Consider the following 56,316-nt stretch of genomic DNA (forward strand, 5'->3'; position numbering starts at 1 on the left):
GACAACATCTGCTGGGAGGCCGATTACCCGCACAGCGACTCGATGTGGCCCGGGGCTCCCGAGCAGCTCGACGAGGTCCTCACCGCCAACAATGTGCCCGACGACGAGATCAACAAGATGACCTTCGAAAACGCGATGCGCTGGTATCACTGGGATCCGTTCACCCACATGACGCGCGAACAGGCCACCGTGGGCGCCCTGCGCAAGGCCGCCGAAGGCCACGACGTCTCCATCCAAGCCCTGTCGAAGAAAGAGAAAACCGGCGCGTCGTTCGCGGACTTCGCGGCCAGCGCCAAGCAGGTGTCCGGCAACACGGACTGAGAGGTCTGCAAGTATCGGGAGGTCCGGCCACGGGTCGGAAGCAGCGTCTTCGAGTGCGCCGGTGCGGAAGCTGCGTTCACGCGCCGGCGCACTGTTCTGCGGAACGATGACAAGAGGAGAACCACCGTGCCTGGCGGGATGAGTTTCGAGCTGACCGAGGACCAGGAGCTGATCCGCAAGTCCGTTCGTGAGTTGGCGAGCAAGTTCGACGACCACTACTGGATGGAAAAGGATCTCGCACACGAGTTCCCGCGGGAGTTCTACGACGCGATCGCCAAGGGCGGCTGGCTGGGCATGACCATCCCCGAGGAGTACGGCGGGCACGGCCTGGGCATCACCGAGGCCACGCTGTTGCTCGAAGAGGTGTCGCGCTCCGGGGCCGCGATGAACGGTGCCAGTGCCATTCACCTGTCGATCTTCGGGATGCAACCCGTCGTCAAGCACGGCTCCGACGAGCTCAAGGCCGAGACGCTACCGCGCATCGTCAACGGTGATCTGCACGTTTGCTTCGGTGTCACCGAACCCGGTGCGGGCCTGGACACCTCGCGCATCACCACCTTCGCCAAGCGCGAAGGCGACAAGTACCGGATCAACGGCCGCAAGGTCTGGATCTCCAAAGCGCTGGAGTCCGAGAAGATCCTGCTGCTGACCAGGACTGTGCCTTTTGACGAGGTCACCAAGAAGACCGACGGGATGACGCTGTTCCTGACCGACCTCGATCCCGACCACGTCGACATCCGGCCCATCAAGAAGATGGGACGCAACGCGGTCAGCTCCAACGAGGTGTTCATCGACGACCTGATGGTGCCCGTCGAGCACCGCGTCGGCGAAGAAGGCAAGGGCTTCAAGTACATCCTGGACGGCCTCAACCCCGAGCGGATGCTGATCGCGGCCGAGGCGCTGGGCATCGGCCGGGTGGCGTTGGAGAAGGCCGTGAAGTACGGCAACGAGCGGCATGTGTTCAACCGGCCGATCGGCATGAACCAGGGCCTGCAGTTCCCGCTGGCCGACTCGCTGGCCCGGCTCGACGCGGCCGAGTTGGTGCTACGCAAGGCCACCTGGCTGTACGACAACGGCAAACCGTGTGGGCGCGAAGCCAATACGGCCAAATACCTGTGCGCCGATGCCGGCTTCGGCGCCGCCGACCGGGCCCTGCAATTGCACGGAGGCATGGGCTATTCCGAGGAGTATCACGTCTCCCGCTACTTCCGCGAGTCGCGGCTGATGAAGATCGCGCCCGTGAGCCAGGAGATGATCCTCAACTTCCTCGGCGAGCATGTCCTCGGACTGCCGCGCAGCTACTGACGGAGGAGCACGACTACCGATGGTGAACTATTTCGACCTGTCCGGCCGTTCTGCGCTGGTGACCGGCGCCGCGGGCGGCATCGGCTCGGCCGTCGCACAGGCGCTCGCCGACGCGGGCGCCGCGGTCCTCGTCACCGACCTGGACAAGGACGCCGCAGCCGCTGTCGCCGAACGGATTTCAGCCGGCGGCGGCCGTGCGGAGTCCGCCGCGCTGGACGTCTCCGACCGGGACTCCGCCGACGCGGCGACCGCGCAGGCGGCGGCGCTGACCGACGGCGCCCTGCACATCCTGATCAACAACGCGGGCGTCACCAAGCCCGCGATGTTCGAGAAGACGACGCAGGAGTCGTTCCGGCTGTTGTTCGACATCCACGTGATGGGCGCGTTCAACGTCACCCAGGCCGCGCTGCCGCACATCCCGACCGACGGCACCGGCCGTATCGTCAACGTCACCTCGGCGGCCGGGCTGACCGGCACGCTGGGCCAGGTCAACTACTCGGCGGCCAAGGCCGGCATCATCGGGTTCACCAAATCCCTTGCGCGCGAACTGGCGACGAAGAAGATCATGGTCAACGCGTTGGCGCCGCTGGCCGCGACGCCGATGACGGAGACGATCCGCACCAATGAGAAGTTCTCGGCGAACATGATGAACCGGATCCCGATGAAGCGGTGGGCGGACCCTCAGGAGGTCGCGGGCGCGTTCGTGTTCATGGCGTCCGATGCCGCGTCCTACATCACCGGACAGGTGTTGCCGGTCGACGGCGGAATGGTCATGTGAGCGCCCCAGCGCCACTGAGCGGCGTCACGGTCGTCGCGATGGAACAGGCCGTGGCCGCCCCGATGTGCACCCGGGTGCTCGCCGACTTCGGTGCCCGCGTGATCAAGGTGGAGAACCCCAACGGCGGCGATTTCGCCCGCGACTACGACGACGTGGTGAACGGGCCCGGCGGTTTGGCCGCGCATTTCGTCTGGGCCAACCGCGGCAAGGAGTCGGTGACGCTGAACACCAAAGCACCCGAGGGTATCGACCTTCTGCACCGCCTGTTGGACCGGGCGGATGCGTTCGTGTCGAACCTCGCGCCGGGTGCCACCGCGCGGATGGGCTTGGCCCCCGCCGACCTCGCGACGCGTCATCCCAACGTGATTCCGGTCGAGATCGACGGTTACGGCCCCGGCGGTCCGATCTCCCACAAGCGTGCCTACGACCTTCTCGTACAGGCGGAGTCGGGATCGTGCGCGGTCACGGGCTACCCGGGGATGCCGGCCAAACCGGGACCCGCGATGGCCGATTTCTCGACGGGCCTGTACGCGGCGATCTCCATCCTGGCGCTCCTGGTCGGACGAGGCAGGGGCAATGCCGGGGCCGCGAGCCAGTCGGTTGCGCTGAGCCTGTTCGACGTGATGACCGACGTGATGGGTTATCAGTTGACATACACCCAGCATTCGGGCATCGACCAGGAACCGCTCGGCGTCGGCTCACCCGCCGTCGCGCCGTACGGAGCGTTTCCGACGCGCGACGGTCAGACGGTGGTGCTCGGCACGACCAACGACCGGGAGTGGCAGCGGGTGGCTCGCGAGATCATCGACCGCCCCGACCTCGCCGACGATCCCCGCTTCGCCACCAACCCCGACCGCTGCGCCCACCGCGAGATCCTGGAGGAAGCCATCGGATCGTGGTGTGCCCAGCGTGATCTCGCCGAGATCCAGAAGATTGCCGACGACGCCGGGATCGGCAACTCGCGGTACAACCTGCCCAGCGAGGTCGTCGCACACCCCCACCTCACCGCTCGGGACCGGTGGCGCACTGTCGCCACCCCCAAGGGCGACATCCGCGCGCTGCGCCCCCCGCCGGTGATCACCGGCTTCGAGCAACCGATGGGAGCGGTACCCGGTTTGGGCCAGCACACCGATGCCGTACTGGGTGAATTGGGGCTGACGGCAGAGGATCTCGCGAAACTACGTGCCGACGGAGTGATCGGGCCCGCGTACCAGTGAGCGATGACGTGCTGCTGAGTTCCGACAGCGACGGGGTGCGGACCCTGACGCTGAACCGGCCGGACCGCAAGAACGCGATCAACGCGCAGTTGTGGGGGGACCTCGCCGATGCCCTGCGGGCGGCCGCCCGCGACACCGAACTTCGCGCATTGGTGATCACCGGCGCGGGTGGGGCCTTCTGCTCGGGCGCCGACATCGGCACACCCGAGGACATCCACCCGCGACACAAGTTACGGCGGCTCACCGATGTCGCGCTCGCACTGCACGAACTGTCCGTACCCACCATCGCCAAGGTGACCGGGGTTGCGGTCGGGGCCGGCTGGAACCTGGCGCTCGGTTGTGACTTCGTGGTGGCGACGCCGGATGCCCGGTTCTGCCAAATCTTTTCGAAGCGCGGCCTGTCGGTCGACCTCGGCGGTTCGTGGCTGCTGCCCAAACTGGTGGGTCTGCAACAGGCCAAGCGGCTGGTGTTGCTGGCCGACATGATCGACGCCGCGGAGGCCCACTCGCTGGGCCTGGTCACCTGGGTGAGGCCCGCCGACGAGATCGACGGCTTCGTCGCCGATCTGGCGGCCCGGCTCGCAGCGGGCCCACCGGTCGCCTTGGCGCAGAGCAAGGCGCTGCTCAACGACGGGGCCAACGCGACGCTGCGTGAGGCGCTGGCCAATGAGGCCCGCGCACAGCCGGGCAACTTCGCCACCGCGGATTCGGCGGAGGCCTATGCCGCGTTCGCCGCCAAACGCGAGGCCGTATTTACTGGTCGATGGGCGATCGGGCCCGGATCGGAGAAGAACAATGCGTGAAACCGTGATCGTGGAGGCGGTGCGCACGCCGGTCGGCAAGCGCAACGGCGGGCTGTCGGAGATGCATGCCGCCGACCTGTCGGCGATCGTGCTCACCGCACTCGTCGAGCGTGCGGGTATCGATCCCGAGATCGTCGACGACGTGGTGTGGGGTTGTGTGTCTCAGGTCGGCGACCAGTCGAGCAACATCGGCCGCTACGCGGCTCTTGCCGCGGGCTGGCCGGAGACGATCCCCGGCACCACGGTCAACCGCGCCTGCGGGTCGAGCCAGCAGGCGCTGGATTTCGCGGTCCACGCGGTGATGTCGGGTCAGCAGGACGTCGTCGTCGCCGGCGGGGTCGAGGTGATGAGCCGGGTGCCGCTCGGTTCGGCGCGGGCCACCGGAATGCCCTACGGGCCCAAGGTCCTCGAACGCTACGGCGATTTCTCGTTCAACCAGGGCATCTCGGCGGAGTTGATCGCCCAGAAGTGGGGCTTCTCCCGAACCCGGCTCGACGAGTACTCGGTGCGCTCACACGAGCTGGCCGCTGCCGCGCAGGACAACGGCGCGTTCGAATCGCAGATCATGCCGGTCTTCACCGACGGTGAACCAGTCGTGGCTGACGAAGGGGTGCGACGGGGGAGCACGGTGGAGAAGCTCGCGGGGCTCAAGCCGGCCTTCAAGGACGACGGCGTCATCCATGCGGGGAATTCGTCACAGATCTCCGATGGTGCCGCGGCGCTGCTGGTGATGGCGGCCGACAACGCTGTGGCGCTGGGACTGAGCCCAATTGCCCGCTACCGTGCGGGCGCGGTCACCGGTGCCGACCCGGTTCTGATGCTGACCGGTCCGATCCCGGCGACCGAGAAGGTCCTGCACAAGGCCGGAGTGACCCTCGACGAGGTCGGTGTGTTCGAGGTGAACGAGGCGTTCGCGCCGGTGCCGCTGGCATGGCTGGCCGAGACCGGCGCCGACGACGCCAAGCTCAACCCGCTCGGCGGGGCGATCGCCCTGGGGCATCCACTCGGGGCGTCGGGTGCGGTGCTCATGACGCGCATGCTCAACCACATGCGCGACAACGGGATTCGGTTCGGTTTGCAGACCATGTGTGAGGGCGGCGGAACCGCCAACGCGACTCTGGTAGAACTCATCGCCTAGCGATGGCGGCAGAACTCATCGCCTAGCGCTGCTGACGCAGTAAGCACTGATTCCACGGGAGGACCCGCGTGCAGAGAACCCTGTTCACCGAAGACCATGAGGCGTTCCGCGAACTCGCCCGTGACTTCGTCGAAAAGGAAGTGGTCCCGCACTATCCCGAGTGGGAGAAGGGCGGCCGCATGCCTCGCGAGGTGTTCAAGCAGATGGGGTCGCTGGGCATGCTCGGGATGGCCATTCCCGAGGAGTACGGCGGAGGTGGGACCCCCGACTACCGCTACAACGTCGTGCTGCAGGAGGAGGCGGCACGCGCACTGGTCACGCTGTCGACCGTGCGCACCCAGCTCGAGGTGATCCTCCCGTACTTCCTGCACTACGCGAACGAAGAGCAACGCAAGCGGTGGTTTCCCGGGCTTGCCGCCGGGGAGCTGCTGACCGCCGTCGCGATGACCGAACCGGGCACCGGATCCGACCTCGCCGGTGTGCGCACCACCGCTGTGCGCAATGTTGATTCGGAAGGCCCCCACTGGATCCTCAACGGCGCCAAGACGTTCATCACCGGCGGTATGCAGGCCGACCTCGTAATCGTCGTCGCGCGGACCTCGACCGACCCGGACAACCGGCGCAAGGGGCTCACGCTGTTCGTCGTCGAGGACGGAATGCCCGGGTTCACCCGGGGCCGTGAGTTGGAGAAGATGGGCTGCAAGGTGCAGGACACCGCCGAACTCTCATTCGTCGACGTCCGCGTACCCGCGACCAACATGCTGGGCGAAGAAGGCGAGGCGTTCAGCTACCTGGGCCACAATCTGCCTCAGGAGCGGCTCACCGTCGCCGTCGGATCGGTCGCGCAGGCACGCTCGGCGATCGCCGCCGCCATCGATTACACCAAGAGCCGCAAGGCGTTCGGCACACCGGTGGCGTCGTTCCAGAACACGAAGTTCGAGTTGGCGGCCTGCTCGGCGGAGGTGGAGGCCGCACAGGCGATGCTGGATCGCGCTGTGGCCCTGCATGTCGACGGCGAGTTGTCCGGCGCGGATGCGGCCCGCGTGAAACTGTTCTGCACCGAGATGCAGCAGCGGGTGGTGGACCGCTGCCTGCAGTTGTTCGGCGGCTACGGCTACATGATGGAGTATCCGATCGCTCGGCTGTACACCGACGCCCGGGTGGCCCGCATCTACGCGGGCACCAGCGAGGTGATGAAGGTGATCATCGCCAAGTCGCTGGGCCTGTAAACCACTAGGGCAGCTGCGGTTTGATCTCCTCGATCACCCATTGCGCGTAGTCGAGATACTCGTCGACCCCTGACACCGGCGGCAGGGGCACAGCGCTCACGGTGACGCCCTGCTGCGCGAGCCAACCGAGCCGGTCGACGATCTCGGCCGCACTCATGCCCGGTCGGCCCTCGGGGTCGTCTTGCACGGTATGGCCCTCGCCGACCCGATTCGTGCCCAGCCCGTGCACCACGTCGAATGGCCGACCGTCGTAGCCAGGTTGGGACTTGATGAAGTCGAGGCGCTCGGCGATCTTGTCGGGCGGCGTGAGGAATGACCACCATCCCGAGGCGTACTTCGCCGCCCGGCGCAGTGCCGCGTCCGCATCACCGCCGATCCAGATCGGCAGATGCGGCTCCTGGATCGGCTTGGGCTCGAAGGCGATGTCATCGAAGGACACATACTTGCCGTCGAAGCTCGGCGATTCACTGGTCCACAGTTCGACAATCGCAGCCAGATACTCGTCGGCGATGCGGCCACGTTCATGGAAGGGCACACCCAGGAGTCCGAATTCGCGTTCCAGCCAGCCCACGCCGAACGTCACCATCATGCGGCCGCTGCTCATCCAGTCGGCGGTGGCCAGCGACTTCGCCAACACGATCGGATGTTGCAGCGGCAGTACCGTGATGCACGAATTGAGCATGATCCGCTGTGTTGCCCCGGCGAGATACGCCTGAGCCACGGTGGACTGCAGATAATGCGGTCCGGACAGTTCGACGTGATCGTTGGGAATCGCGAAATGCTCGGGCACGGCGATCATGTCGTAACCCCACTCGTCGGCGCACTTGGCCATCCGCGTCTGGTCGGCACCGGTCACCGATGCTTCCCACGGCTGCATCATGGCCTTGAGCCGCAGCATGTGCGGAAGGTTGAAGACGAGTTTCACTCAGGACTCCACTCACGTGAATTGGGTGTGATCGATTGCACTACACGCTAGCGACTCCACCCGAATTGCCCGGCTACTTCAGCATGCTGCCCGCGTCGATCGTGACCGGAAGACCTGTGATGTAGCGGGATTCGTCCGAGGCGAGGAACAGCACGGCGTTACTGACATCCTCGGGCTCGACCCAGCCGACGGGGAGCACATGCATGAACTGTGCAGCGACGGCGAGATCGTCGGGTCCGGGATTCTCGAGGTCGGGCCGGAACAGCTTCATGGTTCCCTCGTTCATGAACAGCGGTGTGTTCACATTCGTGGGGCAGACGGCGTTGACCCGGATCGAGTGCTGACCGAGTTCGACGGCGAATGTGCGCATCAGGCCGATCACGCCGTGCTTGGCGGCTATGTAATGGCCGGTATGGGGGTAGGGCTTGAGGCCACCGACCGAGCTGGTGAGAATGATCGAACCGCCGTGCCCTGCGGAGAGCAGATGGGGGACAGCGGCTTTGACGGTCTTCCACACACCAGAGAGATTGACGTCGATCATGTCGCGCCAATCGTCTTCGCTGGTCTTGTCCAGCGTTGCCCCGCCGTTGCCGATGCCGGCATTGGCGACCACGATGTCCAGCCGGCCCAACTGTTCGACGCCCCCGTCGACGACCGCCTTGAGGGCGTCGTAGTCACGCACGTCGACCTCGGCGGTGACGATGCGGCGGTTCAGGTTCTTGACGAGGTCGGCCGTTTCGGCGAGGTCGTCCGGTGTGGCCCATGGGATGTCGTCGTTGCTGGAGATCTGCTTGCAGACGTCCACGGCGATGATGTCGGCACCCTCCGCGGCGAGGCGCACCGCGTGGCTGCGGCCCTGGCCCCGCGCCGCGCCGGTTACGAACGCGACTTTGCCCTCGACTCGTCCACCCATGTGTCCACCTTCTGGCTGCTCGAATAGTTTGGTCGATCGATCAGGATCGTGGCACCGATCGGCCCACGTGTCAACAGTCGGGCCCGCGAGGCGGAGGGATCGCGGTGTCGCGGCACCGCCGATCGATGTGCGAGCTCAGCCGGGGGGAGGTAGCTACCCGCCCGCGGTCAAGGACTCCTTCAGCGATTGCATCCAGCGCTGCATGAAGTCGCGCATCTCGTCGTGTCCGAGCGTGAGGCCGACCGCGTCCTCGTTGCACAGGCTGCGCGCGATCTGCACGATCAACATCGAAACGGCGACCGGCGGGTAGTCGTCGAGATCGACACCGTTGGCCCGCAGGGCCACGGTGACCGCGGCGGTCTCGATGTCGCGCACGCGCTCCGCGTAGGCCTTCAGCTCCGTACGAATCACCTTGCGGTGGTTCGCCAGTGCCATGAACTCGGTGTTCAGTTTCGTCCTTCGCAAATCGCTGTTGATCAGCCACAGCGTGTGCAACGGGTCGTCATCGGTGAGCGCGGCGCGCATGTTCTCCAGGGACGCCTCGGCACCGGCCCGCAACACCTCGACGAACAGGTCATCCATCGTGGGGAAGTAGTAGTAGACCAGCGCTTGTTTGACCCCGGCCTCGGCCGCCACGCGTCGTGACGTCGCGGCGGCATAGCCCTCGTCGCGCATGATCTTCGCGGTGGCCTCGATGAGTCGCTGGCGCGCCCCGACCTCGGCTCGCTTGGCGTTCCCGGCGCGCCCCTCCGTCCGAATGCTTGACCCTCTGTCACGACCCGTGATAGGCATGGCGCATCCTAACAGTTTGATCGATCGATCAGACTGGCTACGGGCGCCAGGACCGAAAGGACGGCCGTCGATGACCGATCTCGCCTCGGTGGACTACTTCTCCGACCACGCGATCAGTCAGGATCCCTATGACTACTGGGACCACCTTCGCGAGCAGGGCCCGGTGTTTCGGGAACCGAACTACGGCGTCGTCGCCGTCACCGGTTACGCCGAAGTGGTGGCGGCTTTCAAGGATCACGATTCCTTCTCGGCGGTGAACGCGATCGGCGGGCCGTTCCCGCCGCTGCCGTTCGTCCCCGAAGGTGACGACATCACCGAGCAGATCGAGGCGCACCGCCACCTGTTTCCCATCTACGAGCACATGGTCGTGATGGACCCGCCGGCCCACGAACGGGCCCGGTCGCTGTTGACCAAGCTCCTGACGCCGCGCCGGCTCAAGGAGAACGAGGACTACATGTGGCAGCTGGTCGACAGCCAGATCGACCAGATCATGGGCCCGGAATCCTCTGAGGGGCGGTGCGAGTTCCTCTCGGAGTACGCCAAACCCTTCGCCACGTCGGCGATCATCGACCTGCTCGGCGTGCCCGACGAGGACCGGCCCGAGTTCCTGGCCGCGCTCGGGGTCGAGGAGCGCTACGGCACCCGCGTCGGCGCGCTCGACGGAGCCCCGGTGGGGCGGGACCCGCTGCAGTATCTCGACGACAAGTTCGCCGGCTATCTCGCCGAGCGCCGCCGCCAACCGCGCGGCGACGTGCTGTCGGGGATGGCGACCGCGGTGTACCCCGACGGTTCGACACCGGAGCTGATCGAGGTCGTCAAGCCGGCCACGTTCCTGTTCGCCGCGGGGCAGGAGACCGTCACAAAGCTGCTCAGCGCGGCGGTGCAGACCCTCGGAGACCGGCCGGACTTCCAGCAGATGCTGCGCGAACACCCCGAGCGGATTCCGGCGTTCATCGAAGAGGCGCTGCGCATGCACTCGCCGACCAAGGTCGACTTCCGGCTCGTCCGCAAGAGCACGACGCTGGGCGGGGTGCCGCTCAAGGCGGGCACGATCGTGATGTTGTGCCTCGGCGCGGCCAATCGGGATCCGCGCAAATTCGACGATCCCCACGAGTTCCGCCCCGACCGCAAGAACGTGCGCGAGCACATCACGTTCGGTCGTGGAATCCACTCCTGCGCGGGTGCGCCCCTGGCCCGGGTGGAGGGCCGCATCACCGTGCAGAGGTTGCTCGAGCGCATGCGCGACATCCGGATCAGCGAGGTGGCCCACGGTCCATCCGGTGAGCGCCGCTACTCCTACGAGCCGACGTTTTTGCTGCGTGGGCTGACCGAGCTGCACATCGAGTTCACGCGACGATAGGAAACCCGGCGCGGCACCGACGATCGCGCCCGAAACAGCGCGCTGACCTGGTTATGTGACGGCGGTCTAAACCCAATTTGGCTGAGACGCTTGTCACAGCGCCCAAACCTACCTACTGTGTGTTCACTAGGTTGGTTGAACGAAGGAGTTCGGTGTCCGCCACGGAGCCCGCGCGGCCGTATGCCACGCTCCTCGCCAAGGGCGAGGATCGTCGTCAGCGCATCCTGGCGGTGGCCGAACGCCTGCTCGCGCGCAACGGGTGGCGCAACACCTCGCTGGCCCAGATCGCCAAGGAAGCCGGGGTCACGCCCGCCGGTCTGCTGCACCACTTTGAGTCCAAAGAGCAGCTGCTCAACGCGGTGCTCGACGCCCGTGACGCCGACGACGCGATCCACGCCGACTACCGCTCGGGTGATCTGGTCACCGAGCTCGGCCGGGTCCCCGAACGCTTCGACCGCGCGCCCGAGCTCGTCGGAACCTTCACCGTGCTGCTGGTGGAGAACATCGCGCCCGACGCGCCTCTGCACGACCGCCTGGTCAAGCGTTACCGCGACGCGGTCGACATCGTCACCGCGATCATCGAGCGCGGTCAGCGGAGCGGAAAGTATCGCCAAGACCTCGACGCGGCCACCAAGGCCGTGGAAATCCTCGCGTTCACCTATGGAATGGAGACCCTATGGTTACTCGACCCATCGATTCAATTGGCCGAGGTGTTCAAGGGGTACGCCGAGTCGCTGGGGCGCGAGTTGGCGCCGCGGAGCTCGAGATGAGGTACCGGCTCGACATCGTGGCCCCGACGGTGTCGGACGCGGTGAAGTCTGCCGGCGGCTGGATCTACGACCGGGTGATGGCGGGGTGGGACGTCACCGTGCTCGTCGGTGGCGGCGAAGACGTTCGCCCGCTGACGATTCTCGGAGCCGAGACCCTCGACCTGGAAACGGTCCTCGCGGCCTGGGAGGAACGGCCGCACCCGCAGACCGTCGCCGTCGCGGCGAACATGATCGACCGCGACGCGCGTGTCCTCCAGCACGTGCGCAACGCGCTCGATCAGGGCGCGACCGAGGTGACGCTGTGGGGCGAGCGGGTGCCCGCAGAACTCGACAGCAGCGTCGATTCGGTCGAGCACCGCCTGAGCGCGGCGGCCAGGGCGTTCAAGGCCAAGGCGCTGGCCGCAGCCGGTGATCCCGCAGCCGTCGAGGTCGGCGACTGTGAGATGTTCCGCTGCGGGATGATGGTGTCGGTCGCCGCGGATCTGGTGCCCGCCAGCTGATTTCGGCGGGCACCGGCCGCATCACCGGTAGTCGCTGGATTCGGCCAGCTCGGCGGCCGAGCGCATCAGTTCGACGATGACCGGGCCGTAGGCGAGCAGCTTCTCGTTGTCGCCCGCGCGTTGGAAACCCTGCTCGAGCACGATCGCCAGCTTCCACTTCGCCAGCACCAGGTAGTAGTCGAGGTCGTCGACCTGGCGCCCGGAGACCGTCGCATAGTGTGCGACGACGTCTGCGCGCGAGGGCATTCCCCGCATGTCGACGTAACCCATCTCCGAATCCGTCGGCGCCGCGGTGTCCTCGGGCCAGCTCTGCACCATCCAGCCCAAGTCCAGCTTCGGGTCTCCGACGGTGCCCATCTCCCAGTCCACGATCGCCGCGAGCCGCGCGGGCGCGCCGTGCCGATACATCACGTTGGCGAACTGATAGTCGCCGTGCATCAATCCGGGGACGTAGTCCAGCGGCCGATGTGTGCGCAGCCAGTCGGTGGCGACGTCGAGGCCGTCGATCTCGCGGCCCTTGATGCGCTCGAAGAACGCGGTCCAGCGATCGACCTGGCGTTCGTGGAAGCCGTCGGGCCGCCCCAGATCGTGCAGCCCCTTGGCCTTCCAGTCCACTTGGGACAGCAGCGCGATGCCCTCGGCGAGTTGATAGGCCAGCTCCCCGCGGGCGGAGAGGTCGGAGTCAAACGGTTCGGGCCACTTGCGGTCGTCGAGGTCCATCGGCGACCATCCGTCGACGAACCCCATCAGGTAGAAGGGCCGGCCGAGCACCGCGGCGTCCTCACATACCGCGACGGCCTCGGTATGTGGCACGTCGGTGCCGTCGAGCGCCTCGATGATGCGCCACTCCCGCAGGATTCCCTTGTCGCGGTCAGCAGGGGCGCCGGGCGGCGGCATCCGAAGCACACAGCTGTGTTCGCCGCGGCGCAATTCGTAGATGACGTTCTGGGTGCCGCCCGACAGGAACCGGGTCTGCAGCGGCTCACCCTTGCCGGGCAGTTCGGCCGCGTCCATCCAATCGGTCAGGCGCGCAACGTCTATCGCGTTCTCGCTCACAGATTCCCCACTTCGTGATCTAGATACTCAGCGAACTTGGCCCTGGCCTTCTCCCGCTTGGCCGGGATCCACTCGCTCGGCCACGTGTCGGTGCTGGGCGCATAGTCGCGCAGCACCTGCTTGGCCACCGTCGCCTTGTGCACCTCGGTCGGACCGTCGGCCAGGCCCATCACCGCGGCGCCGGTCACCATGCCCAGGAACGGCATCTCGTTGGTGACGCCCAACGCACCGTGGACTTGCATTGCGCGCCAAGCGATATCATGCAGCACCGTCGGCATCACGACCTTGACCGCGGCGATGTCCTTGCGGACCTTCTTGTAGTCGTTGTACTTGTCGATCTCCCACGCGGTGTAGAGCACCATCAGCCGGAACTGCAACAGCTGTGCGTAAGAGTCGGCGATGTAGCCCTGGACGAACTGCTTCTCGGACAGCCTGCTGCCCTGGGTTTCCCGGCTCAGCGCGCGTTCACACATCATGTCGAGCGCTTTGCGCGAGAGCCCGATCGTGCGCATCGCGTGGTGGATACGGCCGCCGCCGAGGCGGGTCTGGGCGATGACGAATGCCTGGCCTTCGCCGCCCAGCAGCGCATCGGCGGGCACCCGCACGTTGTCGTAGTGGATGAGCGCATGCGAGCCTTCGTCGTCACGCTCGCCGTGCAGTCCGACGTTGCGGACGATGTTGACGCCCGGCGTTTCGGTCGGCACCAGGAACATCGACATACCCTGATAGGCGCTCACGTCGGGATTGGTGACGACCATGACGATCAGAAACGACGCGGTTCTGGCGTTGGAGGAGAAGAACTTCCAGCCGTTGATTACCCAGTCGTCGCCGTCACGGACCGCGGTGGTGTTGAACAGTGTCGGGTCGGCGCCGGCGTGCGGTTCGGTCATCGAGTAACACGAGAAGATCTCGCCGTCGAGTAGCGGGCGCAGGTAGCGCTCCTTTTGCGCCTCGGTCCCGTAGTGCGCGATGATCTCGGCGTTGCCGGTATCGGGCGCCTGACACCCGAATACGATCGGCGCCCACTGGGAGCGGCCGAGGATCTCGTTGAGCAGCGCGAGCTTGAGCTGTCCGTAACCCTGTCCGCCGAGTTCGGGACCGAGGTGGGTGGCCCACAGACCCCGTCGGCGTACTTCGTCCTTGAGCGGGTCGATCACCTTGCGGCGGTTGGCGTCCAAAGGAACGAACTGCTGATCGGGAAACGCCAAGTCGAGCGGTTCGACCTCCTCTCTGACGAATTCGTCGGCCCAGTCGAGCACCTTCTGGTACTCGGGGTCGGTCTCGAAATCCCACGACATCGTGGTCTCCTTCCTCTTTGTTCAGGTCTGCGCCGACTGCGACGCCCTACGCGCACTCCGCCGGGATCCTCATCCCGGCCCCTTTCTCGAGTTGAATCCGGCGATCAGTGCCGCGACGTCGTCGGTCACGACCTCGGCGAACGATCGGTCACCGAAACTGCCGCTCGCCCAGTGCCGGACGCCTTCGCTGACGTGCATGCCCGCCAAGCGGGAGAGGTGTTCGACGTCGACATGCGCTCCGATTTTCCCATCCTGCTGTGCCCGGCTGAAGAGTTCGCCGAACATGTCGGCGTCGGCGGTCTCGTCGACTGACTCACCCGCGAGGATCCGGTGCTCATGCCGGTAGCCCTCCAAGATCGTCTGGATGATCAGTTCGCGCGGGTTGCGCCCCATCGACCGTTCAAGGCTGCGCAGCGCCTCGGCGATGACCGTCTCGACGTCGTAGTCACCGCGCAACAGCGTGCGCACCTTCTGCTGCGCCGCCCGGGTCGACAGCAGGCCGACCTCGAAGAGGATGTCCTCCTTGGCGGGGAAGTAGAAGTAGAACAGGCCTCTCGACACGCCCGCGGCCCGGCAGATGTCGGCGACGGTCGTCTTGGCATAGCCGTTCGTGCGCCACAACGCCATGGCCGCCTGCACGAGCGCCCGTTTCGTCTCATGCGATCGAGCCCGCTGGAAAGACGCGCGCCGTTGACCACCGTCAGCCATGACCTCGCCGCTGACCTTCGACACTCCGGCACTGTAACAGGACCATTGAGGGTTGCAAATAGTTGACGTTTGTCTAACTATCTATGGGTGGTCGCGACATTGAACGGCAGGCGCATCTTGGTGACCGGTGGGGCTACAGGCATCGGCGCGGCGGCGGTGCACGTGCTCACCGAGGCGGGTGCACGCGTAGTGGCCACCCGCCACACGACGGCGCCTCCCGACGTGCCGGGCGTGTCCTGGCTGCAGTGCGACGTGCGTGACGCCGAAGCGGTCGAGGAGACGGTGCGAGCCGCTGCCGAGGAGATGGGTGGGCTCGACGTACTGCTGAATGCGGCCGGGCTGTGGCAGTCGGGCATCCCCGGTCAGATCACCACCGAGGACATCGAGACCCTGTTCGACACCAACGTCAAGGCCACGATCCTCACCAATCAATCGGCATACGCGGTGATGCGCGCGGACGGTGGCGGCCGCATCATCAACTTCGGCTCCGCCGAGGCGGTGATGGGCAGCCCGCTCTCGGCGGTTTACGCGGCGACGAAGGGAGCGGTGGCCGCGTGGACTCGCTCGGCGGCCAGGGCCTGGGCCGCCGAGAAGGTGTCGGTGATCGCGCTGGCGCCCGCAGTACAGACGCCGGGTGCCGACCGGCTGCGCGAATTCCTCGGTCCCACCGCGGAGTTCATGGACGAACAGCTCAAGACATCGATTCCGCTCGGAGGAGCACTCGGTGACCCCGTCGGCGACCTCGGCCCCGCGCTGGTGTTCTTCTGCAGCGAGGGGTCACATTTCATGACAGGACAACTCGTCGCCGTCGACGGCGGCCTGATCATGCTCGGGTCGTAGGCCTACGAAAGGCAAGACATGCCCAACCTCCACCACGTGGTCGTGCGCAGCCACTCCGCGCACACCTTCACGGCGTTTCTGAGCGAGGTGATGGGGATGGCGGTGCAGTTTCAGATGCATGTCCCCGGTGAGGTGTTGGAGAGAACGCTCGGATGGCCGGCGTCGGACGGGGCGGAGGTCACCATGCTGGGCACCGGCGACACCGGGCTCATCGAGGTGCTCGACGTTCCCGAGCACCTTCGCGATGTGGTGCCCGAGGGGCTGGCCGCATTGTCGTTCATGGCCCCAGACTTCGCCGAAACACGCGCGAGGACCAGCGCCTTCGCCGACGACGTCACGATGCTGGACACCGGTGTGCCGGGTGTCGACCTGTTCTTCTGCACGATGGGAGGGGTTCCCATCGAGTTCATGGGAAGCTATGTGCCCGAGGCGAATTCCGAAGCCAGCGAGGCGACGAACTCCTGAGTGCGCCGACGTGATTCTTGACGCCGAGCGGCATCGTCCCCGAGCGGAACCACCCGCGCCGCCAGATCGGTGACGCCGGCGTCGCGGTAGCGGCGCAGTCGCGCCGCGACCGTCGCTTCGTCGCCGACCGCCATGGTGTCGCCGACGTCCTCGGCGTCGCCGTGTTCGAGCAGGCGTACGTAGTTGGGGGAGAAGTCGGCGTGGCCGAGCACCTCGCTGGCGTACGCCCGAGCATCGTCGATATCACCGTCGGCGCAGAGCGCGACAGGGACACCGGCGACGACCCGAACATCCTCGCGGCCCGCACCTTTCGCCGCCGCCGTGATGCGGGGCACCACGTAGTCGCCGATCGCGCGTTCGTCGGCCATCCACAGGATGGTTCCGCCGGTGCGCTCACCGGCGATCCGGAGCATCGTCGGCCCGAGCGCTGCCACCAACACCGGCACGGTGAAGGCGTCGGTGACGTCGACCGGGCTGTGTACGCGATAGGTGTCGTTGTCGACGGCCGTGGTGCCCGGTCCGCCGAACGCCGCGTCGAGCACCTCGAGATAGTCGCGCACCAACCGGGCGGGCTTGTCGTATGGCAGGCCGAGCTGGTCGCTGATGATCCAGTGGTGCGACGGGCCGATCCCCAGCGTGAATCGGCCGCCGCAGGCGATCTGTGTGGTCAGTGCCTGCTGGGCCATGATGAGCGGATGGCGGGTCTGGATCGGCACCACGGCCGTTCCGATCTCGATGCGGTCGGTGGCGTTTCCGATCAACGCCACGGCGGTCATCGCATCGAGATAGCCGGGCACCTGCGGAATCCAGAAGGTCGCGAAACCCTGCTTCTCGGCGGCTCTTGCATCGTCGATCAGCCCATCGAGCCGCTCGGCACGGGGACGCTCCTTGTCGGAGCCGACCATCAACCCGATGCGCATCCATACCTCCGGTCACGGCACATAGCGGTCCCATTCGTAGGGGACGACGCTGTGAAACGGTGCGGCGAAGAGCGGTTCGACGCCGTCCCGGCTCCACCGGGCCTGCAGAACCGGCCGGAGCCGCTGCGCGACCGCGACGGGCTCGTCGTCGAGGAAGCAGTACGTGATCGTCTGTCCCGCAGGGGCGCTGGCCAGACGGCCTTCGACCGGCAGCGACATCGCCGCCCACGCTCCTGCCACCCCCTCGACATCCACAAGTTCGTCAAGAGCGCCAGCGCCTCGTTCCAGCAGTAGATACACACCCCGGTTCGGCCACCACGGCAGCACGTCCGCGCCGGCCTTGATCCGAGCGGCCGCGGCGCGCTGCCGCACATCGTAGACACCGCGTTCGACGGGCGGCAGCAGCGGCAGCTTACGGCCCGCATCACCGAGCGCCCTGGACAGCGCGAGGAACGGTTCCATGCCCTCGACCCCGGTGAAGAAGTACGTCATCACGTGATCGATCGCATCGTAGGAAGTGTCACCCCTTCCTCGCGCGGCGCGGCACTGCGGCGTGGACACCAGGCGCAGGGATGCGCGCACCGCCGACATCCGGTGCTGTTCGGGGCGATGGTCCAGGCTGTGCCAGCGCAGGTATTCCGCGTCCGCCCCGTGGGGGTGGCGCCGCGCCATCGAGAGGAACATGGTGGTGATGTCCCCGTCACCGTTCGCCAGCACCTCGGGAACCTCGTCCGACGGTCTGCCCGGCAGTTGCATCGACGCCTCCTCTACACCGAATCCGGCTGTGGCAGCGGAATTTCGGGGTGGCGGGCCTCGATCATCCTGCGGAGACCGTCGCGCCAGCCGATCGTCGTGCGCCCCAGCACGTCGTGCATGTGGGTGACGTCGGGCCACAACGGGGTATGGGCGTCGGGTGTGTACTCGAAAGTCGGTTCGACACCGACCAGTTCGCCCATGTAGGTGCAGTACTCCTCGACGCTGACCGTCTCACTGCCCGCCCAGTTCACCACGACCGGCGGCGTGTCGGCTGCCTCCATCGCCCTGATCCCCAACGCGACGTAGTCGTCCTCGTAGATGGGGTTGTAGTTGTTGGGCCGGTCCGGGTGCAGCCGAATCGGGTTACCGGCCAGCATCGCGTCGAGACGGTCGGCGGGGGCGCCGCCCTCGGGCCCGTAGGTGGAACAGATCCTGATGATCGTCAACGGAATCTCGTACTGTCTGGCGACCCACGTGCAGACAGCCTCGGCGGCGACCTTGGAGAAGCTGTAGTTCGCCCGCAGCGGCACCCCGGGTGGATCGGATTCGGTCAGTGGCCGCCGACCCTGGTAGGCGTAGACCGAACCGGTCGAACAGAACACGAAGCCTTTGGCGCCCCGGTACCGGTGCAGCAGGTCGCCCGAACGCTGCGCGTTCGTCTCCACGCAGCGCGCCCACTCTCCGGCGCCGGGGTCGACCGCGGCGTGGAACACGTAGGTGAAATCGTCGGGGAGCGCCGAGAAGTCGCCGTCGCTGACGTCGAGGGCGACCGGGACGACGCCGGCAGCGCTCAGCCGGTCGCGGCCAGCGGGCTCGCGCAGCCGGGCCGCGCCCCACACCTCGTTGTTGCGTGCCAACTCCCGCGCCAGGGGAAACGCGATCTTGCCGGTGGCGCCGGTGATCAGGATCTTCTCGCCGTCGAGCATCCCTTAAGTCTTAGCGCACGACACCCTAAATGTTAAGTACTTGATATGTTGGCTGGGTGCAGCTCACCTTCGATGCCGAGGTGGAGGCGTTCCGCGCGGAGTTCGTCGCCTTCCTCGACGAGCACCTGCCGTCGGAGGCCGAAGCGGCGGGGGAGCGTTCCCGGTCGACGGCCCACGTGCCGCAGTGGGCGCGCCGTTGGCAGCGGCTGCTGTTCGACCACGGCTGGCTGTTACCCGGAAACCCGCCGGAATTCGGCGGCCGCAACGCCGGCGTGCTCGAACAGTTCGTCCACCGCGAGGAGCTGGCGCGCCGCCGGATCTACCACGCCTTCAATCCGCAGGGCGTCGGAATCATCGCCGCGTCGCTGCTGACTTTCGGCACCGACGAGCAGAAGCAGCGGTGGGCGGTGCCGATTCTGCGTGCCGAGATGACCGCATCGCTGGGTATGAGCGAACCCGGGGCCGGTTCGGACCTGGCTGGGCTGGCCACGCGAGCGGTGCGCGACGGCGAGGATTTCGTCGTCGACGGGCAGAAGGTGTGGACGTCGGGCGCGCACGACGCCGACGTCATCCTGGCGTTCGTGCGCACCGACCCGCATGCGCCCAAGCACAAGGGAATCAGCGCATTGTTGATCCCCACCGACCTTTCCGGGGTCGAGCGCAGGCCGTTCGCCTCGGTGTACAGCCGTGACGACCTGGATTTCAACGAGGTGTTCTTCTCCGGCGTTAGGGTGCCCGCAGAAAATCTCGTCGGTCCGCTGCACGAAGGTTGGCGCGTGGCCAACGGATCGCTGGGCCACGAGCGGACCATGATGTGGATGGCCTTCGCCAACCGGCTGGACCAGCTACTGCAGGATTTTCGCCCGGTGGGAGCGGTGGACCAGGACCGCTATGCGACGGTCGCCATGGACTATCAGGCGCTGCGTCTGCTCGGTTCCGTCGCACTCGGTCAGGCGGCGCGAGGTGAACGCGACATCCCCGGCGTCTCGGTGTTGAAGCTGTTCGGGTCGGAAGCCGAACAGAGAGCGCTCGGGTATGCGCTCGATGCCGCCGGCGCAGAAGGCCTGCGCAGCCCGGGGCTCACCGCGCCGTACAACCCCTACAGCCCAGACCTTTTCACCGCCGACTGGTTCACTCGCTACATCAGCTCGTATGCCGGGACCATCTCGGGCGGCGCGTCGGAGATTCAGCGCAACATCATCGCGCGGCGGGTGCTCGGCCTTCCGCCGCGCTAGGCGTGTCGGCGGGGTGCGGGCGCGGCGAGTTCCCTCAAAGACGCCATGAACAATTCGTCCATCCGTGGGCTCAGCTCGGCCAACGAGGCGGCACCGGCATGGCCGACGGAACCGAAGACGCGGTCAAGCGCATCGGCATCAGCGGAGGAACCGATCGAAAGGCACAGGCAGGCAATGCCGTCGGCACGCAGTTCCTCGAGTGCCTTGTGCGCATCGGCCTCCGCATAGCGGCCTTCGTAACCGTCGTCATACGGGTGGCCGTCGGACAGGACGAGCAACAGCTTGTTGGGGGTGCCCGCCTCCTGCTCGAGGATCTCGGCCGCGCCGCGGATCGCCGCGCCGAGTCGGGTGTAGTTCGACGGTTGCAGTTGATTGAGGCGAGCACGGCACACCGCCTCGAAGCGCTGATCGAATTTCTTGACAGCCGGAAGGTGAACCGCGTGACGGCCGCGGGACCGGAACGCGTACACCGCGACCCGATCGCCGAGCTCCTCGAGCGTCGCCGCCAGCGTGGCGGCCGCCCGCCGCTGGTGCTCGTGCACGGCAAGGCCGTCCGGGTCGGCGTCGGTCACCGAACCGGACGCGTCGAGCAGGATCAGCACCCCGAGGTTCCTGGCAACCTTGCGGTGTTCGGAGAAAATGTGCTCGGGTGGGGAGAAGCCGGAACGTAGGTCGACGGACAGGTCGACAAGGGCTTCGATGTCGAGTTCGTCGCCGTCGGGCCGGCGTCGTAACACCCTGGGGCCCAACCCGATCCGGGAGAGACGGCGGCGAAGGACGTCGTCGGGGGTGACGGCGGCAGCGGCGACGTCGGCGGGCGTGGTCAGCGGATAGTCGATCACCCGGCACCAGTCCGGCCGGTACCGGCGCCCGAAGACGTCCCACTCGGGATACAGCGCTCCGCCCACCCCGACCGCGACGCCCGGGCGTTCGTCGTCGGTGAAGTGGATTTTGGTGGGCAGCGGCCTGGCGTGCGACCCGGCCGCGCGGACCCGCCGTACGGCTTCGGCCTGTGGATCCCCGCCGGCGCTGTTCCCGGACGACCCCGATGTGCCGAGCAGCTTGCGCAGGAAGTCGCCCACCGTCTTCGAGTTGAACAGCGGGTTGTCGAACATTTTGAGGATCTTGCTTTCCTCCGACGGCCCCTCGTCATCGTCGTCGTCGGTCATCGGTCCGGCGGCCGGATCGAGTGTGAACCGCAGGTCGTCATCGGAGGCCCGGGCGCCCGACTCGGCCGTGCTCAGCAGCGCCGACGGTTTGAGGATGCCGAACCAGGTGGGCGGACTGCTGACTCGTGTTCGGCTGCGGGCGATTTCGAGGGACTCGGCGGCCGATGCGGAGCCGTGCTGGTTTTCGGGGTGGAGCGCCGCCGCCAGCGGCAGCCGGCGGGCCAGTTCGGCGAGCACCCGGTGACCCTCGATTGCCAGGTAGCGACGCGCGAAAGTCGGGCGTGCACGCAACGGACGGATCAGCGGCTCCTGCAGGCTGCCCGCCCCGATGAGCGCGCTGTGCAACATCACTTCGCGCCGATTCTGCTCGGCCGGACCATTGCCGGTGACGAAGATGACCGTGCCGTTGGTGTGGGCGGGTTGGCCCTGCGGCGCGGCCGCGAGGTCGACCGGCCGACCGGCGATGAACGTCGCCAGAAACCGGAACCGGTCGAGTTCGGCTGCACCCGAGGCGTTCACGGGCTGGGTAGCAGTGCGTCGACGAGTTCGCCGAGCGCGCGCACCACGTCTTCATCGTCGGACAGCGCCTCCACGATGGCGGCCTGCACGGCGCGCCGCAGAGCGAGCCCCTCGGCGGCGAGGCCGCCGGCGAGGATGAGCATCCGCGTCGAGGACACCTCGCGCAGCGGTGAGCCGTCGATGCCGCGGATCGCGTTGCCGATCGCCACCAGGGTGCGTGCCGTGTCGGCGTCGATTCCCGCCTCGTGCGCGACGATTTCGGTCTCCACCTCGGGCGGGGGGAAATCGAGTTCGATTGCGACGAAGCGTTGGCGCGTCGACTCCTTGATGTTCTTCAGCACGCTCTGGTAGCCGGGGTTGTAGGAGATCACCAATTGGAACCCCGGTGCCGCGGACAGGGTGGTGCCCAGCCGGTCGACCGGGAGCTCACGGCGGTGGTCGGCCAGCGGGTGGATCACGACGGTGGTGTCCTGGCGTGCTTCGACGATTTCGTCGAGGTAGCAGATCGCTCCCGTCCGAACGGCTCTGGTCAATGGGCCGTCCACCCAGATCGTCTCGCCGCCCTTGAGCAGGAACCGACCCACCAGGTCGGCCGAGGTCATGTCCTCGTGACCGGCGACGGTGATCAACTCGCGGCCCAGTTCGTGCGCCATCGCCTCGACGAACCGGGTCTTACCGCATCCGGTGGGACCCTTGAGCAGCACCGGCGAACCCCGCCGCGCCGCGGCGCGGAACACCTCGGCCTCATCGCCGACCGACCGGTAAAACGGTGCTCGCGAGGGGTTTTCGAGCGTCGACGTGCGGTTGTTGGCCGACACCTCATTCGCTCCGCTCGTGCGGCACCACCGCGGGCATCTCCACGCCCTCGGGCAGCACGAGTTCGCCGTCGGTGTTGATGTAACCGGAGTGTCTGGTCGGAATGGGCAGCGACGGGTCGGGGCACGGCCGGTCGGTGCCGTCGCCGCACAGGCCAGACGTGAAGTAGGAGCGCTTCTGGACGTCCTCGGGCCACGGGTCGGCATGGGTCGCCATGAACTGCGCGGGAATGATGTAGAAGACGAAGAACGATGCGCTGATGGCGGCGAAGATCGCGAGGAAACGCACAAATTGCTGTTTGGCGAATCCGCCCCGGACGTTGTCGAGTCCCTTCTCGACGACGGTGCGGCCGCGGTCGTCGGTGAAGAACCGCAGGCAGCACAGCGCGGCCTGTACGCCGCCCCACATCAGGCCCTCGTAGATCGGCCACTGGTAGTAGGTGCCCGCGTTGATCGACAGCGCCTGGATGGCACCGGGGAAGGTGTACATCCCCAGCGGCATCAGGACCAGGCCCTCCATCACGAAATCGAACACGAAACCCCACGCGAAAGCGACGCCGATCAGACCCTTGGTGCCGAGGTTCGGCCAGCGCTGCTGGGCCTTTCGCATGACCCAGCAGCCCAGGATCGTGCACAGCAGCACGCCGTACGCGTATCCGGAAACGTTGATGCCCAACGGTTCTGCCACCTGGGCGCCGGGCCTCTCGGGCGAGAGCCAACCCGGAACATGCGGGGCCCACGAACCCATGTTGAACGCCCACGCGTTATAGGTGCACCAAGTGTTGATGTAGTTCAGCAGCGGGTCCTGAAAGAAGAACAGGCCCGTGGACACCATGATCATGCCGTCCAACGTGATGCGGCGTTCGCGTCGCCACGGCCGGATGATGAACCACCAGATGGCGACCGGGAAGAGCACCGGTGAGCCGATCTGCCACATCATCAACGCGACCTTCATGAAGGTCGGCGGTTCCGTCGGACCGGGATCGACCGGCGTGAAGTACGGGCCGGTGATCCACCGGATCCAGACGTAGACCTGAAGGGCCAGGATCAGGCCGCCCGCCGTCGCCCAGATCTTGACTCGGCGCGAAGCCTGCGGCGACGCCTCTTCGAGTCGACCCACGGAGCTCAGCGACTCAGTGGATGGCTTGTTCGACAGTTCGCTCACCACGCCTCCTCGACCGCGCCTCGTCATCGCGATCCCGAGAAATATACCCGTCGGTATCTGGAGAACTCAATGGGATCTCAGATTCTTATGGCAGAATTCCGGCATGGCGGAGCGGTGGACCCGGGAGCGGCGACTCGAACACACCCGGTCCCTGCTGCTGGACGCGGCCGAGGACGTGTTCGCCGAAAAGGGCTTCACGGCAGCCACTGTCGACGACATCGCCTATGAAGCCGGTTACACGAAGGGCGCCATATACAAGCACTTCGCCACCAAGGAGGAGTTGTTTTTGGCCGTCAGCGACCGCTACTGGCGGCGCTATTTCGACAACTTCGCCGAGGTGATGTCGTCGTCGAAACAGGTGGGGGCCCGCGAGCGCGACGAGATCGCGCAGCGGTGGCGTCAGCTGAGCCGGGACCGCGGCGCCGAACACGCCGCCCTCGGTCACGAGTTCACGCTGTACTTGCTGCGCAATCCGGATGCGCGAGAACGCGTCGTCGGCAAGCGGACCGAGGTGGTCGAGGCCTTGGCGAAGTTCATCGTCGACGGCCTCGACCGGCTCGGTGCAACCCTGGTGATCCCGCCGTTGACGTTCGCCCAGGTGCTGATCGCCACCAGCGACGCCATCGTGCTCGGCAGTGAGCTCGACGACGTCGACCTGTACCGGCCGATCATCGACATGTACGTCTCGGCGATCAAGTTCCCCTGACGTGAGCCCACGCGAGTACGGGGCGAAAACTACGCTGTGGCAATCGAGATGGATTTCGTGTCGGTGTACCCGTCGATTCCCTCGCGCCCGAGTTCGCGGCCGTAGCCGCTGTCCTTGACGCCGCCGAACGGTGCGAACGGATCCATCGTGTAGCCCTGGTTGACGCCGAATGTGCCGGTGCGGATGCGCGCGGCGACAGCTACCCCGCGCTCGGTGTCAGCGGTCCACACCGATCCGGCCAGGCCGTAGTCGGAGTCGTTGGCGATGGCCACCGCTTCGTCCTCGTCGGCATACGCGATGACGGTCAGAACGGGGCCGAAGATCTCCTCGCGCGCGATGGTCATGTCGTTGTCGGCGTCGGCGAACAACGTCGGCTTCACATACCAGCCCCGGTCGAGCCCGTCGGGCATGTCGGCGCCCCCGACGACGAGGCGGGCACCTTCGGACTGGCCCTTCTCGATGTAACCCCGCACGCGCTGCTGCTGACGTTGTGCGACGAGTGGTCCGACCTGTGTGGCCGGATCCGTCGGATCCCCGACCACGAGCGACGTCATCTCGGCGGCCAACGCATCGGTGAAATCCCCCGAGCGTTGCGCAGGCACCAGAATCCTGGTGAGCGCGTTGCAGATCTGACCGCTGTTGGACAGGCTCGCCGAGCGAACGCCGGCGGCGACGGCAGCGGGGTCGGCATCGGCGAGCACGATGGCCGCCGACTTGCCGCCGAGTTCGAGGCTGACGCGCCGCAGGTCGACGGCGCACGCGGCGGCCACCGCCTTGCCCGCCGCGGTCGACCCGGTGAACGAGACCTTGTCCACCCCGCGATGTTTCACGAGGTACTCACCCGCGGACCGGTCGCCGGGCAGCACGCTGACCACACCTTCGGGCAGCCCGGCCTCGGCGATCATGTCGGCGAGCAGCAGTGCGTCCAGCGGCGATTCGGGTGCCGGTTTGACCACGACCGTGCAGCCGGCGAGCAGCGCCGGGATCAGCTTGGTGACGATGAGGAACTGCGGCATGTTCCACGGCACGATCGCGCCGACGACGCCGACCGGCTCGCGGCGGATGCGGATGTCGGTCCCGTACATTCCCGGGCGGGATTCCTCCCACGGATACCCCTCGGCCAGATCGCAGAACGCCGACATCATCATCGCGGGCAGCCCGACCTGCGCGCGCTGCGCGAAGCTGATCGGCGCCCCGATTTCGGCGGTGATCGTCTCGGCCATTTCGCCGCGCCGTTCGCCGTACCGCTCGGCCAGCCGGCGCACGGCCGCGATGCGTTCGGTGGGGGCGAGGCGCGGCCACGGGCCGGAGTCGAATGCGGAGCGCGCGGCGGCGACGGCCGCGTCGATGTCCGCGGGTCCGGCGGCGGCGACGCGCGCGACCGGTTCCTCGGTGTGCGGGGAGACGACCTCGATGTAGTCTCCGGCGCTCGCCTTGGACCATCGGCCGCCGATGAACAACTCGTCCGATCGCATTTGTGTGCACACCCTTTCGCGCTGCTTGCGGCATGACGAGCGGCCGCGACCGCCGTGCGGAAACTCGGTGACGGCGTTCGCCCGCGCCGGTCTATATCAACTACTTGCGATTGTGACATGGAGCATATACCGTCGGCGCTGCAGCTCCCGGCACGGTCCAGGCCGGGCGGACAGGAGTAGGCAATGGCTCGCTTTCCCAAACCGCCGGAAGGAAGTTGGACGGAGCACTATCCCGAACTGGGCACCGATCCGGTCTCCTACGAGGACTCCATCAGCCCGGAGTTCTACGAGAAGGAGCGCCGCGCGATCTTCAAGCGCGCCTGGCTCAATGTTGGTCGGACCGAACAGGTTCCGCGCAAGGGAAGCTACTTCACCAAAGAGTTGAAGGTCGCCAGCACGTCGATCATCGTGGTGCGGACGACCTCAGGTGAGGTCAAGGCGTATCACAACATCTGCCGACACCGCGGCAACAAGCTGGTGTGGAACGACATGCCGCTCGAGGAGACCAGCGGGGTGTGCAGGCAGTTCACCTGCAAGTACCACGCCTGGCGCTACGACCTCGACGGCAACCTCACCTTCGTGCAGCAGGAGGGGGAATTCTTCAACCTCGACAAGAGCCGCTACGGGCTGGTGCCGGTGCACTGTGAGGTCTGGGAAGGGTTCATCTTCGTCAACTTCGCCAAGGAGCCCGAGCAGTCGCTGCGCGAGTTCCTCGGTCCGATGATCACCGCCCTGGAGGGCTACCCCTTCGACAAGATGACGTCGCGGTTCTACTACCGGTCCGAGGTGAAGGCGAACTGGAAGCTCTACATGGACGCCTTCCAGGAGTTCTACCACGCACCGGTGCTGCACGCGAACCAGTCGCCCACCGCCTACTCGAAGGCCGCCGCCGAGGCAGGCTTCGAGGCCCCGCACTATCGCATCGAGGGGCCGCACCGGCTGGTCAGCACGTCGGGTGTGCGCGCCTGGGAGATGGCCGACGAGATGCGCAAGCCGATCGAGGACATTTGTCAGAGCGGGTTGTTCGGCCCCTGGGACAAACCGGATCTGGGGGAGATGCCCCCCGGCCTGAACCCCGCGAAATGCGATCCGTGGGGCCTTGATTCGTTCCAGTTGTTCCCGAACTTCGTGATCTTGTTCTGGGGGCAGGGCTGGTACCTGACCTATCACTACTGGCCCACGTCGTACAACACGCACCTGTTCGAGGGCACCGTGTACTTCCCGCAACCGCGCACTCCGCGGGAACGCATCGCGCAGGAACTGGCCGCGGTGTCGTTCAAGGAATACGGGTTGCAGGACGCCAACACGCTGGAGGCCACCCAGTCGATGATCGAGTCGCGGGTGCTCGATGACTTCCTGCTCTGTGACCAGGAGGTGCTGATCCGCCACCTGCACAAGGAGACCGCCTCGTGGGTGGAGGACTACGAACGCAAGACGGCGGGTGTGTGAGATGACGACCGCCAAGTTGCCGCCGGAATTCGCCGACCTCGAACAGTTTTCGGACTGGTGTCTGGGGTCGGAGGCCGAACGCTATGCCAAGCGGCTGTCCTCGACGATGACCGAGATGCAGGCCTTCTACGACGCGATCACCGCGCGCGCGGAGGAGGCCATCGCCTACTGCGACAAGTTCTCGCTGGACGAGTTGCCCGAGGACGTGCTGAACCTGATGCATCTGCTGTACTCGATGATTCAGGTGTCCTTCCCGGTCGAGTGCTGGAAGCAGCCGAAGGTGCCCGATTCGGGGGCCACGACGCTCGACTGCGTTTCCGAACCGGTTCCGTGACGACGCGCACCGTCCTGCGCGCCGCGCGCTGGGCCGACGTCGATACTGGTGAGGTGCGCTCGCCGGCCGTGGTGGTCGTCGAAGGCGACCGCATCATGGCCGTCAATCCGCCGGAACCACAAGATGATTCGGCCACGGAAATCGACCTCGGCGATGTCACGCTGTTGCCGGGCCTGATGGACATGGAGCTCAACCTCCTCATCGGCGGGCCCGGTGGGCCCGAGGGCTTGCCCAGTCCGATGCACGGTGTGCAGGACGATCCGGTCTATCGCACGTTGCGCGGGGCGGTCAATGCCCGCACCACGCTGGAGGCCGGGTTCACCACCGTGCGCAACCTCGGTCTGATGGTCAAGACGGGCGGCTACCTGCTCGACGTCGCGCTGCAGCGGGCGATCGATCAGGGGTGGCACGTCGGCCCGCGGATCTACCCCGCCGGGCACGCGGTCACCCCGTACGGCGGCCACCTCGACCCGACGGTGTTCCAGCGGCTGGCTCCGGGCATCATGCCGCTGTCGGTGGCCGAGGGCATCGCCAACGGCGTCGACGACGTGCGCGCATGTGTGCGCTACCAGGTCCGCCACGGCGCCAAACTGATCAAGGTGTCGGCCTCGGGCGGGGTGATGTCGCACAGCACCGCCCCCGGTGCCCAGCAGTACAGCGACGAGGAGTTCGCCGCGATCGCCGACGAGGCCCACCGAGCCGGTGTCCGCGTCGCCGCCCATGCGGTGGGCGACAGCGCGATCCGTGCATGCATCAGGGCAGGCATCGATTGCATCGAGCACGGCTTCCTCGCCAGCGACGACACCATCCAACTGATGGCCGACACCGGCACCTTCCTGGTCTCGACCACCTACCTGACCCAGGCGATGGCGATCGACCGCATCGCTCCCGAGTTGCGCAAGAAGGCCGAGGAGGTGTTTCCCCGCGCACAGGCCATGCTGCCGAAGGCCATCGCGGCCGGTGTGCGGATCGCCTGCGGCACCGACGCGCCGGCGATCCCGCACGGACAGAACGCCAAGGAACTGTGTGCGCTCGTCGAACGGGGGATGACGCCGATGCAGGCGATTCGCGCCGCCACGGTGACCAGTGCCGAGCTGATCGAGGCCGACGACGAATTGGGGCGCCTGGCGCCGGGATACCTCGCCGACATCATCGCGGTGCCCGGGGATCTGGCCCAAGACATCACCGCCACCCTCGACGTGTGTTTCGTGATGAAGGACGGTCACGTCTACAAGCACGAAGGGAACTTGGACGGTGGCTAGGCAGACAAACCCAGAACTGGGCATGGAACTGGGCGACAACATCCTGTGGCATCTGAAGCAGGCGTGGTACTTCGCGCTCACGGCCGTCAACGACGCGGTCAGCCAGCACGGCGTCAGCACCGCCCAGATCGGTGTGCTGCGCCAACTCTCCAATGAGCCGGGGCTGTCCGGCGCCGAACTCGCGCGCCGCTTGCTGATCACCCCGCAGGGGGTGCAGCTGGCGGTCAAGTCTCTGGAGCAGCGGGGACTGGTCGAACGCAAACCCGATCCTCAGCACGCGCGAATCCTCAAGGCCTACCTCACTTCTGAAGGACGTAAGGTCGCCGGTGCGGTCGTCAGCGATGCCATCGCCGCGCACGAAGCCGTTTTCGGCGTCCTCACGCCAGAAGAGCAGCAGACGCTGCGTGACCTGCTGGCCCGGGTGGTCGTGAAGGGCACCGGGCACACGATGGCCGACGACCACATCGGCGACTGATCAACTCATCCGTTGCCGAAACCGATGTGGCTGCGGATCAAAGGGAGATCGGCCATCGTCGCGAATCCTGCGGGCGCGGCGACGATCGCGGGCACCGCATTGAGTACCTGCATCGCCGTCGCCACGTTCGCCGACCGCACATGCTCGGCCATGCTCGCGTCGCGGCTGAAGCTGGCGAGGGAGAAGAAGTGAGCGCGCATCGAGGGATCACCCTCGATGGTCAGCGTCCAGCCGTGCTGTGGCTTGGGCCAATGCCCGGGGTATTCGTTGCCGACGGTCCACAGCGTCTCGATCTCGACCAAGGTCTGACCATCGCGTCGGCCCGACCAGGTCCACCGTTGCCCCGCCGTCGTTCCCGCCGCCAGCATCCGGTCGAAGATCTGATGGTCCGACATGGCCGGGACGGCGTCGACAGCGGCGGTCACCTCGTCGATGCCGGCGTTGAGCGCGTCGGCGATGAGCCAAACCTGCTCGCTGAAGATCGCGCTGTTGAACGCCAGGAAGTCGCTGCCCGTGGGGCTGATGGTCTCGACGGGTTCTCCGAAGCACATGTTGTCGAACGTGATGGCGGTGCTGTCGTAGACCGACCAGTCGGCGCGCTCCTGCAGGGTGACCTTGTCGATGGTGCGGCTCATCCCCGACAACGCCAGCGGCAGCACGCCGGAGAGGTTGCCCGGATTCAGGCCGCTGCCGTGCACGGTGCTGTTGCCGGTCTGGCACGCGTCGAGCAACCGTTCGCGGTCGGCGGGCCGGGTGCGCCGCGGGTGGAACAGGAATGCGGTCGTGGCCACGTTCTTACCGCTGGCCAGGATCGCGCACACCTCGTCGACGTCGGTGTTGCGTGGCGTGTACAGCACGCAGTCGGCGTCGACGGCGAGGATGCGATTCACGTCGGTGGTGGCGGCGACGCCGATGGGGTCGAGGCCGGCCAGCGTCCCGATGTCGACACCGTCCTTGTCCGCCGAATACACGCGTGCCCCGACGAGATCGAACGCCGAGCGGTTGTCGAGTATCGCGGTGATCATCTCGACGCCGACGGCGCCGGTGCCCCATGCGATGACGCGATGCGGTTGCATCCGGTCACGCTACGTCACCGGCGTACCCGGGGGCTTCAAGTGGTTGAGATCAATCGCAAGTACTTGATACTGTGGTGACGATGTCCGACGACGAGTTCGCCCCGCTGCGCATCAAACGCGTGGTGCCCGAGACCAGCGACGCGGTATCGCTGGTTCTCGATGTTCCGGCGGACTGCTCGGATCGCTTCGTCTACAAGGCGGGTCAGTACCTGACGCTGCAGGTCAGGGTCGGCGGAGACGACCATCGGCGGTGTTACTCGATGTCGTCGTACCCGCACAACGGGAACGACCTGCAGATCACCGTCAAGCGCGACCCGGGTGGCCTGGTCTCGAACTGGCTCAACGACACCGCGCAGGTGGGCGGCGAGATCCACGCCGCGCCCCCCGACGGCCGCTTCCTGCTCGGTGACACCGACCGTGACATCGTCGCGTTCGCGGGCGGTAGCGGTATCACCCCGATCTTCTCGCTGATCGGAGCCGCGTTGGTGAGCACCCGCCGGCGGGTTCGACTGTTCTACGCCAACAGAAGCCACGATTCGGTGATCTTCGGCGAGCCCCTCGCGAGGCTTGCCGCCGACAACGCCGAACGCCTGTCGGTGACCAATCACTTCGACGACGAAGCCGGCGTCGTGCAACCCTCGGCGGTCGAGGCATTCGCATCGGCGTGCGGTGAGGTCGACTACTACATCTGCGGGCCAGGGCCGTTCATGGACACGGTGGAGAACACGCTGCTGGGCATGGGTGTGCCCCGCGAGCGGCTTCACCTCGAACGGTTCACGGTGGCACCGGTTCCCGCCGAGGTCGCCGCCACCTCCGAGCGAACCGAGGAGGTGGTCATCGAACTGGATCGCAAGACCACCACCGCGCCCTACCGGTCGGGTAACACGCTGCTGCAGACCGCGCGCATGGCGGGGTTACGTGCCCCCTCGTCATGCGAGACCGGTTCGTGCGGAACGTGTATGGCGCGCATCGTGTCCGGAAGCGCCCGCATGCTGAACAACGATGCTCTCGACGACGACGAAGTGGCCGAAGGTTGGGTACTGACGTGTCAGTCGCTGCCGACGAGCCGGACTGTCCACGTGAGCTATGAGTAGAAGACGAGGTCAAGTGATGACCCGTGTCGCGGTGGTGACCGGCGGTGCTTCGGGCATGGGGGAGGCGACGTGCCACGAGCTCGGTCGTCGTGGGCACAAGGTGGCCGTGCTCGACGTCAACGGTGAAGCGGCCCAACGGGTCGCCGAAAAGCTGAGGGCCGACGGCGTGACGGCCCTGGGGGTGGCCGCCGATGTCAGCGATCGCTCGGCGGTCGAGGAGGCGTTCGCGAAAGTGCGTAACGAGCTGGGGCCGGTGCACATCCTGGTCACCAGCGCCGGTGCCGTGGACTGGGCGGCGTTCACCGACATCACGCCGCAGGCGTGGCAGCGGCTGATCGACGTCAACCTCACCGGAACCTTCCACTGCTGTCAGGTGGCCGTACCCGACATGCTCGACGCGGGCTGGGGTCGCATCGTGATGATCTCGTCGTCGAGCGCGCAGCGCGGCTCGCCACGGATGGCGCACTATGCCGCCTCAAAGGGTGCGTTGCTGTCGCTGACCAAATCGCTTGCGCGCGAGTATGGTCCGGCCGGCATCACGGTCAACAACATCCCGCCGTCGGCCATCGAGACGCCGATGCAGCACGCCGGTCAGCAGTCCGGACACCTGCCGTCGAACGAGCAGATGGCCGCGACCGTCCCCCTGGGGCACCTCGGCACCGGCGACGACATCGCCGCGGCCGTGGGCTTCCTGTGCTCTGAGGAGGCCGGTTTCATCACCGGTCAGATCCTCGGCGTCAACGGTGGGTCGGTGCTGTGATGACCGCCTCGCTTTCCGCACACCAACCACGACACGGAGGTTTCGATGGCTAAGTGGCCCAAGCCGGCCGAGGGCAGCTGGACCGAGCATTATCCGGAGCTGGGAACCGGGCCCATCTCGTTCCGTGACTCGATCTCACCGGAGTTCTACGAGCTCGAACGCGAGGCGGTGTTCAAACGCGCCTGGCTCAACGTCGCGCGTGTCGAGGAACTGCCGCGCGTCGGAAGCTACCTGACCAAGGAGATCGACGCCGCCAAGACGTCGGTGATCGTGGTACGGGGCAGGGATCAGCAGATCCGCGCCTTCTACAACATCTGCCGTCACCGGGGAAACAAGTTGGTGTGGAACGACTTTCCCCACGAAGAGGTCAAGGGCACCTGTCGACAGTTCACCTGCAAGTACCACGGGTGGCGTTACGACCTCAAGGGCGATCTGACCTTCGTCCAGCAGGAGAGCGAGTTCTTCGGCCTGGACCACGAGCGGCGCGGCTTGAAGCCGGTGCAGTGCGACGTGTGGAACGGGTTCATCTTCATCAACTTCGATCCCGAACCGCGGTGGACCCTGCGCGAATTCCTCGGTCCGATGATCACCGCGCTCGACGACTACCCGTTCGAATTGATGACCGAGCGTTACGAATTCGAGGCGCGCAACAACAGCAACTGGAAGATCTTCGCCGACGCGTTCCAGGAGTACTACCACGTGCCCTCGCTGCACTCGCAGCAGGTGCCCAGCGCGGTGCGCCAACCCAACGCGACCTTCGAGTGCGGCCACTTCCAAATCGACGGTCCCCACCGGCTGGTGTCGACGGCGGGCACCCGTCGCTGGCTGCTCGATCCGGAGTACATGTATCCGGTCGAACGGGTCACGCGCAGCGGTCTCGTCGGGCCGTGGCGCACCCCGGAGACGCATCAGTCGGCCGGGCTGAACCCCGGCGGCATCGAACCCTGGGGCATCACCAACTTCCAGATCTTCCCGAACCTGGAGATCCTCATCTACCACGGCTGGTATCTGCTGTACCGGTACTGGCCGACGTCGCACAACACCCATAAGTTCGAGGCCTACAACGCATTTCATCCCGCCCGGACGGTGCGCGAACGCATCGAGCACGAGGTCGCCTCGGTGGTGCTCAAGGAATTCGCGCTGCAGGACGCCGGAATGCTCGGCGGCACGCAGGCGGCGCTGGAGTACGGCCTTGGCGAGCCGATAGTCGACGAATACCCGCTCAGCGACCAGGAGATCCTGGTGCGTCACCTGCACCACGAGGCCGTCAAGTGGGTCGAGGAGTACAAAGCCGAGCGCTCGCCGGTGGGGGTGTGACCATGACGCGTCTGCCCAGTGCGTTCGCGGAGTTCGAGCCGTTCGCCGAGAAGTGGTGCCTGCCAACCGAAGCCGAGAGGTGGGCGACCCGGATGGCCACCCCCATGCCGGAGATCCGGAAGTTCTATGACGCGTTCACGCCACGATTCGAAGAAGCTATCGACTACTGCGACAAGTTCCCGCTCGACGATCTGCCCGAGGACGCGCTGAACCTGTTGCATCTCATCTACTCGATGATCATGGTGTCAATGGCCGTCGAGGTGTTCGGTACACAAAAACCCGCCGACTCCGCCGACGCGGTGATGAACCGCGTCAGCGCGCCGGTGCCATGACCAAGGAGACGACACCATGAGCCTGCTGACCATCAACAAGCTCACCGCATCGGTCGGCGCGGAGGTGACAGACGTCGACTCCGAGGCTCTGGCCCACGACGACGCGCTGGGCGCCGCCATTCTGGATGCGTTGGAGGACAACGGCGTACTGGTGTTTCCCGGACTCGGGCTGACTCCGGAGGCGCAGGTCGCGTTCTGTCGGCGGCTGGGTGAGATCGACCACTCGTCGGACGGCCACCATCCGGTTGCCGGCATCTATCCGGTGACACTCGACAAGTCGAAGAACGCCTCGGCGGACTACCTGCGGGCCACCTTCGACTGGCACATCGACGGATGCACGCCCACCAACGACGAGTGCCCGCAGAAGGCGACCGTGCTCTCGGCCAAGCAGGTGGCCGAGACCGGCGGCGAGACCGAGTTCGCGAACTCGTATGCGGCCTACGAAGCGTTCACCGACGAGGAGAAGGAGCGCTTCGGGGCGATGCGGGTGGTGCATTCGCTGGAGGCCTCCCAGCGCCGGGTCACTCCCGACCCGTCGCCCGAGCTGGTGGCCAGGTGGCGGTCCCGCCCGACCCACCAGCACCCGCTGGTGTGGACGCACCGCAGCGGGCGCAAGTCGCTGGTGTTGGGCGCGTCGGCGGACTACATCGTCGGTATGGACCTCGACGAGGGCCGGGCGCTTCTCGCCGAGCTCCTCGACCGTGCCACGCAGCCGCACCTGGTCTACAGCCACCGCTGGTCCGTCGGCGACACGGTGATCTGGGACAACAACGGCGTTCTGCACCGTGCCGCACCGTACGACCCGGACTCGCCACGCGAAATGCTGCGCACGACGGTGCTGGGTGACGAGCCCATCCAGTGAGCGATTTCGGTGCTCTACCGATCGCTGCTCGACCGCTAGAGCACCGAGTCGCCCCGGGGGTCTCGTTGACGACGCCGTGCCACTATGGAAATCTGATACCCAGATATGAGAATCACGTTCTCGTTGCTTGAGATCGTCGAAACGGAGGGCGCATGACCGAGGACCTCACCGAGGACATGACCAAGGTCGACTTCTTCCGGGACGGGCGTCTGACCGACGACCCGTACCCGTTCTACGAGGCTCTGCGCAACAAGTGCCCGGTCGCCCGTGAGGACCACTACGGCGTGACGATGGTGACCGGCTGGCAGGAGGCCGTCGACGTCTACAACGACGCCGAGACGTTCTCGTCGTGCATCTCGGTGACCGGCCCGTTCCCGGGCTTTCCCGTTCCGCTCGAAGGGGACGACGTCACCGACCTGATCGTCGAACACCGCGACGAGATCCCGTTCAGCGACCAGCTGCCGACCCTCGACCCGCCGACACACACCAACCACCGCGCCTTGCTGATGCGGCTGATCACGCCCAAGCGCCTCAAGGAGAACGAGGACGCGATGTGGCAGCTCGCCGACGACATCCTCGATGAGTTCCTCGCGCCTGGGCAGGGCGAGTTCATCAGCGGTTTCGCCGGGCCGTTCACCCTGCGGGTGATCGCCGATCTACTCGGGGTGCCCGACGAGGACCGGCCTGAGCTGCTCGAGCGGTTGGCCCGCGGCACGCACGGCGGCGGGCTGGGCAACGCCGAGAAGACTCTGACGAAGACGCCCCTGGAGTACCTCTACGAGGTGTTCGCCGAGTACGTCGAGGACCGTCGCCGCGAACCGCGTGACGATGTCCTGACGGGGTTGGCGACCGCGACGTTCCCGGACGGCACGGTGCCCGAGGTCGCCGACGTGGTCCGCGTCGCCACCAACGTGTTCTCTGCCGGCCAGGAGACCACGGTGCGGCTACTCTCGACCGCGCTGAAGGTGCTCGGCGACCGACCCGATATTCAGCGCAAGCTGCGCGACGACCGCAGCCTGCTGCCGAACTTCATCGAGGAGTGCCTGCGCATCGAGAGTCCGGTCAAGGGCGACTTCCGGTTGTCGCGGGTGCCGACGACGGTGGGCGACCAGGCCCTCGGCGCCGGATGCACCGTGATGGTCATCAACGGTGCCGCCAACCGCGATCCGCGCCGCTTCGAGGATCCGGACAACTTCGATCCCGAGCGCAAGAACGCCCGTCAGCACCTGGCGTTCGGCCGCGGCATCCACAGCTGCCCAGGCGCGCCGCTGGCCCGGGCCGAGACCCGGGTCGGGCTGGAGCGACTGCTGGACCGCACCACCGACATCCGGATCAGCGAAGCGCATCACGGCCCCGCGGGAGAGCGTCGCTACAACTACATCCCGACCTACATCCTGCGCGGGCTGACCGAATTGCATCTGGAGTTCGACGTGGTCTCGGGTGATGCCGGATGAAGGTCACCGTCGACGAGGATCGCTGCGCGGGCCACGGCATGTGCCTGACGCTGTGCCCCGAGGTGTTCGAGCTCAACGACGACGGTTGGGCGGTGGCGAACCCGGAGGAGGTTCCTGCCGAGCTGGAATCCGCGGCGCGCGACGCGATCGCCAATTGCCCCGAACGCGCGATCCGCGAGATCGACTGACAAGCACGCCGGCGGGTGCCGGCGATCAACACGAAGGAGCTCGAATGGCGAAGGCGTACATCCTCATCACCGAGGACGTGAAGGATCCGGACGGTATGGCGGAGTACGGCAAGGTGGCCAGCCAGACGATGGCGAGCGCGAACCTGCTGGCGTTCGACCAGAAGGCCGAGGTGATCGAGGGCACCTGGCACGGCACGCAGACCGTGCTGCTCGAGTTCGAATCCGAGGAAGCGGCCAAGGCGTGGTACTACTCCGATGAGTACCAGGCCGCGGCGAAGCTGCGTCAGAGCGCCGCCGACTGCAACGGCGTCATCCTGCACGGGCTGGGATAGTCGCGCGTCCAGACCGACGCGCACACTCGCGCGGCGTGAACGTGCACAAAGTGCGGCTACCGCGCGGTGTGTCGTGTGCAAACACGCACGCTCAGCAGAACTTTCAGGCGGACACCAGCGGGCCGGTGGGCTTTGTCGTCGTGGCGTGCACCAGCAGTTCAGCGAGTTCGCGCGGCCGGGACAGAAACGGCGAGTGCGACGTGTCGATGGTCAACTGTTCGACGCCGAGGCGACGCGTGACCGTGTCGGCCAGCCAGCGCGGCATCGACTGATCCTGGAGACAACGAATGAAGCTGCGGGGGAGATCGGCCTCCCAGAACCGCGGCACGGACACCGGCGTCACCGTCGTGTCGCCGAAGCGCTCGGGGCCCAGGCGCTCGAAGGCCCAGCGCGCGGTGGCCTCGTCGCAATCGTGGTAGAAGTAACGCCACGCGCCTTCGAAGTCTGCGAACCTCATCGCGCCGTCATCGTCGAACTTCAAGTAGCCCAACATCTCTCCGACGTCGGCGTCGAAGTCTTCGCCTAGTTCGTCGCCGTCGTCGCGCATCGCCATCGCTTCGGGATAGGTGCGACCCTCACGGGGCAGCGACGCCGCGAGGTAGGTGATGTGACTGACCAGATGGGGTGCGGCGTCGGCCGCCAGCGTGGCGTCGAAGCCGCCGTCGGAATGGCCGACTAGCACGCTCTTGACCGAACCGGCTGCCCGCAGCGCCGCCACGATCGCGTCGCGGCGGTTGGCCAGCGTCGAATCCTCGTCGACCCGTGCGCCGTGTCCCGGCAGATCCACCGCGACCGCGTCATGGCCCATCGCCGTCAGCTCGTCGATCACCCGCTCCCAGCACCAGGCGGCGTGAAAGCCGCCGTGCACGAAGACGAACCGCATCAACTCAGGGCGCGCACCGGAACATGCGACCAACCCGCGACATTCTGCATCGCCACGCGCCGGCAGTCGTCCCACAGCACTTCGTAACGGGGGATCAGATCGAGCAGCCGCTCCAGCGCGATCGCCGTCTCCATCCGCGCCAACGCCGCGCCCAGGCAGCTGTGGATGCCGTAGCCGAATCCCAGGTTCTGCGCCTCGGTGCGGTTGCGGTCGATGTCGAAGGTGTCGGCGTCGGTGAAGGCCTCGGGATCGCGGTGCGCCGAGGCCTGCAGGAGGAACACCGGCTTGCCCTCGGGGATCGTCACGCCGTGCAGCTCGACGTCACGCATCGAGCGTCGCACGTTGTAGTGCACCGGCGGCTCGTAGCGCAGCAGTTCCTCGACCGCGGCCGGGATCTTGTCGCGGTCGTCGAGGAGCTTCTGCCACTGGTCGGGGTGGCGGGCGAACGTCACCGCCGCGTTGCCGACCAACTTGGTGACGGTCTCCGCGCCGGCACCACCGAGAAGCGTTGCGAATCCCGCGATCTCGAAGTCGTCGAGCGACTCCTTCTCACCGTCCTCGCGGGTGATCTCGGCGGCCACCAGGCGGCTGAACATGTCGTCCTGCGGGTTGGCGCGCCGCTCTCCGATCAGCTGGAAGTAGAGACCCATGGCTTCGCCGATGGCCTGCATACCCTCTTCGGACATGTCGACCTGGCCGGGCTCACGATGCAGCGATTTGTCCACCCATTCTCGGACCTGCTGCCGGTGTTCCTCTGGCACACCGAGCATCTGGGTGATGACTTCGACCGGGAAGAACGCGGAGAAGTCGCTGACGACGTCGAAGTGGGCGGGGTCGGCCTTGGCGATGTACCTGTCGATGGTCTCGGTAACCATCGGCCGCATCGCCTCGATCGCGCGCGGGGTGAACACCTTGTTCACCAGGCTGCGCATGTGGCGATGTTCGGGCGGATCCATGAGGATGATCATCTTCGCCGGCATCGGTTCGTCGGAGCGGATGGTCGCCAGATCCAGCCCGTACGCCGAGGAGTAGGTCGCGAAATCCTTATAGGCCGCGGCTACGTCCTCGTGCCGCGACAACGCGTAGAAGTCGAGTTCCTCGTTGTAGTAGACCGGTGCTTCCTCGCGCAGGCGCGCGTAGATCTCCCACGGTCCGTCGAAGTACTCCTGCGAGAACGGGTCGAAGACGACTTTCGACGTCGTCATGCGTCTTCGATCGAGATCGCCTGGCGCGGGCACTGCCGCACGGCTTCTCGGACCTGCTGCTCGTTCTCCGGCGTCACTTCTTCCTGAAGGACGTGCAGGTAGTCCTGCTCATCCAGATCGAACACCTCGGGGATGATGCCCATGCACACCCCGTTGCTCTCACAGAGCCCGAAGTCAACGATGATCTTTTGAGTCATTTCAACACCCTCACCGGGACGTGGTGGTATCCGGCCACATTCTGCATGTGCACACGTTCGAGACCGTCGAAGTTCACCTCGTAACGCGGCATGAAATCGAGTAGGTGCTCGAGTGCGATCGTGGTCTCCAGACGGGCCAGCGCGGCGCCCAGGCAGCTGTGGATGCCGTATCCGAGGCCGAGGTTCGGCGACTGGGTGCGATCCCGGGTGATGTCGAACGTCTCGGCGTTGTCGAACGCGCGGGGATCGCGGTTGGCGGCCGCCTTCATCAGGAACACCGGCTTGTGTGCCGGGATGGTGCCGCTGGGCACCTCGGCCTCCTTCAGCGTGTAGCGCACGTTGTACTGCACCGGCCCGACGTAGCGCAACAGTTCTTCGACGGCGGCGGGGACGAGGCTGCGGTCGTCGAGCAGCATCTGCCACTGCTCCGGGTGCCGGGCGAACTCGACCACCGCGCTGCCGACGAGCTTGGTGACCGTTTCGGCGCCGGCGCCGCCGAGCAGCGCGAGGAACCCGGTGATCTCCAGGTCATCGAGCTGCCGCATCTCGCCGTTCTCGCCGGGAATCTCGGCGCGGATGAGACGGCCGATCATGTCGTCCTGCGGATTCTGCCGCCGCTCCTGCACGAGCCCGTAGTAATACACGCCCGAGTCGATGTTGGCCTGCATGGCTTCGTCGGACAACCCGATCTGACCGGGCTCGCGCTCGAGGCCCTTGTCGATCCAGCGCCGGACCTGTTGACGGAACTCCTCCGGCACCCCCGCCATCCGGGTGATCACCTCGACCGGGAACGGCCCGGAGAAGTCCTGCACCACATCGAAGTTGTCGGGATCGACCTTCGACAGGTACTGCTCGACGAGTTCGGTGATGGTTTCGCGCTGCGACTGGATGGCCCGCGGTGTGAACGCCTTGTTGAGCAGGCTGCGCATGTGCCGGTGCTCGGGCGGATCCATGAAGATGATCGACTTGTGCGGAGCCTCCTCGGAGCGCACCATGGCCAAGTCACACCCTCGCGACGAGGAGAACGCCTCGTGGTCCTTGAGCGCTGCGGCCACGTCGGCGTGCCGCGTCAGCGCATAGAAGTCGCCGCCCTCGTCGTAGTAGATCGGCGCTTCGTCCCGCATCCGTTGGTAGATCTCGTACGGGTTGTCGAAGAACTCCTGCGACACCGGGTCGAACACGAGTTTGGGCTTGGTCATGGTCTCCTCTTTCGCGGCGGGCTGTCGACCGCTTCCGTTACGCGAGGGCGCAATAATGTAACGCCTCTAGTATGCCTCACCGGATGCCTCCTGGTAAGGGGAATCGCCGCTGTTTATGGCCGGATCCCGGCATCGAAGATCCCGTCGAGCAGGCCCAGGTCGCTGCCCAGTTCGCCCGCGATCTGGCGAACCACTGCGACGTCTTTACCGATGAACTCTCCGACGTCGGCGACGAAGCCCCGAACCGAGCCGCGCGCGGCGATGAACTCGCCGACCCGGCTGGCGCCGCTGCCGTGGGTGAGCGATGTGAGCAGCTCTGCCTCGCCGACGCCGAGCCGGGCGCCGAGGTCGACAGCGGTGCGCAGCAGGCCGATCTGGGCGGCGAACAGGCTGTTGTTGACGAGCTTGACGGCCTGGCCCGCTCCGAGTTCACCGACGTGCAGGATCGGCTCGCCGTAGCTGGCGAGCACCGGCCGGACCTTGTCGACCGCGGCGTGGGTGCCGCCGACGAACAGCGTCACCTCGCCGGCCGCGATGTTGTGCGGGCCGCCGCTGACCGGCGCGTCGACGACGTCGATGTCGGCGAACTCGGCCGCCAGCTTTCGGGCGGTGGCCGGGCTACCCGTGGTGTGGATGATCAGCACACTGCCCGGCTGCATGCCCGCCGCCAGGCCGTCGTTCAGGCACACCTGCTGGACCTGCTCGTCGGTGAACACGCAGACGACCACGACGTCGGCCCCGTCGGCGACATCAGCCGCACGGGTTACCGGCTGCGCGCCGATATCGCCTACCGCGGCGCATTTCTCGTCGGTCCTGCCCAGTGCGCGCACGTCGTGACCGGCATCGACGAGGCGGCGCACCATCGGCGCGCCCATTCGCCCCGCCCCCACGAAGCCGACGCGCGTCACCGCGGATGGTCCATGTTGCGCAACGCCGTATCGGCCACGGTGAACACCGACCCCTCCGGTACCGATGCGGTGGCCGCGATGCTGGCCGCATGCCGAACATCCTTCTGCAGCAACGCGCCCGCGATCGGGGCCAGCCCTTCGACCGTGCCGCCGAATATCGCAATGCTGCCCAATGCCTTGCTGGTGGCCGAACCGCCGTTGAGCACCTCGGCCAGGCGCACACGCGGAATGCCAAGGGATTCACCGAGATCGAGTGTGCTCAGCGCGCTGCCGAGATTGGCGGTGAACAGCAGGTTGTTCAGGATTTTCGTGACCTGTCCGCTGCCCAGGGGGCCGAGATGCACGATCGGGTCGGCGTAGGTCGCGAACACGGGGCGGCAGCGTTCGACGACGTCCTCCTCGCCGCCGACCATCACCAGCAGCTTGCCCTCCTCAACGGCGGGCCCACCGCCGCTCACCGGTGCGTCGATGACCGAAACCCCTTGTTTGGCCGCGACTTCGGCGATCTCCCTACAGGTGTCGGGATGCACGGTGCTGTGAATGGCGATGACCGCTCCGGAAGCAAGGCCGGCGAGGACACCGGTCTCACCGTTGAGGACTTCTCGCACGTCATCGTCGCCGACCACGCACAGGCACACCAGATCACTGGCCGCGGCCAACTCCGCAGGCGTACTCGCGGTCTTCGCAGCCGTACCCGCGTACGGTTCTAGGCTGGCCGCCCGCCGTGCCCACAGCGTGGTCTCGAATCCGCCCTCGACGATCCTGCGGGCCATGGGGCCGCCCTGGCTGCCCAGTCCGATGAATCCGACGCGCATCAATCCGCCTCCACTTTCTGCTCAGCCTTCTCTTCGGCGTCTCGTCGGGCCGCGACACATTGCTCGACGAATGACAAGACCCTGTCGTGGTAGTCCGCGGCAGCGAACGACAGTGACAGGTTGTGACCGGCGCCGGCCTGTTCGTTGAGTACGAAGCGGGGCGCGGCGGCGAACGCCGCGGCGATGTCGGCCAGCGACTCGGGGTCGGTACGCCACACCCGTTCGTGTTCGGCGACGGTGAACTGCACCGGCACCTCGACCCGGGCGGCCAGTGCCGGAAAGTCCTGCCGCGGCCAGTTTTTCGTCATCTCGGACTCGTAGGGCGCACCCGTCGACGAATTCGTGATGCCCGAGAGCACCTCGGGCGGGTACATGTCGGCGGGTTCCCACAACAGGTCGCGCAGTCCGGCCGGCCGCCGGGTGGCCGTCGTCGCCTTCAAGATCTCGGCCGCGGCGTCCGCGTACCGTAACCCGGTGCCGGCCAGGCCGAGTCCGAGCACGTCCGCCTGTGCGGCACGGGCGTCGGCGGCCATGCGCACGGCCAGTTCACAGCCCGCCGAGTGGCCGAGCAGGAACAGCCCTGCGCCGCGCGGGTTCTGGCCCAGGACCTTGTCGACGGCGCCATAGGCGAGTGCCACCCGCTGCTCGGGTTGGTGCATAGCGTCGGGATAAGGTGCCGAACTGCCGTAGCCGGGACGGTCCAGCGCCACGACCGTGATACCGCGGGCCGGGCCGGCGCGTAACAGCGACAGCTCGGGATGGCCGGGGCAGTCGAAATACGCTGCGGTGCTTGCGCCCCCGTGGAAGGCAACGACGACGGTCGCCGGATTGTCGGCCTCGGCGACCAGGCCGGACATGGGTACGCCGTCGACGAGGACGACGCGGGGGCGGGGGTTCACCCGTCGGTCCGCATCAGGATCGCCCCGCTGGGTGTGAGCCCGCCGCTGCTGACCACCGCGACCTTGGCGTCCTTCACCTGCCGCTCGCCCGCGTCGCCGCGAAGCTGGGTGACCGCTTCGTGGATCAGACCCATCCCGTGGGTGCGGCCGTGCGACAGCTGGCCGCCGTGGGTGTTCAACGGAATCACCCCGTCGCGGGCGATGGCCTTGCCGCCGTCGAGGAAGTCCTTGGCCTCGCCGATACCGCAGAAGCCGAGCGCCTCCAGCCACGACAGGCAATTGAACGAGAAGCCGTCATACAGCTCCGCCACATCGACATCCTTGGGCCGCAACGACGTTCGGGTCCACAAATGGGCGGCCTGACCGAGCACCTGGGGTTCGTGTGTCAGCGTGCTCTGGTCCCAGTCGGTGCGTTCGACGATCTGCGTGCCGACCGCCTCGAACAGCACCGGCTTGTGCGGCATGTCTTCGGCGGCTTCGACGGCGGAGACGATGACGGCGACGGCGCCGTCACAGGGAACGTCGCAGTCGTACAGCCCGAACGGCGTCGTGATCATCCGTGCGTTGAGATAGTCGTCCATCGTCATGGGGTCGCGGTAGATGGCGGTCGGGTTCAGCGCCGCGTTCGCCCGCTGGTTGAGCGCGATCCAGCCGAGTGTCTCGCGCGTGGTGCCGTAGCGCTCGAAGTGGCGCTGGGCGTTGAGCGCGAGCGTGTGGGCGGCCGACATCGCGCCGAAGGGCATCTGCCAGCTCGAGGTTCGCGCGCCGCCCGGCGGTGACGCCTTGCCCTCCTTCATCAGCTGCTGGAACGTCGCCTCCCACAATGTGCGAAAGCACAGCACATGGCGCGCCATACCCGTCGCCACCGCCATCATCGCCGCGATGACCGAGCCGCCGGGCCCGAATGTGTCCATGCCGCCGTTGATCCACACCGGGCGGAGACCGAGAGCGCCCTCGAGCGCGGTGACGCCACCTTCGCCCATGCCCGCGATGTCCAACCCGGGATAGGTCGACAGACCGTCGATGTCGTCGAACGTCAGACCCGCATCGGCGACGGCGGCCTCGCACGCTTCGATGGTCAGCGACAGCGGCGGGACCATCAGTCGCCGACCCAGCCGCGATGCGCCGATTCCGGTGATCGCCGAATGTTCCTCGAACCGTTGGCGACTCAGCGGCTGGCTGACGTGACGGGAGAAGTCCTGGGGCGCGATCTCGTCCTCGGCGGCCGGGCCGCTCTGTCCGTCGCTGCCGGGTTTAAAGACGGGCAGCCACACATCGGCGAGCTGTTGGAACTGCACCTCGACGAGTTGACCGAGTTTCAGGTCGTCGGGGTCGCAGTCAACGATGTTGGTGGTCAGTCGAACTCGGGGATCCTCGACGATCGCCACCTGGGCCACGACGTACGGCGGCGGCAGGTCCGGGAAGCCGAACCGGTGGTTGACGGTGAACGCCGACAGCGTGGCCTTGCCCGAGACGTCGCGGACGCCCATGTTGCGGCTCCGGCAATACCGGCACACCGGTTGGGGCGGATGGGTCAGCGCCGTGCAGTCACGGCACTCCTGGATGCGCAGGACACCGTCGGCGCCGGCGGTCCAGAAGAACTCGTTGAGTACCGTCAGCTCGGGTAGTGGTCTGGTCACCGAACGAATCCCGAGATCGCCTCGTTGTCATCGGTTCTGGGTTCCGGCTCGGGCACCTCGTGCGCCTCCTGATGCACCGCGGTGTCGTCGGAGGGTCGGTGTTCACCCATGTAGATGATCGCGTGCACGGGGCAGTCCAACAGTGCGCGCATCACCGCGTCCCTGTCCTTCTCCGGTACCGTCCCGTCACCGATGAGGGAGGCATAACCCCAGTCGTCCAGGGAGAAATACCCCGGGGCGTGCTTGGCGCAGATCCCGAAGCCGTCGCACAGCGTCCGATCGAGCCGGATTCGCAAGCCGTCACTCATGATTGGGCCACCGCCTCCACTTCGTAAGGCCGCAGGGCGGCGAACGCGTCGGTCCGACAGGCCGTGCAGTCGTTGGCGAGGTGGCGGGCCACCACCTGGGGGAACTGTCGCAGCAGGCTCGCGGCGACGTTGGTGGCGCCGTCGAGGGTGCCGCACGCGCCACGGCCGCGAAGCACGACCGACCAACGTTCCAAGCGGGTGACGTCCTCCTGGGTGGCTACGCCGTCGCGTAGCGCCGACGTCACCGCAGCCATGGCGGCGGTGCCGTTGAAGCAGGATCCGCACTGGCCCGCGTTCTCCCGGTCGAAGTACGACATCACAGCGGCCGCGACGGCGACGGGACAGTCGTCGGTGAGGATCGAGACCGCCCCGCATCCCAGACCGCTGCCGAGTCGGCGAACCGATTCGTGGTCGAGCGTCGCATCGAGGATGTCGGTGTTGACCAGGCCGGCGAAGTAACCGCCCATCAAGACGCCGGTGACCGCATCGTTGGTCAGACCGTGCAGAGCCAGCAGATCGGCGAACGGTGCGCCGTGGGGGATTTCGTACAGCGCGGCGGGTCGACCGCCGCCGGTGATGGTCGCGAGGAAGGTTCCCGGTGACATCGGTGTGCCGACCGACCGGAACTTCTCGGCGCCGTGCTCGTGGATGTAGGGCAGGTTGGCCAGCGTCTCGACGTTGCTGACCATGGTCGGAACCCCGTCAACACCTTCCTCGAAGGGCCGCGGCGGCTTGTCGGTCGGCTTGGCGGGTCCGCCGTTGATGCGCCGGACCGCGGCGGTCTCTTCACCGGCCACGTATCCGGGTTCGACTGTGACGACGCTGATCTCGGTCGCGCCGAATGTCTCCGACGGCACTTCGCCCAGCGCGGCCGTGACCGCGTCCGCGGCGGGCCCGTCGGAGACGTAGACGTAGGCCCGACGGGCGCCTGCGACGGCCGTCGCCAAGCGCAGACCGTCGAGCACGAGATGAGGACGGTTGCGCAGGAGCCAGCGGTCTTTGACCGACGCGGGTTCGCCTTCTTCGCCGTTGGCCACGACGACGGTCTCCGAGCCGCGCTGGTGGGCATTGTGCACGGTGCGCAGTTTGGTGCCGATCGGGAACGCGGCGCCGCCGCGGCCCAGCAGGCCCGATAGATCGACCTGCGTCAGCAGCGCATCGGCGTCGATCAGCGGCCGATATCCGCCCGCTCGGGCGTATTCGGCGTAGTTCTCCGTTCCCGCCTCCGAGGGGCGCAACAGGCGCGGTGCGCAATCCGGCCAGGCGGCAACGGCGAGTTCGGTGGCAGTAGAGGTCATGGCTGGTCCTTCCGGCCCGCGGATAGGCTGACGGACATGAGGACTGCGGTCGTGCGCGTCGGTGTCGACACGGCGGGCGAACTCGGCCCGGCCCAACTCGACGACGGCCTTGTTCGCCTGAGGGATTCGGCGGCTGCGCACGGCATCGAGGTGGTGGCCAACAATCTGGCCGGGTTGCCGCCGAAACGCCGGGAGGTCGAGTTGTTGATCGCCGGCGAGGATCCCGAGCAGCTCCGTCGGGTCGCGCTCGAACTGTGCGGCAACGCATTCGGCACCACTCCGGTGCCCGGCGTGGTGACGTTCATCAGCCGCGGCACCGACGACGATGCGCACGGTGTGCTGGCTGGGCTCGGGCTCTCCGGGGAGATCGAACGGGTACCCGGCGACGACGGATGGGACGTCGTGTACGTGACGTTGCGCAGAGCCGACCTCGACCGCGTGCCCGAGAGCCGGGTGCACACCGCGCTGGAGGCCTCGCTCAACTGCGAGGTCCACATCCGCACTACATGAGCCGACGCCACGAGCGCGCGCTCGTGTACGCGATACGCCGGGGCGGACGGACAAGGATGTGCGTCCCCTACTGATGTGGGGGCCCGCGCGGTTGTGGTGGACTCGGCCATCAACTGTCCAGGAACTTCAGGATCGCGGGTGCCGCCTGCACCCACGTGTCGAACAGGCAGAAGTCCTTTCCGCCACTGGCCGCGAACTTCTCACCGGCCCGCTCCCAGGCATCCTCGGGCCAGGGCGGGTCGATCAGCGTCGAGCCCTTGATCAGGCAGCTGACCTCCAGCGACGTACGCTTCGGATGGTCCCAGTCGTTCTCGCCGCCGCGGATGATCAAGGTCGGTACCGTGATGTTGTCGAACATCTCGTCTTCGACACCGGGAATCGTCTGACCGGGCTTGGGCACGAAGGCGTTGAGCCAGCGCAACATCACCTTCAGGAACTCGTCGACGTCGAGGGCTCTGAACCGATCCTCGTTGCGAGGATTCTCGGCGATGCGCTCCTTCCACTCGGCGACGTGCAGCACGCCGTCGATGCCCGCACCGCGGGCGGCCAGGATGCTCGGCACCACGTAGTGTCCGCCCAGCACGAAGGACCCGTATACGCCGCCGACGATGTTCCACACCACCAGCTTTCGAACGATCTCGGGATACAGCATGGTGGTCAGCATCGAGTCGCGCGCGCCCCCCGATCCGCCGGCGATGATGCACTGCTCGATGCCGAGTCCGGTGATCAGCGCGTGCAGAGTTTCGGCGCGCATGTGTGATTCGCTCTTACCGTAGAACTGCACGTCGGACTTGCCGCAGTTCGGCCGATCCCACAGCAGCACGCGGTAACCGCCCGAGGCCAGCGCCTCCGCCAGTGGCCGTAGACCGGGAATGTCCTTGCTGAACCGGCCGCCGGGCGTCAGCGCGATGAAATCGCCTTCTTTGCCGAGGATTTCGTAGACGACGTCGCCGCCGTTGATCTCCATCGTCTTCTCGCCGGGCTTGAGATCGGGGCCGGCGGACTCCGTCGTGGTCATCGCGAGCCTCCGCGAACGTGCGCAAAGTGCTGATTTTCCGCGGCGTGTCGGGTGCAGACACGCACATCCCCAGCTGACGCGGGGGCCCACGCGGAAATGAGGGGACTCGTGATCATGCCTGTACCAACACCTCGTTGCCGACCACCCGCACGGGGTAGGTCCGAATGCTCCACTCGGGCTTGACCGCCGTGGTGCCGGTGGCCAGTTCGAAACCCCACTGGTGCCACGGGCAGTAGATGTACTCCATATCGCGGACCATCACCGAGTCACCGGGGACGCTCTCATCGACGATCGTGCGGCCGCGGGCGCGCCCGGAACACAGCGGTCCGCCCTCATGCGGACAGTAGTTCGCGATCGCGTAGAACGTGCCGTTGACGTTGTACACACCGACGCCGTGGCGTCCGATCGGCACCAGTTTGTGCTTGCCGGGCGGGATCTCGTCGACCGTGGCGACGACGTGCTCACGCCCCTGGGCCAGCCGGGGCGTCTTCTCCTGTTCGCTCAACTCAGAACACCCGCACCTGGCCCTCGAGGGCTGGAACCGTGTCGGGAAGGTGGTACGTCGCGATGCCGTTGCGGAACATCACCGCTTCGCGGGCGTGCTCGGGCAGATGCTTGACCAGCCAGCGTGGATCGTCGAACGTCCAGTGCGGGTAGTCCGACGAGTAGAGCAGGATCTTCTCGCACTCCATCCACTCGAACGCGCGCGACAACTCCGTCTTGTCCTCGGGGTAGTCCAGCGGCTGGGTGGTGAACTTGATGTGATCCTTGACGTATTCGGACGGTTTGCGCTTGATGTCCAACCACGACTTGCGGGCCTCGTAGATGGCGTCCATTCGCCACATCAGCGGCAGGATCCACGTGAAAGCGTGTTCCACCAACACGATTCGCAGCGTCGGGAACCGGTCGAAGAGCCCGTCGAAGATCATGCTCATCACCTGGTTCGCGGCCAGCAGCGAATAGGTGACCATGAAATCGTGGTTGTAGCTGGGGAATCCGACCGGCGGGATCGGCAACTCCTCGTGGTGGCTGCGCGACAGGTGGCAGCTCACCGTGATGTCGTTGCGGGTCGCGGCCTCCCAGATCGGGTTGTACTTCGGATCACCCCACGCCGGGCGGGGTTCGGCCTTGATCAGGATCTGGCCCATGTAGGGGTGGCCGGCCCAGCGCTCGATCTCGCGAGCCGAATCCTCGGGCGCCTCGATCGCCACGCAGATCGATCCGCGCCACCGCTCGTGCCAGTTGTTCTTGCTGTCGAGCCAGTGATTGGCCTGCCAGTCGTTGAGCGCAACGCTCATCGCATGGTTGACCTCGGGGAACCGCGCCGGATAGGCGGCGGGCTCCAGGATCGCGATGTCGGCGCCCGCCTCCATGATCAGCTGCTTGAACGCCAGCTCGGGGTCACTGCCCGCGAAGTTGCCGTCCGACGGGAAGGTGTCGACCCGCATCGCGTACGCGTGGGCGTAGTCGGGTGCGTCGTAGTAGATCTGGTCGCCGATCCGCCGCGTCAGGAAGTACTTGCTGCGCCACGGCTCCGGGATGTAGGGCGTCAGCTCACCCGCTCTCGGGGTTGGATGAACGTCGGAGTCGACGCAGCGCACCGCGACGCGCTCCGCGGCGGGCTTGCGCTCTGTCACTGTCACCGTCATCGTGGCTCCCTGCCTTTCAACTGCGTCCCACGCCCTATCACTGTGCGCCCACTGCGGCTCCGACGTCTATGCCGTAGAGCTCGGCGGCATTGCGCCAGCACAGTTTGTCGCGCTGCTCGTCGGAGTACGCCGAGGGCACCGTCAGGTCGTTGAGCTGCCAGTGCGGATAGCTCGACCCGTACATCACCATGTCGTCCTTGCCGGTGAAGCTCAACCATTCGCCGGCGTACTCCACATCGCCGGGCCCGTCCATCGCGCCCTGCACGAAGTAGGTGTGGCCGGGCAGGTAATCGCTGGGCATCCGCGGCGCCCACGGGGTCTGCTCCAGGTGTGGGCGCCCGAAGCAGTCCATCCGCCAGATGAACGGCGTCAACAGGTCCGCCGCCCCGTCGGCCCAGACGAATTTCAGCGTGGGCATCCTTTCGAATACCCCTTCGACGATGAGATTCATCAGGTGGTACAGGTAGTTCAGCGCCATGAAGCTGACGTAGTTCTCGTAGGTCCTGGGCACACCGGACGGCGTCGGCGCGTACTGGACGCCCGCTCCCACTTCGATGTGCACCGCGACGGGCAAATTCGCCTCGTTGGCGGCCTCCCACAGCGGCCAGTACTGCGGCTTGCCGTACAGCTCGCGGGACTGCAGGGGCACGCCGACCTGCACCACCCGGGGATGGTCGGCGTATTTGGCGATCTCGCGCAGTGAACCGGTGACGTCGTCGGGGTTGATCCGGATGGTGCCGCGGAACTTCTCGGCGTACGGGTTGTCCTCGAGCCAGCGGCTGACCATCATTTCGTTGTGCCCTGCCGCGATCGCGGTGCCCAGATGCCGGTCGGGCATGATGCCGCGGGTCATCGGGTGAAGGATCGCGATGTCGACGCCGCGCTCGTCGAACAGCTGCTGCCCGACGAACTCGGGGTCTGAGCCCGGGTAGCGGCGCTCGCCCTCGGTGCCGGGGGCGTATTCGCCGCCGGGAGCGCCGTACCAGTCCATCTCGTAGTCGGGGAACCCGCGGCTCTTGAAGGGCTCGCGAAGGAAGCTCCGGAAGTCCTTGTTCGACTTGCTGAAGATGTGCACGCTGGCGTCGATGACGGGAGTTCGCGTCCCGTCCGGGTTCTGCATCACCAAGGCTGTTCCTCCGATGTCATCCGGCCCGTCGGCAGGCGCAGAAGAGCGCTGCGCGAGCGCCGAACACCTCCCAGTGTAAAGCGTTGTTCTTCAATCGCAAGAATCCAGTTCTCTACAAAACGCTTACTTTTGCGCAGGTCAGGGTGTCTGCTGGTCAACTGCATGACACGCGGCATGTGAAACGTGGTAGTCACGTCGGGAGAACGGTTACGCCTCGATTGGAGAATGTTATTCTCGCAGCGACGCGTTGCCCATCTTCGAGGCCTCGGGAGGCTTGGTGTTACTGGAGTTCGACGCCGATCAGCGGCTCTGGCAGGAGACCGTGCGCGACGCGGTGACCAAGCAGTGCCCGGCCTCGCTGATCCGCGGTATCGCCGAGAACGGGGTGGACCCGTCGCCCCTGTGGAAGACCTACGTCGACGCCGGCTGGACCGAACTGGCCGACGCCGAGAACGCGGTGGAACTCGCCATCGTGCTCGAGGAGTTGGGTCGCGCCACCGATCCCACGCCGTTTCTCGCGACGCTGACGCAATTCGCGCCGTTGGTCGGCGACCGTTTCGACCCCCAGCAGGCCGGCACGGCGGTGTACGACGGTGTGGCCGCCTACCGGGTGGCCGAGGGGTGGGTGCTCGACGGCACCGCTCACCACGTGCTCGACGGTGACCGCGCCGAACGCTTCGCCGTCGTGACCGACGCAGGTGTCTTCGTCGTCGACGCGGATCAGGTCACGTCGAGGCGCAGTCCCGTCTTCGACCCGGTGCTGCATGTCGCCGAGGTGTCGTTCGCCGACGTACGCGTGCCGGACACGGCGCGGGTGCCCGCAGACGCCGAACGGGCCCGCCACGTCGCGCTGACCGGTATGGCGATCACCACGGTCGGTGCCTGCCAACGCATCCTGGACCTGGTGTTGGAGCACGTCAAACAGCGCCAGCAGTTCGGCGTCGCGATCGGTTCCTTCCAGGCGGTGCAGCACAAGGCCGTCGACATGCACGTCGCCATCGAACGCGCCAGGGCCCTGGCCTATTTCGCCGCGCTGACCATCGCCGAAGACGATTCGCGGCGACGTCTGGCCGCCGCCATGGCCAAGGCGTCGGCGGGGGAGGCGCAGGCGGTGGTGTTCCGGCACGGGCTGCAGCTGTTCGGCGCCATGGGATTCACGTGGGAGAACGACCTTCAATTCGCGCTGAAGCGGGCGAAAGCCGGCGAGCTTCTGCTCGGTGGTGCCGCCGAGCATCGCGCGGTGATCGCGGCGGAGTACAGGACCAACTGATGCAGCTGACTTTCGATTCCGAGGTCGAGCAGTTCCGCGCGGAGTTCGCGGCGTTTCTCGACGAGCATCTGCCGCCCGAGTCGCAGACCCTGGAGCGGCCGAAGTCGGTGTCGCACATGCCGCAGTGGGCCCGCGACTGGCAGCGCCTGCTGTTCGACAACGGCTGGCTTCTTCCTGCGCAACCGCCCGAGTTCGGTGGCCGCAATGCGACCGTGGTGCAGCAGTTCGTCCACCTCGACGAGCTCTGCCGGCGGCGGATCTACCACAGCTTCAATCCCCAGGGCGTCAACATCGTTGCCGCATCGCTGATCACGTTCGGCTCCGATGAGCAGAAGCACCGCTGGGCGGTGCCGGTGCTGAAGGCCGAGATGACCGCGTCGCTGGGCATGAGTGAGCCCAGCGCCGGTTCGGATTTGGCGTCGCTGCGCACCCGAGCGGTCGCCGACGGCGACCATTTCGTCGTCAACGGTCAGAAGGTCTGGACGTCGGGGGCGCACGACGCCGACTTCCTGTTGACGTTCGTTCGCACCGATCCCGACGCGCCCAAGCACAAGGGCATCAGCGCGCTGATCATTCCGACCGACACACCCGGTGTCGTGTGTCGTCCGTTCGCCGACATGACCGGTGAGGACAACCTCGAGTTCAACGAGGTGTTCTTCACCGACGCGCGCGTACCCGCCGAGAACCTCGTCGGCCCGCTCAACGGCGGCTGGGGCGTCGCGAACGGCTCGCTCGGCCATGAGCGCACGATGATGTGGCTGGGCTTCGCCGACCGCATCGACAACATGATCGCCGACTTCCGGCCCCGCACCGAACTCGAACGTGACCAATACGCAACGACGATCATGGATTATCAGGCGTTGCGGGCGATGGGCTCGGCGGCGTTGGCGCGGGCCGCGCGCGGAGAGATGGACACCGCCTCGGTGTCGGTGCTCAAACTGTTCGGATCCGAAGCCGAACGTCAGGCCATGGAGAACGCGTTGGCCGCCGCCGGCGCCGACGGGTTGATCCACCCGTCGACCTCGGGACCGTACGAGCACATGAATCTCGATCACTACTTCGCGAGCTGGTTCGAGCGTTATGCGCGCAGCTTCGGCGGCACCATCGCCGGTGGCACGTCGGAGATCCAGCGCAACATCATCGCCACGCAGGTCCTCGGGCTGCCGCGGCGCTGACATGGACGCCTGGATCGTCGACGCGGTACGCACACCGAGGGGTCGTGGCCGGGCAGACGGCGCCCTGCACGGGATCCACCCGCAGGCGCTGTTCGCCCAGTGCCTGCAAGCATTGTGTGCCAGAACGGGTTTCGATCCAGTCGATGTCGACGACGTGGTCGCAGGCAACGGGATCCTCGCCGGCGAGCACGGCGACGACATCGCGCGTCTTTCCGCGCTGCTCGCCGGCTGGCCGGAAACCGTGCCGGGCATGACGCTCAACCGGTTCTGCGGTTCGGGGCAGCAGGCGATCACGGTCGCGGCGACCGGCGTGGCGGCCGGGGCGCAGGATCTGGTGGTCGCCGGCGGTGTCGAGTCGATGTCGCGGTGGAACGCCAGCGTCGGGGTGCCGACGATCGACGGCGACAACCCCGCGTTCCGTCAACTGCATCCCACGGTGCCGCAGGGTATTTCGGCGGACCTGATCGCCTCGCTGGAGAAGTTCGCTCGCGAGGACGTCGACGCGTACGCCGTGGAGAGCCAACGGCGCGCCACCGACGCGATTGCCGAGGGCCGCTTCGATCGTTCGGTCATCGCGGTGACCGATGCCGCCGGTGAGGTCGTCCTCGATCGTGACGAACATCCCCGGCCCGGCACGACTTCCGAGAAGCTGGCCAAGTTGCCGCCGGCCTTCGAAAAGATGGGCTCGGCGCGCGTCGAGGGTGAATCCGCCACATTCGACGAGATCTGCCTCGCCCGGTATCCGGAGTTGACCGCCGTCGACCATGTCCACCATGCGGGCAACTCGTCGGGTGTGGTCGACGGCGCCGCCGCGGCCGTTGTCGCGTCGCGGCGATGGCTCGACGCCAATGGCCTTGCCGCGCGGGCGAAGATCCGGTGCACCGCGGCGATCGGCAGCGAGCCGGTCATCATGCTCACCGCGCCGGGACCCGCCGCGCAGCGGTGCCTGGACAAGGCCGGGATGGCCGTGGCCGACATCGATCTGTGGGAGATCAACGAGGCGTTCGCGGCCGTACCCTTGAAGACCATCCGCGACCTCGAGCTCGATCCGGACCGGGTCAACGTCAACGGCGGGGCGATCGCGCTCGGCCACCCGATCGGGGCGACGGGTGCCATGCTCATCGGCACGGTGCTCGACGAGCTCGAACGCCGCGACCTGGCCACCGGCCTGGTCACGATGTGTACCGGCGGCGGAATGGGCACGGCCACCATCATCGAGCGGGTCTGACATGACCGAGACGTTGATCGTCGACCGGGACCGCCCGGGCGTCGTTGTCCTGCAACTGAACCGGCCCAAGCAGCTCAACGCGATCAACGAGGTCATGCGCGACGAACTGTCGCACACCTTTGCCGAGATCGGCGTGGACACCTCGGTCAATGTCGTCGTGCTGACCGGTGCCGGGCGTGGGTTCTGTGCCGGGATCGACGTACGCAACTTCGGGTCGCCCATGGAGGCGTCGGCCCCGGCGATCGAACGGATGCGCTTTCAGGAGGCGATGGCGGCGTTGCCGCAGGCGATTCGGGCGCTGCCGCAGCCGGTCGTCGCCGCCGTGAACGGGCCGTGCGTCGGCGCCGGGCTCGCGCTGTGCCTGGCTTCTGACATCCGGATCTGTTCGACGGCCGCGACTTTCGGCAACGCCGCGATCCTGCTGGGCCTGTCGGGCGCCGAGATGGGCATGAGCTATCACCTGCCCAGGATCGTGGGCACCAGCGTCGCAGCGGACTGGATGTTGACCGGTCGCACGGTCAGCGCCGAGGAGGCCGACCGCCGCGGGCTGGTCAGCGAGGTCGTCGCGCCGGAGCGGTTGACCGAACGCGCGCTGGAGATCGCGGCGACGATCGCCGACCTCTCCCCGCTGGGTGTGCAGTTGACGAAGCGGGCGCTGCAGACCAATACCGACGCCTCCGGACTCGACGCCGCGATGGAACTGGAGAACCGCAATCAGGTGCTCAGCCACGCCACCGAAGAGGCCGCGCAACGACGGCGGAAGTGGTCGGATAGCTGAAAGCGGACGGAAGGACGGACAGTGGCCTGGGATTTCTCGACCGACCCCGAGTGGGCCGAACAGCTGGCGTGGGTGGAGGACTTCGTCCGCAACGAATGCGAACCCATCGATCTGATCGTCAAGGAGTCGCACGATCTCAACGATCCGGTGCGCCAGGCACTGATTCCGCCGCTGCAGCAGATCGTCAAGGAACGCGGGCTGTGGGCCACCCATTTGGGCGCGCACCTCGGGGGTCCGGGCTACGGCCAGGTCAAGTTGGCGCTGCTCAACGAAATCCTCGGCCGGTCCGAATGTGCGCCGATCGTGTTCGGTTCGCAGGCACCGGATTCCGGTAACAGCGAGATCCTCGCCCACTACGGCACACCCGAACTCAAGCAGCGGTATCTCGAGCCGCTGCTGGACAACCGGATCGTGTCGTGCTTCTCGATGACCGAACCCCACGGCGGCGCCGATCCGAAGGTGTTCACCACCACCGCCACCCGCGACGGGGACCACTGGGTCATCAACGGCGAGAAGTGGTACTCGTCGTTCGCGTCGATGGCGTCGTTCATCATCGTGATGGCGATGACCGACCCCGACGCGCCGCCGTACCAACGCTATTCGATGTTCGTCGTACCCGGTGACACGCCCGGCATCAACGTGCTGCGCGACGTCGGCCTGGGCTACCAACCCCTCGGCGGCGGTGGACGGGAGGGATACGTCCGCTACGAGAACGTCCGCGTACCCGACGATCACATGCTCGGTCCCCGTGGCGGAGCCTTCGTGGTGGCCCAGACCAGGCTCGGCGGCGGGCGGATTCACCACGCCATGCGGACCGTCGGTCTGGTGCGGCGAATCTTCGACATGCTCACCGAACGGGCAGTCTCGCGCTACACCCAGGGTTCGATGTTGGCCGACAAGCAGATGGTTCAGGAGATGATCGCGGACTCCTGGATGGAGATCGAGGCGTTCCGGCTGATGACCTTGCATACCGCGTGGAAGATCGACCAGTACAACGACTACAAGGCGGTGCGCGCGGACATCTCGGCGGTCAAGGCGATGATGCAGAAAGTGCTGCACGATGTTTCGGCGCGGGCGCTGCAGCTGCACGGGTCGCTCGGCACCTCCCACGAGATGCCGTTCGTGCAGTACCTGACGGAGTCGTTCGTGCTCGGGCTGGCCGACGGCCCGA

Annotated in this window: 59 protein-coding genes and 1 pseudogene (1 of these 60 only partly in view); 32 read left to right on the forward strand and 28 right to left on the reverse strand. The window is 66.6% G+C overall.

Features of this window, described 5'->3' with window-relative positions; translation table 11 throughout:
* The 7 genes and pseudogenes from AU198_RS19585 to AU198_RS19615 all read left to right on the forward strand — a co-directional run.
* Positions 1-321: pseudogene (locus tag AU198_RS19585) on the forward strand (amidohydrolase); the annotation flags it as partial.
* 138 nt (positions 322-459) lie between these two features.
* Complete coding sequence (locus AU198_RS19590) at positions 460-1,626, forward strand: acyl-CoA dehydrogenase family protein (RefSeq protein WP_064350243.1); 1,167 nt, start codon at positions 460-462, stop codon at positions 1,624-1,626.
* A 19-nt stretch (positions 1,627-1,645) separates the two neighbouring features.
* Complete coding sequence (locus AU198_RS19595) at positions 1,646-2,404, forward strand: SDR family NAD(P)-dependent oxidoreductase (protein ID WP_064350244.1); 759 nt, start codon at positions 1,646-1,648, stop codon at positions 2,402-2,404.
* On the forward strand, positions 2,401-3,621 hold the full coding sequence (locus AU198_RS19600; protein WP_082691122.1) for a CaiB/BaiF CoA transferase family protein: 1,221 nt from the start codon (positions 2,401-2,403) through the stop codon (positions 3,619-3,621). The genes AU198_RS19595 and AU198_RS19600 overlap by 4 nt, the downstream gene beginning before the upstream one ends.
* 8 nt (positions 3,622-3,629) lie before the next feature.
* Positions 3,630-4,424: an enoyl-CoA hydratase/isomerase family protein gene (locus AU198_RS19605; protein WP_082680970.1), complete on the forward strand. Its 795-nt coding sequence runs from the start codon at positions 3,630-3,632 to the stop codon at positions 4,422-4,424.
* Positions 4,417-5,562: a thiolase family protein gene (locus AU198_RS19610; protein WP_064350246.1), complete on the forward strand. Its 1,146-nt coding sequence runs from the start codon at positions 4,417-4,419 to the stop codon at positions 5,560-5,562. Before AU198_RS19605 ends, AU198_RS19610 begins: the two co-directional genes overlap by 8 nt.
* Before the next feature lie 68 nt (positions 5,563-5,630).
* Positions 5,631-6,791 (forward strand): acyl-CoA dehydrogenase family protein, encoded by a 1,161-nt coding sequence (locus AU198_RS19615; RefSeq protein WP_064350247.1) that lies wholly within the window; start codon positions 5,631-5,633, stop codon positions 6,789-6,791.
* Positions 6,792-6,795: 4 nt separating this feature from the next.
* Here AU198_RS19615 and AU198_RS19620 read toward each other — a convergent pair whose 3' ends face one another.
* The 3 genes from AU198_RS19620 to AU198_RS19630 form a co-directional block, all read right to left on the reverse strand.
* On the reverse strand, positions 6,796-7,716 hold the full coding sequence (locus AU198_RS19620) for a TIGR03619 family F420-dependent LLM class oxidoreductase (RefSeq protein WP_064350248.1): 921 nt from the start codon (positions 7,714-7,716) through the stop codon (positions 6,796-6,798).
* Positions 7,717-7,789: 73 nt separating this feature from the next.
* Positions 7,790-8,629 (reverse strand): mycofactocin-coupled SDR family oxidoreductase, encoded by an 840-nt coding sequence (locus AU198_RS19625; RefSeq protein WP_064350249.1) that lies wholly within the window; start codon positions 8,627-8,629, stop codon positions 7,790-7,792.
* Positions 8,630-8,782: 153 nt separating this feature from the next.
* Complete coding sequence (locus AU198_RS19630; protein ID WP_082691123.1) at positions 8,783-9,421, reverse strand: TetR/AcrR family transcriptional regulator; 639 nt, start codon at positions 9,419-9,421, stop codon at positions 8,783-8,785.
* Positions 9,422-9,491: 70 nt separating this feature from the next.
* Here AU198_RS19630 and AU198_RS19635 point away from each other — a divergent pair, with 70 nt between their 5' ends.
* From AU198_RS19635 to AU198_RS19645, 3 genes are all read left to right on the forward strand, one after another.
* A complete protein-coding gene (locus tag AU198_RS19635; RefSeq protein WP_064350250.1) occupies positions 9,492-10,781 on the forward strand; it encodes a cytochrome P450 in 1,290 nt (429 codons plus the stop codon).
* Between the two features lie 152 nt (positions 10,782-10,933).
* Positions 10,934-11,551 carry a TetR/AcrR family transcriptional regulator gene (locus AU198_RS19640; RefSeq protein ID WP_064350251.1) on the forward strand — a complete coding sequence of 206 codons (618 nt, stop codon included), beginning with the start codon at positions 10,934-10,936 and terminating at the stop codon, positions 11,549-11,551.
* Positions 11,548-12,051, forward strand: a complete 504-nt coding sequence (locus AU198_RS19645) for a hypothetical protein (RefSeq protein ID WP_064350252.1) — start codon at positions 11,548-11,550, stop codon at positions 12,049-12,051. Before AU198_RS19640 ends, AU198_RS19645 begins: the two co-directional genes overlap by 4 nt.
* Before the next feature lie 21 nt (positions 12,052-12,072).
* Here AU198_RS19645 and AU198_RS19650 read toward each other — a convergent pair whose 3' ends face one another.
* The 3 genes from AU198_RS19650 to AU198_RS19660 form a co-directional block, all read right to left on the reverse strand.
* Positions 12,073-13,065: a phosphotransferase family protein gene (locus tag AU198_RS19650; protein ID WP_502689310.1), complete on the reverse strand. Its 993-nt coding sequence runs from the start codon at positions 13,063-13,065 to the stop codon at positions 12,073-12,075.
* Between the two features lie 38 nt (positions 13,066-13,103).
* Complete coding sequence (locus tag AU198_RS19655; RefSeq protein WP_064350254.1) at positions 13,104-14,405, reverse strand: acyl-CoA dehydrogenase family protein; 1,302 nt, start codon at positions 14,403-14,405, stop codon at positions 13,104-13,106.
* 69 nt (positions 14,406-14,474) lie between these two features.
* Complete coding sequence (locus tag AU198_RS19660) at positions 14,475-15,113, reverse strand: TetR/AcrR family transcriptional regulator (RefSeq protein ID WP_197416178.1); 639 nt, start codon at positions 15,111-15,113, stop codon at positions 14,475-14,477.
* Positions 15,114-15,200: 87 nt separating this feature from the next.
* Here AU198_RS19660 and AU198_RS19665 point away from each other — a divergent pair, with 87 nt between their 5' ends.
* Entirely contained in the window at positions 15,201-15,953 is a 753-nt protein-coding gene (locus AU198_RS19665; RefSeq protein ID WP_064350255.1) for an SDR family NAD(P)-dependent oxidoreductase, read from the forward strand.
* 18 nt (positions 15,954-15,971) lie between these two features.
* Positions 15,972-16,418 carry a VOC family protein gene (locus AU198_RS19670; protein ID WP_064350256.1) on the forward strand — a complete coding sequence of 149 codons (447 nt, stop codon included), beginning with the start codon at positions 15,972-15,974 and terminating at the stop codon, positions 16,416-16,418.
* Here AU198_RS19670 and AU198_RS19675 read toward each other — a convergent pair.
* From AU198_RS19675 to AU198_RS19685, 3 genes are read right to left on the reverse strand one after another with little or no spacing between them, the layout of a single operon-like run.
* Positions 16,370-17,338, reverse strand: coding sequence for an LLM class F420-dependent oxidoreductase (locus AU198_RS19675; protein WP_064350257.1), 969 nt, complete (start codon positions 17,336-17,338; stop codon positions 16,370-16,372). The two genes, AU198_RS19670 and AU198_RS19675, sit on opposite strands and share 49 nt — an antisense overlap.
* A gap of 12 nt (positions 17,339-17,350) precedes the next feature.
* A complete protein-coding gene (locus tag AU198_RS19680) occupies positions 17,351-18,094 on the reverse strand; it encodes a hypothetical protein (RefSeq protein ID WP_064350258.1) in 744 nt (247 codons plus the stop codon).
* Positions 18,095-18,105: 11 nt separating this feature from the next.
* Positions 18,106-19,020 (reverse strand): NAD-dependent epimerase/dehydratase family protein, encoded by a 915-nt coding sequence (locus AU198_RS19685; protein WP_064350259.1) that lies wholly within the window; start codon positions 19,018-19,020, stop codon positions 18,106-18,108.
* A gap of 56 nt (positions 19,021-19,076) precedes the next feature.
* Between AU198_RS19685 and AU198_RS19690 the strand changes: the two genes are divergently transcribed.
* Positions 19,077-20,255, forward strand: a complete 1,179-nt coding sequence (locus tag AU198_RS19690) for an acyl-CoA dehydrogenase family protein (protein WP_064350260.1) — start codon at positions 19,077-19,079, stop codon at positions 20,253-20,255.
* On the opposite strand, the gene AU198_RS19695 is transcribed toward AU198_RS19690, so the two are convergent.
* The 3 genes from AU198_RS19695 to AU198_RS19705 are packed head-to-tail and all read right to left on the reverse strand — an operon-like array spanning position 20,252 to position 23,923.
* On the reverse strand, positions 20,252-21,943 hold the full coding sequence (locus AU198_RS19695) for a nitric oxide reductase activation protein NorD (RefSeq protein WP_064350261.1): 1,692 nt from the start codon (positions 21,941-21,943) through the stop codon (positions 20,252-20,254). The two genes, AU198_RS19690 and AU198_RS19695, sit on opposite strands and share 4 nt — an antisense overlap.
* Entirely contained in the window at positions 21,940-22,761 is an 822-nt protein-coding gene (locus tag AU198_RS19700; RefSeq protein ID WP_064350262.1) for a CbbQ/NirQ/NorQ/GpvN family protein, read from the reverse strand. Before AU198_RS19700 ends, AU198_RS19695 begins: the two co-directional genes overlap by 4 nt.
* Before the next feature lies 1 nt (position 22,762).
* A complete protein-coding gene (locus AU198_RS19705) occupies positions 22,763-23,923 on the reverse strand; it encodes a spirocyclase AveC family protein (protein WP_064350465.1) in 1,161 nt (386 codons plus the stop codon).
* Positions 23,924-24,026: 103 nt separating this feature from the next.
* On the opposite strand from AU198_RS19705, the gene AU198_RS19710 reads away from it, so the two are divergent.
* Positions 24,027-24,629, forward strand: a complete 603-nt coding sequence (locus tag AU198_RS19710; RefSeq protein ID WP_064350263.1) for a TetR/AcrR family transcriptional regulator — start codon at positions 24,027-24,029, stop codon at positions 24,627-24,629.
* A 29-nt stretch (positions 24,630-24,658) separates the two neighbouring features.
* Here the strand turns inward: AU198_RS19710 and AU198_RS19715 are convergent, their stop codons facing one another.
* Entirely contained in the window at positions 24,659-26,104 is a 1,446-nt protein-coding gene (locus AU198_RS19715; RefSeq protein WP_064350264.1) for an aldehyde dehydrogenase, read from the reverse strand.
* A 183-nt stretch (positions 26,105-26,287) separates the two neighbouring features.
* Between AU198_RS19715 and AU198_RS19720 the strand changes: the two genes are divergently transcribed.
* The 4 genes from AU198_RS19720 to AU198_RS19735 are packed head-to-tail and all read left to right on the forward strand — an operon-like array spanning position 26,288 to position 29,624.
* Positions 26,288-27,553, forward strand: a complete 1,266-nt coding sequence (locus AU198_RS19720; protein WP_064350265.1) for an aromatic ring-hydroxylating oxygenase subunit alpha — start codon at positions 26,288-26,290, stop codon at positions 27,551-27,553.
* A gap of 1 nt (position 27,554) precedes the next feature.
* Positions 27,555-27,887, forward strand: a complete 333-nt coding sequence (locus tag AU198_RS19725) for a hypothetical protein (RefSeq protein ID WP_064350266.1) — start codon at positions 27,555-27,557, stop codon at positions 27,885-27,887.
* Entirely contained in the window at positions 27,884-29,149 is a 1,266-nt protein-coding gene (locus AU198_RS19730; protein WP_064350267.1) for a metal-dependent hydrolase family protein, read from the forward strand. The genes AU198_RS19725 and AU198_RS19730 overlap by 4 nt, the downstream gene beginning before the upstream one ends.
* 22 nt (positions 29,150-29,171) lie before the next feature.
* The gene (locus tag AU198_RS19735; RefSeq protein ID WP_064350268.1) at positions 29,172-29,624 is read left to right on the forward strand and encodes a MarR family winged helix-turn-helix transcriptional regulator; all 453 of its coding nucleotides are present in this window, start codon (positions 29,172-29,174) and stop codon (positions 29,622-29,624) included.
* Positions 29,625-29,629: 5 nt separating this feature from the next.
* Here the strand turns inward: AU198_RS19735 and AU198_RS19740 are convergent, their stop codons facing one another.
* Positions 29,630-30,700, reverse strand: coding sequence for an NAD(P)H-dependent amine dehydrogenase family protein (locus AU198_RS19740; protein ID WP_064350269.1), 1,071 nt, complete (start codon positions 30,698-30,700; stop codon positions 29,630-29,632).
* A gap of 80 nt (positions 30,701-30,780) precedes the next feature.
* Here AU198_RS19740 and AU198_RS19745 point away from each other — a divergent pair, with 80 nt between their 5' ends.
* The 8 genes from AU198_RS19745 to AU198_RS19780 all read left to right on the forward strand — a co-directional run bounded on the left by AU198_RS19745 (position 30,781) and on the right by AU198_RS19780 (position 37,039).
* Positions 30,781-31,794 (forward strand): ferredoxin--NADP reductase, encoded by a 1,014-nt coding sequence (locus AU198_RS19745; RefSeq protein ID WP_064350466.1) that lies wholly within the window; start codon positions 30,781-30,783, stop codon positions 31,792-31,794.
* Between the two features lie 16 nt (positions 31,795-31,810).
* Entirely contained in the window at positions 31,811-32,554 is a 744-nt protein-coding gene (locus AU198_RS19750) for an SDR family NAD(P)-dependent oxidoreductase (RefSeq protein ID WP_064350270.1), read from the forward strand.
* A 45-nt stretch (positions 32,555-32,599) separates the two neighbouring features.
* Complete coding sequence (locus AU198_RS19755; protein ID WP_064350271.1) at positions 32,600-33,871, forward strand: aromatic ring-hydroxylating oxygenase subunit alpha; 1,272 nt, start codon at positions 32,600-32,602, stop codon at positions 33,869-33,871.
* Between the two features lie 2 nt (positions 33,872-33,873).
* On the forward strand, positions 33,874-34,203 hold the full coding sequence (locus AU198_RS19760) for a hypothetical protein (RefSeq protein WP_064350467.1): 330 nt from the start codon (positions 33,874-33,876) through the stop codon (positions 34,201-34,203).
* A gap of 16 nt (positions 34,204-34,219) precedes the next feature.
* Positions 34,220-35,065 carry a TauD/TfdA dioxygenase family protein gene (locus AU198_RS19765; RefSeq protein ID WP_064350272.1) on the forward strand — a complete coding sequence of 282 codons (846 nt, stop codon included), beginning with the start codon at positions 34,220-34,222 and terminating at the stop codon, positions 35,063-35,065.
* 152 nt (positions 35,066-35,217) lie between these two features.
* Positions 35,218-36,519, forward strand: a complete 1,302-nt coding sequence (locus tag AU198_RS19770; protein ID WP_064350273.1) for a cytochrome P450 — start codon at positions 35,218-35,220, stop codon at positions 36,517-36,519.
* The gene (locus AU198_RS19775; RefSeq protein WP_064350274.1) at positions 36,516-36,707 is read left to right on the forward strand and encodes a ferredoxin; all 192 of its coding nucleotides are present in this window, start codon (positions 36,516-36,518) and stop codon (positions 36,705-36,707) included. The genes AU198_RS19770 and AU198_RS19775 overlap by 4 nt, the downstream gene beginning before the upstream one ends.
* A gap of 44 nt (positions 36,708-36,751) precedes the next feature.
* Positions 36,752-37,039: a DUF1330 domain-containing protein gene (locus AU198_RS19780; protein WP_064350275.1), complete on the forward strand. Its 288-nt coding sequence runs from the start codon at positions 36,752-36,754 to the stop codon at positions 37,037-37,039.
* Between the two features lie 103 nt (positions 37,040-37,142).
* On the opposite strand, the gene AU198_RS19785 is transcribed toward AU198_RS19780, so the two are convergent.
* From AU198_RS19785 to AU198_RS19830, 10 genes are all read right to left on the reverse strand, one after another.
* A complete protein-coding gene (locus AU198_RS19785) occupies positions 37,143-37,922 on the reverse strand; it encodes an alpha/beta fold hydrolase (RefSeq protein ID WP_064350276.1) in 780 nt (259 codons plus the stop codon).
* Positions 37,922-39,127: a cytochrome P450 gene (locus AU198_RS19790; RefSeq protein ID WP_064350277.1), complete on the reverse strand. Its 1,206-nt coding sequence runs from the start codon at positions 39,125-39,127 to the stop codon at positions 37,922-37,924. The genes AU198_RS19785 and AU198_RS19790 overlap by 1 nt, the downstream gene beginning before the upstream one ends.
* A complete protein-coding gene (locus AU198_RS19795) occupies positions 39,124-39,324 on the reverse strand; it encodes a ferredoxin (RefSeq protein WP_064350278.1) in 201 nt (66 codons plus the stop codon). Before AU198_RS19795 ends, AU198_RS19790 begins: the two co-directional genes overlap by 4 nt.
* Positions 39,321-40,523, reverse strand: a complete 1,203-nt coding sequence (locus AU198_RS19800; RefSeq protein ID WP_064350279.1) for a cytochrome P450 — start codon at positions 40,521-40,523, stop codon at positions 39,321-39,323. The genes AU198_RS19795 and AU198_RS19800 overlap by 4 nt, the downstream gene beginning before the upstream one ends.
* A 113-nt stretch (positions 40,524-40,636) precedes the next feature.
* Positions 40,637-41,431, reverse strand: a complete 795-nt coding sequence (locus AU198_RS19805; RefSeq protein WP_064350280.1) for an NAD(P)-dependent oxidoreductase — start codon at positions 41,429-41,431, stop codon at positions 40,637-40,639.
* Positions 41,428-42,246 (reverse strand): NAD(P)-dependent oxidoreductase, encoded by an 819-nt coding sequence (locus AU198_RS19810; protein ID WP_064350281.1) that lies wholly within the window; start codon positions 42,244-42,246, stop codon positions 41,428-41,430. Before AU198_RS19810 ends, AU198_RS19805 begins: the two co-directional genes overlap by 4 nt.
* Positions 42,246-43,103 (reverse strand): alpha/beta hydrolase, encoded by an 858-nt coding sequence (locus tag AU198_RS19815; RefSeq protein WP_064350468.1) that lies wholly within the window; start codon positions 43,101-43,103, stop codon positions 42,246-42,248. Before AU198_RS19815 ends, AU198_RS19810 begins: the two co-directional genes overlap by 1 nt.
* A gap of 38 nt (positions 43,104-43,141) precedes the next feature.
* Positions 43,142-44,785 (reverse strand): thiolase C-terminal domain-containing protein, encoded by a 1,644-nt coding sequence (locus tag AU198_RS19820; RefSeq protein WP_064350282.1) that lies wholly within the window; start codon positions 44,783-44,785, stop codon positions 43,142-43,144.
* Positions 44,782-45,081: a ferredoxin gene (locus tag AU198_RS19825; protein ID WP_231744734.1), complete on the reverse strand. Its 300-nt coding sequence runs from the start codon at positions 45,079-45,081 to the stop codon at positions 44,782-44,784. Before AU198_RS19825 ends, AU198_RS19820 begins: the two co-directional genes overlap by 4 nt.
* Before the next feature lie 8 nt (positions 45,082-45,089).
* A complete protein-coding gene (locus tag AU198_RS19830) occupies positions 45,090-46,391 on the reverse strand; it encodes an NADH-ubiquinone oxidoreductase-F iron-sulfur binding region domain-containing protein (protein ID WP_064350284.1) in 1,302 nt (433 codons plus the stop codon).
* Positions 46,392-46,427: 36 nt separating this feature from the next.
* Here AU198_RS19830 and AU198_RS19835 point away from each other — a divergent pair, with 36 nt between their 5' ends.
* Positions 46,428-46,901, forward strand: a complete 474-nt coding sequence (locus AU198_RS19835) for a hypothetical protein (RefSeq protein WP_064350285.1) — start codon at positions 46,428-46,430, stop codon at positions 46,899-46,901.
* A gap of 109 nt (positions 46,902-47,010) precedes the next feature.
* Here AU198_RS19835 and AU198_RS19840 read toward each other — a convergent pair whose 3' ends face one another.
* The 4 genes from AU198_RS19840 to AU198_RS19855 all read right to left on the reverse strand — a co-directional run bounded on the left by AU198_RS19840 (position 47,011) and on the right by AU198_RS19855 (position 50,688).
* On the reverse strand, positions 47,011-47,919 hold the full coding sequence (locus AU198_RS19840) for an alpha/beta fold hydrolase (protein WP_064350286.1): 909 nt from the start codon (positions 47,917-47,919) through the stop codon (positions 47,011-47,013).
* A 112-nt stretch (positions 47,920-48,031) separates the two neighbouring features.
* Complete coding sequence (locus AU198_RS19845) at positions 48,032-48,424, reverse strand: Rieske (2Fe-2S) protein (RefSeq protein ID WP_064350287.1); 393 nt, start codon at positions 48,422-48,424, stop codon at positions 48,032-48,034.
* 1 nt (position 48,425) lies between these two features.
* The gene (locus tag AU198_RS19850; protein ID WP_064350288.1) at positions 48,426-49,568 is read right to left on the reverse strand and encodes an amidohydrolase family protein; all 1,143 of its coding nucleotides are present in this window, start codon (positions 49,566-49,568) and stop codon (positions 48,426-48,428) included.
* 37 nt (positions 49,569-49,605) lie between these two features.
* A complete protein-coding gene (locus AU198_RS19855; RefSeq protein ID WP_197416170.1) occupies positions 49,606-50,688 on the reverse strand; it encodes an amidohydrolase family protein in 1,083 nt (360 codons plus the stop codon).
* 283 nt (positions 50,689-50,971) lie between these two features.
* On the opposite strand from AU198_RS19855, the gene AU198_RS19860 reads away from it, so the two are divergent.
* The 5 genes in view from AU198_RS19860 to AU198_RS19880 are tightly spaced (at most 21 nt apart) and all read left to right on the forward strand, a layout consistent with a single transcriptional unit that may run on beyond the window.
* Positions 50,972-51,964 carry an acyl-CoA dehydrogenase family protein gene (locus tag AU198_RS19860; protein ID WP_064350469.1) on the forward strand — a complete coding sequence of 331 codons (993 nt, stop codon included), beginning with the start codon at positions 50,972-50,974 and terminating at the stop codon, positions 51,962-51,964.
* Positions 51,964-53,139, forward strand: coding sequence for an acyl-CoA dehydrogenase family protein (locus tag AU198_RS19865; protein ID WP_064350290.1), 1,176 nt, complete (start codon positions 51,964-51,966; stop codon positions 53,137-53,139). Before AU198_RS19860 ends, AU198_RS19865 begins: the two co-directional genes overlap by 1 nt.
* Before the next feature lies 1 nt (position 53,140).
* A complete protein-coding gene (locus AU198_RS19870; RefSeq protein ID WP_082691124.1) occupies positions 53,141-54,367 on the forward strand; it encodes an acetyl-CoA C-acetyltransferase in 1,227 nt (408 codons plus the stop codon).
* Position 54,368: 1 nt separating this feature from the next.
* A complete protein-coding gene (locus tag AU198_RS19875) occupies positions 54,369-55,145 on the forward strand; it encodes an enoyl-CoA hydratase/isomerase family protein (RefSeq protein WP_064350291.1) in 777 nt (258 codons plus the stop codon).
* Between the two features lie 21 nt (positions 55,146-55,166).
* Positions 55,167-56,316: the 5' portion of an acyl-CoA dehydrogenase family protein gene (locus AU198_RS19880; RefSeq protein ID WP_064350292.1), read on the forward strand. It continues 149 nt past the right edge of the window; 1,150 of the gene's 1,299 nt are visible here — the first part of the coding sequence; it begins with the start codon at positions 55,167-55,169; its stop codon lies off the right edge, out of view.

It is taken from the genome of Mycobacterium sp. GA-1199 (assembly GCF_001500045.1).
Taxonomy (GTDB): domain Bacteria; phylum Actinomycetota; class Actinomycetes; order Mycobacteriales; family Mycobacteriaceae; genus Mycobacterium.

Coding starts and splice junctions, on each gene's coding strand:
- AU198_RS19590 (WP_064350243.1), top strand. CDS start 460: ATGAGTTTCGAGCTGACCGAGGACCAGGAGCTGATCCGCAAGTCCGTT.
- AU198_RS19595 (WP_064350244.1), top strand. CDS start 1,646: ATGGTGAACTATTTCGACCTGTCCGGCCGTTCTGCGCTGGTGACCGGC.
- AU198_RS19610 (WP_064350246.1), top strand. CDS start 4,417: ATGCGTGAAACCGTGATCGTGGAGGCGGTGCGCACGCCGGTCGGCAAG.
- AU198_RS19625 (WP_064350249.1), bottom strand. CDS start 8,629: ATGGGTGGACGAGTCGAGGGCAAAGTCGCGTTCGTAACCGGCGCGGCG.
- AU198_RS19630 (WP_082691123.1), bottom strand. CDS start 9,421: ATGCCTATCACGGGTCGTGACAGAGGGTCAAGCATTCGGACGGAGGGG.
- AU198_RS19635 (WP_064350250.1), top strand. CDS start 9,492: ATGACCGATCTCGCCTCGGTGGACTACTTCTCCGACCACGCGATCAGT.
- AU198_RS19645 (WP_064350252.1), top strand. CDS start 11,548: ATGAGGTACCGGCTCGACATCGTGGCCCCGACGGTGTCGGACGCGGTG.
- AU198_RS19650 (WP_502689310.1), bottom strand. CDS start 13,065: ATGGACGCGGCCGAACTGCCCGGCAAGGGTGAGCCGCTGCAGACCCGG.
- AU198_RS19655 (WP_064350254.1), bottom strand. CDS start 14,405: ATGTCGTGGGATTTCGAGACCGACCCCGAGTACCAGAAGGTGCTCGAC.
- AU198_RS19660 (WP_197416178.1), bottom strand. CDS start 15,113: ATGGCTGACGGTGGTCAACGGCGCGCGTCTTTCCAGCGGGCTCGATCG.
- AU198_RS19670 (WP_064350256.1), top strand. CDS start 15,972: ATGCCCAACCTCCACCACGTGGTCGTGCGCAGCCACTCCGCGCACACC.
- AU198_RS19675 (WP_064350257.1), bottom strand. CDS start 17,338: ATGCGCATCGGGTTGATGGTCGGCTCCGACAAGGAGCGTCCCCGTGCC.
- AU198_RS19680 (WP_064350258.1), bottom strand. CDS start 18,094: ATGCAACTGCCGGGCAGACCGTCGGACGAGGTTCCCGAGGTGCTGGCG.
- AU198_RS19685 (WP_064350259.1), bottom strand. CDS start 19,020: ATGCTCGACGGCGAGAAGATCCTGATCACCGGCGCCACCGGCAAGATC.
- AU198_RS19710 (WP_064350263.1), top strand. CDS start 24,027: ATGGCGGAGCGGTGGACCCGGGAGCGGCGACTCGAACACACCCGGTCC.
- AU198_RS19715 (WP_064350264.1), bottom strand. CDS start 26,104: ATGCGATCGGACGAGTTGTTCATCGGCGGCCGATGGTCCAAGGCGAGC.
- AU198_RS19720 (WP_064350265.1), top strand. CDS start 26,288: ATGGCTCGCTTTCCCAAACCGCCGGAAGGAAGTTGGACGGAGCACTAT.
- AU198_RS19725 (WP_064350266.1), top strand. CDS start 27,555: ATGACGACCGCCAAGTTGCCGCCGGAATTCGCCGACCTCGAACAGTTT.
- AU198_RS19735 (WP_064350268.1), top strand. CDS start 29,172: ATGGAACTGGGCGACAACATCCTGTGGCATCTGAAGCAGGCGTGGTAC.
- AU198_RS19740 (WP_064350269.1), bottom strand. CDS start 30,700: ATGCAACCGCATCGCGTCATCGCATGGGGCACCGGCGCCGTCGGCGTC.
- AU198_RS19745 (WP_064350466.1), top strand. CDS start 30,781: ATGTCCGACGACGAGTTCGCCCCGCTGCGCATCAAACGCGTGGTGCCC.
- AU198_RS19750 (WP_064350270.1), top strand. CDS start 31,811: ATGACCCGTGTCGCGGTGGTGACCGGCGGTGCTTCGGGCATGGGGGAG.
- AU198_RS19755 (WP_064350271.1), top strand. CDS start 32,600: ATGGCTAAGTGGCCCAAGCCGGCCGAGGGCAGCTGGACCGAGCATTAT.
- AU198_RS19760 (WP_064350467.1), top strand. CDS start 33,874: ATGACGCGTCTGCCCAGTGCGTTCGCGGAGTTCGAGCCGTTCGCCGAG.
- AU198_RS19765 (WP_064350272.1), top strand. CDS start 34,220: ATGAGCCTGCTGACCATCAACAAGCTCACCGCATCGGTCGGCGCGGAG.
- AU198_RS19770 (WP_064350273.1), top strand. CDS start 35,218: ATGACCGAGGACCTCACCGAGGACATGACCAAGGTCGACTTCTTCCGG.
- AU198_RS19775 (WP_064350274.1), top strand. CDS start 36,516: ATGAAGGTCACCGTCGACGAGGATCGCTGCGCGGGCCACGGCATGTGC.
- AU198_RS19780 (WP_064350275.1), top strand. CDS start 36,752: ATGGCGAAGGCGTACATCCTCATCACCGAGGACGTGAAGGATCCGGAC.
- AU198_RS19785 (WP_064350276.1), bottom strand. CDS start 37,922: ATGCGGTTCGTCTTCGTGCACGGCGGCTTTCACGCCGCCTGGTGCTGG.
- AU198_RS19790 (WP_064350277.1), bottom strand. CDS start 39,127: ATGACGACGTCGAAAGTCGTCTTCGACCCGTTCTCGCAGGAGTACTTC.
- AU198_RS19795 (WP_064350278.1), bottom strand. CDS start 39,324: ATGACTCAAAAGATCATCGTTGACTTCGGGCTCTGTGAGAGCAACGGG.
- AU198_RS19800 (WP_064350279.1), bottom strand. CDS start 40,523: ATGACCAAGCCCAAACTCGTGTTCGACCCGGTGTCGCAGGAGTTCTTC.
- AU198_RS19810 (WP_064350281.1), bottom strand. CDS start 42,246: ATGCGCGTCGGATTCATCGGACTGGGCAGCCAGGGCGGCCCCATGGCC.
- AU198_RS19815 (WP_064350468.1), bottom strand. CDS start 43,103: ATGTCCGGCCTGGTCGCCGAGGCCGACAATCCGGCGACCGTCGTCGTT.
- AU198_RS19830 (WP_064350284.1), bottom strand. CDS start 46,391: ATGACCTCTACTGCCACCGAACTCGCCGTTGCCGCCTGGCCGGATTGC.
- AU198_RS19835 (WP_064350285.1), top strand. CDS start 46,428: ATGAGGACTGCGGTCGTGCGCGTCGGTGTCGACACGGCGGGCGAACTC.
- AU198_RS19840 (WP_064350286.1), bottom strand. CDS start 47,919: ATGACCACGACGGAGTCCGCCGGCCCCGATCTCAAGCCCGGCGAGAAG.
- AU198_RS19850 (WP_064350288.1), bottom strand. CDS start 49,568: ATGACGGTGACAGTGACAGAGCGCAAGCCCGCCGCGGAGCGCGTCGCG.
- AU198_RS19855 (WP_197416170.1), bottom strand. CDS start 50,688: ATGCAGAACCCGGACGGGACGCGAACTCCCGTCATCGACGCCAGCGTG.
- AU198_RS19865 (WP_064350290.1), top strand. CDS start 51,964: ATGCAGCTGACTTTCGATTCCGAGGTCGAGCAGTTCCGCGCGGAGTTC.
- AU198_RS19870 (WP_082691124.1), top strand. CDS start 53,141: ATGGACGCCTGGATCGTCGACGCGGTACGCACACCGAGGGGTCGTGGC.
- AU198_RS19875 (WP_064350291.1), top strand. CDS start 54,369: ATGACCGAGACGTTGATCGTCGACCGGGACCGCCCGGGCGTCGTTGTC.